This is a genomic window from Bariatricus massiliensis, assembly GCF_900086725.1.
In the GTDB taxonomy this organism is placed as follows: domain Bacteria; phylum Bacillota; class Clostridia; order Lachnospirales; family Lachnospiraceae; genus Allocoprococcus; species Allocoprococcus massiliensis.
In genome coordinates this window covers 979,810-1,037,480 of sequence record NZ_LT574837.1, presented here as the reverse complement: position 1 = coordinate 1,037,480, position 57,671 = coordinate 979,810, and the positions used below count along the sequence as shown (strand labels likewise).

Sequence of the window (57,671 nt, the reverse complement as noted above, 5' to 3'; positions counted from 1 at the left end):
GTGATTACCCACGATGCCGATATCGCGTCACAGGCGAAACGGGTAATCAAGATCAAGGACGGCAGGATAGAAGCGGATTCCTTGAATTCTTAAGCGGAGGAGGAGCAAGATGTTTGGAAAGAAGAAAGTAGTTGAAGAAGAGGAAATAGTGAAAAAGTCCAAGAAAAAGCTTCCCGGGTGGGTCATTGTCCCTATACTTGTAGTGCTGGCACTTGGGTTCTGGGGCATATCGGCGCTTAGCTCACCGAAGTCGTCTGGCACAGAACTTTCTGTGGTAACTGTGAAAAAAGGGGATGTGAAGGAGACTTACTCGGCGTCTGGAAAGGTGGAGAGCGAGAAGGAGAAGGTGTTTTATTCGCCGGTCAACGCGCCCATATTGGATTGTAATGCCAAGGTGGGAACGGCTGTGAAGGCGGGAGAGCTTCTGGTAGCCTTTGACACCAAAGATTTGGAGCGGGAGAATCAGAAGTCGGAATTGAGCGAACAGTCCACAAAGTACACGAATCAAGATGCGCTGGAGCAGAGCCGGAGAAGCGCGGACGCAGCGGCACAGGCTCAGGTTCAGGCGGCAAAGAGCACGGAGACTTTAAAGCAGCAGATCGCCGATAAGCAGGCGCAGGTAGCGAAGCTGCAGACAGCCTACGATCAGGCATCGGCGGACGCCGGGGCAAACGCCGAGAAAGCAAATGCACTTCAGTCTCAGATGGAAGACAATCTGAAACAGCAAAGTGCAAAAGGGGTAGAGAAGGAAAATTCTCAGAGAAATCTAGACAATATCGACGCGGTGTATCCGGATTTGGACGTTGATGAACGGGCAGCCAAGAAGCAGGAGCTTGTCAACACTATCAATACACTGACGCAGGAGATAGAGGATTTAAAAAATACATACCGGGAACTGGAGGGGCAGCTCAATTCCGTAGGAGGAACAGACATCACGGGAGCCGCTCAGGCGCTGTCCGCTGCCCGGCAGGAGCTGGAAGCGCTTAAGACCAGCTTGAGTCAGGCAGCATCAGGCGGTCAGGCTGCGGAGACCGGGGTGACAAAAGCTCAGCTCAATAATATGGCAGTATCCGAAAATCTGGCGGAACTTGCCACCCTGAGCACAGAGGAGCTTGTAGCAAAGGGAAAAGAGGGAATCAAGGCAGAATTTGACGGCATTATCGCGGATGTGAAGGCTGTGGAAGGCAGCGCCGCGGTACAGGGAGGCGAGCTGTTCACGCTGGTGAGCAATCAGGATGTTTCTGTAAAGCTTCAAGTATCTGCCAATGATTTTGATAAGATGAAGGTGGGGAATGAAGCGACGATTAAGCTGGGGGACTCCAACTACAAAGGAGTACTGAAGGAGATAGACAAAATTGCGCTTCCCAACGAAAAGGGGAATCCGGTCATCGGTGTGACGGTTCATATTGAGAATCCGGATGAAAATATTTATATCGGTGTGACGGCTAAAGTATCCATGATTGTGGCGGAGAAGAAAGATGTATTATATCTGCCGAGCGAAGTTGTAAATACGGGGACGGAGGGAGATTTTGTCTATATCGTTTCGGGTGGAACGGTTAAAAAACAGATGATTGAGCTGGGCGTAAATTCAGCCAGCCGTGTGGAAGTCACGGCAGGTCTGTCGGAAGGCGCTCAGGTTGTAGCGGACACGATGGGAACGATAAAGGATGGCATGAAGGTATCGGCAGTGAAGGAAGATACCAAGTAAGAGGGACTGAGGCGGCAGGAGGAGCAAAGACATGGGACAATTTGGTGAATATGTAAAAATGGCGCTGTACAGCATCCGTTCCAATAAGGGGAGATCCTTTTTGACCATGCTTGGTATTATCATTGGCATCTCATCTGTTATTACGATTATCTCTATCGGCAGTGGACTGAAAGCGGATGTGATGGCTGAGACCAATGAGAAAAGTGTGGGAATTATGGTGAATCCCGACGAGACGGCCAACACGGAGCTGATTACACCAGAGGACATTGCGGCGTTAAAGGAGCAGCTGGGGACGCGGGCACGGGGAATTATATATTCTGCCAGCGTGGCGGGCGGGGTCAGCACAAGAAAAGGGTCATTTGACGCATATGTGACACTCACTACACCGGACGCGCAGTTCGATCCAGCCCAGAAGGAGATTTTTCGGGGCAGCTACTTTACGGAGGATGATGCAGCCAACGCAGCGCTGGTCTGCGTGCTGGATAAAGGAAGCGCCATCTACCTTTTCGGGACACCGGAGGTGGAGGGAATGGAGTTTGACTTAAACATAGAAAATACGATTCAGACCGTCAAGATATGTGGTATCAGAGATATGGATGACGAGCTGATGGCGGCGAATGAACAGGCCATGAAGATGTTTGGCATGGAGATGCCGATTATGCTGGAGATGCCCTACAGTGCGGCGGAGAACTGGGGAGAGAGCATTGAAAATTTTCCGGCGGTCACCGTGTATCTTGGGGAGAACGCCAAAGCAAATCAAGTGACGGGAGCCGCCATAAATCTGCTGAATGCAAGGCATTTGAGTGATGGAGAGAATCTTTTCCAGAAGCAGCAGTCTATGGACATCAGTAATTATATGGGGACCGTGCTGGACGGAGTAACTGCGTTCATAGCCTTCGTGGCGGGAATATCACTGCTTGTCGGCGGTATCGGGGTCATGAATATCATGCTGGTATCTGTGACGGAGCGGACAAGAGAGATTGGAATCCGCAAAGCGCTGGGCGCAAAGACCGGCTCTATCGTGGCACAATTTTTATGCGAGTCGGCAATTATTTCGGGTATCGGAGGCATCATCGGGATTCTCATCGGAGCAGGCTTATCCGGGCTAGTAGGACTGCTCAATATCGGAGGGCTGTCGGCGAGGATATCACCACTGGCGGTACTTCTTACCACATGCTTCTCCTGCGGGGTGGGAATTATTTTTGGCATTTATCCCGCAAGAAAGGCTGCCAGATTAAGCCCGATAGAGGCATTGAGACAATTGTAAAAACAGGAGGGAAAAAGATGTTCAAACCAACAAAATTATTGAAAGTAGTATCTGTTATCTTAATCGTGCTGAGTATACTGGGAGTCTTAGTCATGTTCGCGGGTTATGCGATGATTGGACAATTGAAGGGCATGGAAGTGCCCGGCGTAGATATGAATGTACTCTACGATGCGTATTCTCCGCTGTCGATGGGACTCGGAGTCGCAAGCTCCGCAGTGATGCTGGCGGCAGGAGTATTGGGAGTAAGGGGAAAGGCATTTAAGGCAGCGCTTGTATTGATGGTCGTTTATATTATTTATTGCGTAGTGTCTCTGGTACAGAGCGCGTCATTGGCGGCAATTACACCCCTTTCATTTGTCAGCTTCGTACTTCCGATACTATATTTATGGGGGCTCTATCAGTCAAAGGAGTAACAGGACTTACATAAAAAGACAGAATCCAAAGGGGCCGTACTTAGACGCGGGGCAGTTTGGATTCTGTCTTTTTTCTTCATTTTCAACAACGATTAAAGTAATGTAAAATTAGCTCAATTCAACTTTTACAGCTTCTTCTGGTTTGAAGTCATTGTAAAGGTCATAAATATTATGTCCGGTTGATTCACCCAGCACTTTACCCTCCAGAGAGTAGCAGCGGATAAACTTTTTATTGTCGATGGAAGACCAATGCTCCACGTCCCAGGACAGGTAGCCGTCAGCATCCGTTTTCTTTTCACTTAAGTACAGATCGACTTGACGTCCGTCCACCATAATATCCACAAGTTTCTTTGTGTCGGCTTCCAACTCCACCTTATTGATTGTATCATACACTTTCATTGTAAATTCCTCCTTATTTGATTTGTAACGTAAGTGCTAATTATAGTATACATAAGCAGTCTTTTGGGGGCAAGCATAAAATATAATTTTACCTGAGGGGCAAGTGTGATATACTGGGAGTACAGTGAAAATGATGTCATAAAGTTTGGAAGGTGATTATATAATGATTTTTGATACACATGCTCATTATGATGACGAGCAGTTTGAACAGGACAGGGCCGAGCTTCTGGCTTCCATGAGCGGGCAGAACGTGGGGACAATCGTAAATGTAAGCGCTACATTGGACTCCTGCAGGCGGTCCATCGCGCTTGCCGGGCAGTACCCCTATGTATATGCGGCGGTAGGTATCCACCCAGACGAGGTAGGGGCGCTGAATGAAGATACGTTTGCGGAGATGAAAACCTTGTTCGGCCATGAAAAGGTAGTGGCTGTGGGGGAGATAGGCTTGGATTATTATTGGGACAATGAGCCGCATGAAGTGCAGAGAAAGTGGTTTGTCCGGCAGCTGGAGCTGGCGAGGGAGTTGGAGCTTCCGGTGTTGATTCACAGCAGAGAGGCGGCTTCCGATACCCTCTATGTGATGAAGGAATGTGCACAGGGCCTGCAAGGAGTGATCCACTGTTTTTCCTATTCAAAAGAAATCGCGCAGGAATACGTGAAGATGGGGTTCTATATAGGAATAGGCGGAGTAGTCACGTTTAAAAACGCAAAGAAGTTAAAAGAAGTGGCGGCGGCTGTGCCTATAGAGCGGATTCTGCTCGAGACGGACTGTCCGTATATGGCCCCGGAGCCATACAGAGGGAAACGCAATCAATCTGGTTATCTGTCTTACGTGGCAGAGCAGATTGCGGCAATCAAGGGAATGCCGGTGGAAGAAGTGATAGAGCAGACTGAAAATAATGCAAGAGCGATGTATAGGCTATAAAGGAGGGCAGTGTGAAGGAACCAACATTAGGAAACCCGCAGAATACGATTGAGATTCTGCAAAAATATGAGTTTAACTTTCAAAAGAAGTTCGGGCAGAACTTCCTGATCGATACGCATGTGCTGGATAAAATTATCAGCTCCGCCGAGATTACGAAGGATGATTTTGTATTGGAAATCGGGCCGGGAATCGGGACTATGACGCAGTATCTTGCCTGTGCGGCAAGAGAAGTGGCGGCGGTGGAGATTGACAAGGCTTTGATTCCTATATTGGAGGATACCTTGAGCGGCTATGAGAATGTTACGATCATCAACGACGATATTCTCAAGGTCGACATTGCCGGACTGGCACAGGAGAAGAACGGTGGAAGGCCAATTAAGGTGGTGGCAAATCTTCCCTACTATATTACAACGCCTATTATTATGGGGTTATTCGAGAACCATGTGCCCCTTGACAGTATTACGGTAATGGTGCAGAAGGAAGTGGCAGACCGGATGCAGGTGGGGCCGGGCTCTAAAGATTATGGCGCTCTGTCTCTGGCGGTACAATATTACGCCCAGCCTTATATCGTGGCAAATGTGCCCCCCAATTGTTTTATGCCTCGGCCCAAGGTAGGGTCGGCGGTCATACGGCTGACGAGACATGAGAAGCCGCCGGTGCAGGTGGAGGATGAGAGGTTCATGTTTTCATTGATTCGGGCATCCTTTAATCAGAGGCGCAAGACATTGGCCAATGGACTTAAGAATGCAGGCACACTGGGACTTAGCAAAGAGAAGATTATTCAGGCGATTGAGGAATTGGGGAAAGGCGCCAATGTGAGAGGGGAAGCCTTGACTTTGGAGGACTTTGCCGCACTCAGCAACATTATATTGAAGAAGGAGGACTAATTTTATGCAATATCAGATTAAGGGAGAAACACTACCGGTTGTAATATGCCAGCTTGAGACCGGAGAGAAAATGGTGACAGAGCGGGGTTCTATGGCATGGATGTCACCGAATATGAAGATGGAGACATCCACCAACGGAGGCGTTGGGAAGGCATTCGGCAGGATGTTCTCCGGTGAGTCCATGTTTCAGAATATTTATACTTCACAGGGCGGCAGCGGGCTTATTGCCTTTGCGTCAAGCTTTCCGGGCTCTATCAAGGCATTTGAAATTGGGCCGGGCAAGGAGTATATCTTCCAGAAGAAAGCCTTTCTCGCCTCTGAGGCAGGGGTGACGCTGGCGGTACATTTCCATAAGAAGGTAGCCTCAGGCCTGTTTGGAGGAGAAGGATTTATTCTCCAGAAGGTATCCGGGTATGGCATTGCTTTTGCCGAGTTTGATGGACATGTGGTCGATTATGACCTGCAGCCGGGGCAACAGATTGTGGTAGACTCTGGTTATTTAGCGGCCATGGAGGCAAGCTGCCAGATGGATATCCAGACGGTTCCCGGACTTAAGAATATTGTGTTCGGCGGAGAAGGGCTGTTCAATACCGTGATTACAGGGCCGGGCCGGGTATGGCTTCAGACAATGCCTATTAGCAGTGTGGCAGGAGCCCTGCGTCCATATTTCCCGGGCAGCAGCAGCTAGAAAACTCAGGATTGTTTTTTATCGAACAATTTAGTATAATGAAGCAATAGAGCGATTGTATGTTCTGAGATAATGTAGATGAAAGGAGAACAAAGTATGACAAATGGCAACAACAGTAATGTAGAAAAGATTTTATTTGATATTACTCCAAAGATTCAGGAACTGGCAGACCTTTGTGAAAAGAATAATGAGATAGACAAAGAGCTGTTTACAAAATATGAAGTAAAGCGTGGACTGCGTGACTTAAATGGAAAGGGCGTCCTTGCCGGGCTCACGAACATCTCCGATGTCTGCGCCACCAAGATGGTGGACGGCAAAGAAGTTCCCTGCGCGGGCAATCTCTACTACAGAGGCTATAATATTAAGGACATTGTCAAAGGATTTTTGGAAGCCAATCATTACGGGTTTGAAGAAACCGCTTACCTGCTTCTGTTTGGCGATCTTCCGAATCCGAAAGAGCTGAGTGAATTCCATGAGACTCTGGTGGAGAGACGGACGCTTCCGCCCAATTTTGTGCGGGATGTGATAATGAAAGCGCCAAGCTCTGATATGATGAATAGTCTTTCACGTTCTATTTTGAATCTGTATTCTTATGACAGTAAGGCGGATGACACGAGCATCCCCAATGTACTGCGCCAGTGCATGAATCTGATCAGCCAGTTTCCAATGCTGATGGTCTATGGCTACCACGCGTACAATTACCGTTTGGGAGAAGACTTGTATATTTATGCACCGTCTCCTGAGCTGTCTACGGCAGAGAATATTTTGATGATGCTGAGAGAGGACAGGAAATACACGGAGTTGGAAGCCAAGATACTGGATATGGCTCTGGTTCTCCATATGGATCACGGCGGTGGTAATAACTCCACCTTTACGACCCACGTTGTCACATCATCCGGAACGGACACCTATTCTACGATGGCGGCGGCTATGGCATCCCTGAAGGGGCCGAAGCACGGCGGCGCCAACATTAAGGTGACTCAGATGATTACCGAGATGAAAGAGGTCGTTAAGGATTGGGAAGATGATGATGAAGTGAGAAATTATCTGGAAGGCCTTCTGGATAAAAAATATTTTGACAAAAAGGGACTTATCTATGGGATGGGACACGCGATTTACTCCGTTTCCGACCCACGTGCCGATATTTTCAAGAAGTTTGTAAAGCAGCTTGCGCATGAGAAGGGGTATGACAAAGAGTATGCCCTCTATGAGAAGGTGGAGCATCTGGCGCCGGAAGTTATCTCCCAGAAGCGGAAGATGTACAAGGGCGTCAATGCCAATGTAGACTTTTACAGTGGCCTTGTGTATGGAATGCTGGGGATTCCTCAGAAACTGTATACCCCCATATTTGCTGCCGCCAGAGTAGTAGGCTGGAGCGCGCACCGTCTGGAAGAGCTGAAGAACGTGGATAAGATTATCCGCCCGGCCTATAAGCCGCTGGCTCCTTACAGAGAATACATAAAGATGGAAGACAGATAAGTTGAATAACATGAAGAAAGGTTAAGAAGGTCCGCCCTGTGGTAAGGGGCGGGCCTTTAGAGGGAAACGACAATGAAAAGGCATTTTACCTATCCATCCAGAGACGGCGTGACACAGATTCATGCCATAGAATGGAAGCCCGAGGGCGAAGTGAAGGCGGTTCTGCAGCTTTGCCATGGTATGGTGGAATTTATTGACCGGTATGATGATTTTGCCCGATACATGGTAGAAAGAGGTTTCTGTGTGGTAGGAAATGATCATCTGGGGCATGGAGAGTCCGTAGTAAGTGATGAAAAGCATGGATTTTTTCATGAGAAGCGGGGAAATGAATGTGTCATCGGGGATATCCATAAACTCCGGGAAATCACGCAGAAACAGTATCCGGATGTGCCCTACTTTATGTTGGGGCACAGCATGGGCTCCTTTCTTATCCGCCAGTACATGAAACTGTACGGGCAGGGGCTTGCCGGGGTGATTGTCATGGGTACCGGTTATCAACCCCCTGTTGTCGTGGCGGCAGGAAAGGCTCTTTGCAGGATAATCGCGGCGTTCAAAGGATGGGATTACCGGAGCAGGCTGATTGACAATATGGCTTTTGGCTCTTACAATAAACGTTTCGAACCGGCAAGGACATCGAAAGACTGGCTCACAAAGGATGAGAAAATTGTGGATGAGTATCTGGCGAACCCTTGGTGTACTTTTACCTTCACGGTCAATGCGTATTACCATATGTTCCGGGGATTGCAGGTGATTTCCAAAAAAGCAAACCTTGAGCGGATTCCCAAAGAACTGCCAGTATTTTTCGTGGCGGGAGCGGATGACCCGGTAGGGAATTTTGGAAAAAGCGTGCAGAAGGTCTTCAAAAAGTATCAGGCCTGCGGCGTCCGGGATGTCAGTATAGAGTTATATGAGAATGACCGTCATGAAATACTGAATGAGACGGATAAACAGTCTGTATATGCAGATTTGGCGGCCTGGATGGCGGCAAGGATGGAATAGAATTATTTAGGTGAAATGAATAAAAGGTCCGTGCAGCTCATAACATGCACGGATCTTTTATAATGCGGCGAAAATGTGATTACATATTGACCTTAATCAATATTAGATGTAAAATTGTTCTGTATCGAACAGTTTTATGACTAACAATAAGAAAGGAAATATAAAATGGTGGATTCACGTAAACGGATCGGATTGGAAATCCGCAAATTGGATCATATGCTTTCACGGAACCTTACGGCAAATGTCAAAGCCTCCGGGATTGATGAGATAACGCTGATGCATGGATGGATTATACGGTATCTTTATGAGAACAGGAATGAGGAGGTTTTTCAGAAGGATATAGAAAAGAATTTTTCTGTGGGCCGTTCTACCGTGACTAACATTATTAAGCTGATGGAGAAAAGGGGATATCTCTGCCGGGAAGCTGTGGAGAAAGATGCCCGTCTGAAAAGGGTGCTGCTTACCGAGAAAGGAATTCATACCCATGAAGCCATAGAGGCTTTGATCGACAGGATGAATGAACGGACCCTTGAGGGAATCTCCGACGAGGAACTTGAGGTGTTCGACCGTGTCGTAGAAAGGCTGAAGGAAAATATACGGCGGCAGCAGGAAGAACAGGCTGTGGAAGGAGAGGAAGTTGATGATTAGGACACTTCTAAAGGAGGTCAGGCAGTATAAAAGAGCGTCTATTGCAACACCGGTTTTTATGATTCTGGAAGTGCTGATGGAGACAATGATTCCGTTTCTGATGGCTTCTATCATTGACAACGGAGTCAATGCGGGAGACATGGGGCATATCTATAAAGTAGGCGGTGTTATGGTAGTGGCGGCGGCTTTCGGCCTGCTTGCCGGGGTGGCAGGTGGAAGATATGGAGCCAAGGCTTCGACGGGGTTTGCCCGGAATTTAAGGCAGGCTATGTTTTATAAAATACAAGATTTTTCCTTTGCGAATATTGATAAATACAGTACGGCAGGTCTGGTGACCCGTCTGACTACAGATGTGACGAATATCCAGAATGCGTACCAGATGACGCTTCGCATGTTCACTAGGGCGCCGGCCAGCCTTCTATGTGCGATGATAATGGCTTTCCGCATCAATATGAGGCTTGCCAGTATTTATCTGATAGCAGTCGTTTTATTGGGCTGTGTTTTATTTTTTATTATGAATCATGCCACAAAGTATTTTCAGCAGGCATTTCCTAAATATGACGATATGAATGCTTCTGTGCAGGAGAATGTTTCGGCTATCAGGGTAGTGAAGGCATATGTGAGGGAGGAGCATGAGACTTCAAAGTTCAGAAAGACCAGTGAGAACATTTACCGCATCTTTGTAAAGGCGGAGTGCAACCTTGTCTATAATGCGCCGCTGATGCAGTTTACGGTCTACACGTGTATTTTGCTTATCAGCTGGATCGGAGCCAAGATGATTGTGGCGGACAGCCTGACGACAGGGGAGATGATGAGCCTTCTGACCTACTGCATGAATATACTTATGAGCCTCATGATGCTCTCCATGGTGTTCGTCATGATTTCTATGAGTACGGCAAGCGCAAGGCGTATCTCGGAAGTCTTGAATGAGACCAGTGATTTGAAAAATCCGGAAAATCCACTGCGGGAGGTGGCGGATGGAAGTATTTGCTTCCGCCATGTAGATTTTGCCTATAAAAAGGAGAGTCAGGAGCCGGTGCTTCGGGACATCAATCTGGATATCCGTTCCGGTGAGACGATTGGTATCATCGGCGGCACAGGGAGCGCAAAGACCAGTCTCGTGAATCTAATCAGCCGCCTCTATGATGTGACGGCAGGAGCCGTACTTGTCGGAGGACGGGATGTGAGGGAATACGATATGGAAGTACTGAGAAACCAAGTCTCTGTGGTACTGCAGAATAATGTTTTGTTTTCCGGAAGCATCTTAGATAATCTGCGCTGGGGAAACCGGTATGCCAGCAGAGAAGAGTGCGAGGAGGCCTGCCGTCTGGCCTGTGCGGATGAGTTCATAAGTAAATTCCCTCAGGGGTATGACACCCATATTGAGCAGGGTGGGAGCAATGTGTCAGGAGGACAGAAGCAGAGGCTGTGCATTGCGCGGGCGCTTTTGAAGAAGCCCAAGGTGCTGATTCTGGATGACAGTACCAGCGCGGTGGACACGGCGACGGATGCGAAGATACGAAGGGCGTTCAGGGAAGAACTTCCCGAGACGACGAAATTAATCATAGCGCAGAGAATCACCAGCGTTCAGGACGCAGATCACATTATTGTCATGGATGAAGGGCGGATTCACGGATTTGGAACCCACGAGGAGCTGCTCGCCGGAAATGAGATTTACCGGGAAGTATATGAATCTCAGACGAAGGGCGGCGGAGATTTTGATGAGAAGGCAGGTGAGTAGAGATGGCAGGACCAATGGCAATGAGAGGGCCCCGCGGGAGGAAACCGAATGTGAAGAATCCGGGTATGCTTTTTAAACGGCTGCTGGCTTATGTGTTCCGAAAGTACCGTATCCATTGTTTTTTTGTGGTTATTTTTATATTTGCCGGGGTGTTGGCAAACGTACAAGGGACGATGTTCACGAAAAATCTTATCGATGATTATATTACGCCGCTCTTGACAGCGGACGCGCCGGACTTTGGCCCGCTGGCGGCCGCGATTTCGAAAGTCGCTGTGTTTTACGGGCTGGGGATTATTTCCACTTACATCTATAACCGGATTATGGTAAATGTGACACAGGGTGTGCTTAAAGATTTAAGGGACGATTTATACGCCCATATGGAGAAGCTTCCCATCCGGTATTTTGATACCCATTCGCACGGCGATATTATGTCAATTTATACGAACGACATCGATACACTGCGCCAGATGATAAGCCAGAGTATTCCGCAGGTAATCAACAGTGCATTTACGATAGTGAGCGTGTTCGTGAGCATGCTGATTCTTAATATTCCACTGACGGCAGTGACACTGATCATGGTGACCATTATGATTTTCAGTTCGAAAAAAGCGGCGGGACAGAGTGGAAAGTATTTTATGGAGCAGCAGGTGAATCTGGGAGCGGTCAACGGATATATTGAAGAAATGATGAATGGGCAGAAGGTAGTCAAGGTATTCTGCCACGAGGAGGAGAACAAAGAGAATTTCCGCGCATTGAATGATAAGCTGTTTGCCAGTGCGGACAAGGCAAATACTTTTGCCAATATGCTGGGGCCTATCAATGCCCAGCTGGGAAATATCAGCTATGTAGTCTGTGCCATTGTTGGAGGTATGCTGGCGCTGAACGGCATAGGGGGCTTTACGCTGGGAGGGCTGGCAAGTTTCCTTACCTTTAATAAGAGCTTCAGCATGCCGATCAATCAGGTCAGCCAGCAGCTCAATGCGGTGGTTATGGCTTTGGCGGGCGCCGAGCGTATCTTCCGTCTTTTGGACGAGGAGGAGGAGACAGACGAAGGGTATGTTACATTGGTGAATGTAGTAGAAAAGGACGGTGTGCTGACAGAGAGCAGCGCACGTACCGGAAGGTGGGCGTGGAAACATATTCATCAGTCCGACGGCTCTGTGGACTATGTGGAGCTGAAGGGGGATGTTATATTTAACGGTGTGGATTTTGGTTATACAGATGAAAAAATTGTTCTCCACGATGTGAAGCTGTATGCAGAGCCAGGCCAGAAAATAGCCTTTGTCGGCTCGACCGGGGCTGGGAAGACGACGATTACGAATCTCATCAACCGTTTTTATGATATTCAGGACGGAAAGATACGTTATGACGGAATTAATATCAATAAAATTAAAAAGGCGGATTTGAGGCGTTCTCTTGGAATTGTACTGCAGGATACGCACTTGTTCACCGGGACAGTGAGGGATAACATCCGTTATGGCAAACTGGACGCAACGGACGAGGAAGTAACGGCAGCAGCAAAACTTGCAAATGCGGACGGATTTATCCGCAGACTGCCGGATGGGTACGATACGATGCTCACCGGAGACGGGGCAAATCTAAGTCAGGGACAGAGGCAGCTTCTCGCCATTGCCCGGGCCGCTATCGCAGACCCGCCGGTGCTGATTCTGGATGAGGCTACCAGCTCCATCGATACGAGGACAGAGCGGATTGTTCAGGATGGTATGGATAAATTGATGCAGGGCAGGACCACCTTTGTAATCGCACATAGGCTGTCTACGGTCAGAAATTCGGACTGTATCATGGTGCTGGAGCAGGGACGGATTATCGAGAGGGGGACACATGAACAACTGATTGAGGAAAAGGGAAGATATTATCAGCTGTACACCGGGCATGCAATCAGCGCATAGCGTAGGCAGAAAGGAGCCGGAGGGTCAGGAGACCTTCCGGCCCTTTCTGTATTCGAACCGGTTCATGATTTGGGCAAGGAAATAATTATTCATTATTGACAAAGAAAAACAGATATGGAAGCGGATTTCAATAATTTTCTTAGACAAAATCCATAAATTTAATTGAATTAAATCAGATTAATTGACAAATCAGATATGGGAGAATATAATGATATTAAATTAATTTAATTAAATTAAAATAAGGAGATGGAAAGGGGACTGAATATTATGCCATTAGTAACAATGAGCGAAGTGCTAAAAGAGTCAATCGACAAAAAATATGCGGTGGGTGCATTTGACACAATGGACAGAGTTTTTACAGAGTCAATTTTAAATGCGGCCGAAAAGAAGGGGGTTCCGGTTATTCTTATGATTGTCCCTCCGGTGCTGGATGCTCCGGACGCAGACTTGTTTATGAGCTATGTGGTAGACAGATGCCGGAGAAGCCCGGTTCCGGTGGCTCTTCATCTTGACCATGGGCCGAGTTTTGAATCTGTTGTTAAGGCGATTCATTATGGATGTACCTCCGTCATGTTTGACGGGTCTTCGCTGCCTTACGAAGAAAATGTGGCAATTACTCGCAAGGTTGTAGAAATCGCTCATACGTGTGGTATTACAGTAGAAGCGGAAATTGGACATGTGGCGGGACATGAAGGGAATATGCTGGATGGTAATGTGGCGGATGAAAGCGCGTATACCACGGTGGAGGAAGCCTTGAATTTTTATAAAGACACAAATGTGGACTGCCTTGCAGTTGCGGTAGGGACAGTACATGGAGTGTATAAAGGGACGCCGAAACTAGATTTTGAAAGGCTTCAGGAAATAAGAGACGCATTGCCTATACCGATTGTACTCCACGGCGGTTCCGGCCTTACAGCGGAAGATTATAAGAATTTAGTAGCACACGGTGTCAATAAAATTAATTTCTTTACCGCTATGACACTCGCTGCTTCCGAGGCCGTCAGAAAACTGATGGAAAAAAATAAGAAGTTAATGATGACAGACATCATTATGGCAGGACAGAATGCAGCGGAAGAGATTGTTAGCGAACATATTGATATTTTTGGCACTCTGCCATTGTCCTGTTAGTCTATGTGAGAAATTTTTATGCTGAACGCTATATCATACAAGTTGAAATTTACGAAAGAGGAGGTAAGTTTATGAAGAAAAAGTTGGTCAGTATTTTGTTGTGTGCTGTGATGTCAATTGTTTTGACAACGGGATGCAGTGACACGTCTAAAAAAGCAGATGCTCCTAAAGACGATGCAAAAACTGAAAAAGAAAGTTTAGGCGGTTCGGGAGAGGCTTTTGATGATTTTACGAGGCCGGGAATCAATAAGGATGGGAAGCTGAAAATAGCTTGCATCCACCCAAAACCGGAAGTGGAATCTCAAAAAAGATCTATTCTACAATGTGAGCTTGAAGCGAAAAACCGTGGATGGGAGTTTCAGGACATCGTATATCAGTCGGATTCTGAATGGGCTGACTTATTTAAAAATGTGATGAATCAAGGGGTAGACGCAATTATTCTCGGCTCTACAGAATCTATGGAGGCAAAGGTAGACTTGATACAGGAGGCACGAAATAAAGGGATTGGCGTTTATAGTAATGACAATCAAGTAGTCGATGGCGTTATCATGAATTCTACGATGCCTAACGGTGTTGCGGCTATGAGCTTAATCTACCAGATTGGCAATGACGTGGGATGGACAGGGAAGTTTGCTTTTGCGACGGCGGGCACCATTCAGGTTCATAATGAAAGAATTCTTCCAATACAGTCAGTGTGTGACATTTATGCAAACCTTGAGACTTTAGATACCGTAGATTCCACAGCAGGCGGGGCGGATCCGGCTACTTACGTGGCAGATGCGGCTAAAGCTTGGTTCCAGAAATATGGGACAGAGCTTACCGGTGTGATCGGTTCCTGTGATTTTCTGGCTATGCCATGTGCAGAGGCGGCAGAGCAGAGTGGGGGACTTGTGAATCCGGATTTGTTTGTAGCCGGTATCGACGGCGGTTCTGACGCATGGAATTACATTCGCAGCGGCGGCTATTTCAAATATAGCTATGCACAGCCATTCGAAATGTTTACGCATAAGGTGTTCGAGGCCATTGAGCAGATTCAAGTGAAAGGTCTGAACCCCGGAGACGAGGGATGTATATTAGCAAAATCCGGCGAAGTCCTGTATTCAGAAGGGCTGGTTATTTCACAGGAGAACGTGCCTGAGGTCGGGGCGAACATTAACAGTGCATTCGACTATTATGATGATGACCCGGACGCGTGGTACAACTGGGAAGGAACTTATACAGTAAGTGAATAATAAGGAAGATAAAGTATGATAGTTTCAGCATAACTATGAAGCAATGAAAAGAAACCGTGGGGATATCAAGTTACAGGATGTCCCCTTTTCTTAAAATAAAACGAGGTGATAAACGTGTCAAATACCACGCCATTGTTAAGTATTAAAGGGATAACAAAAAGATTTACAGGGATTACCGCCGTTGACCACGTCAGCTTTGATATTCACAAGAATGAGGTCCATGCTTTAATAGGAGAAAACGGTGCGGGAAAGAGCACTCTGTGTAAAATGTTGACGGGTGCTTACAGTATCGATGAAGGCCATATTGAAATTGACGGGAAAAAAGTGAATTTTAAAGGGCCTGCTGATTCCATGAAGGAAGGAATCAATATGGTTTATCAGGAGAGAAACCTTATAGGCTATATGACAGCGGCACAGAATATAAGCCTTGGGACAGAGATAATGAAAGGGATTATTATGGACCAGAAGGCCATTATGAAGAGAGCGGAGGATGTGAGGGAGCGTCTCGGCGTTGACGTCCCTCTTGATGTTCCGGTGGAAAAACTGGGAGCAGGTGCCCAGCAGCTGGTAGAGATTATGAGGGCGGGTTCCACTATGCCTAAGCTTTTAATTTTAGATGAGCCGACGGCGTCTCTGGGGGAAGGAGAGATAGAGCCTTTCTTGAACTTTGTTAAGCGCTTGACCAAAGAGCTTCATATTTCGGTCATCTACATTACACACAAGCTGGAGGAAATCTTCACGATTGCCGATAAAGTTACTGTGATGGCCGATGGGAAAAAAACAATGACAGCGGATATACCCCAAATCACACAGGAAGAATGTGTGAGAGCCATGATCCGCAGCGACAAGATCAAGGCGGTGGAAGTTCCAGAAAAGGACTTTAGTGAACTGGAAAAAAATAAGATTTTGGAAGTTCAGGAACTCACCTATGACGGAAGAAAGCATGCGGTGCCGTTTTTCGTTTGTAAAGGTGAGGTGGTAGGATTTTATGGACTAGTCGGAGCGGGGCGGACAGAGACTATGGAAGTTATTTCAGGTATCAGAATGGCGGACAAGAAAGAGTTCACGTTTGACGGGGAAGTGATAACAGGCGGGGACAGTTATAAAATGATTCAAAAGGGTATGATCTTGACGCCGGAGCTTAGAATCAACGGTATCTTCCCGACGCTCAATCTAGTAGAAAATGTTTGTACTTTATTTGTCAGAAAATTTGCCACAAAAATCGGGATGGTCAAAGGAAGAGAAGGCAGAAGATTTACGGAAGATGTGCTGAAGAAAAACGGCACAAAGTATACCAGCAAAAATCAATTAATCTCTGAACTGTCAGGTGGAAATATGCAGAAGATTATTATAGGACGCTCGGTGGAAGTGGAGAATCTGAAACTGCTCACCGTAGATGAGCCGACAGCCGGATTGGATTTGGGTGCTAAAAGTGAGATATATCTTAAAATTCGTAATCTGGCAGATAAGATGCAGAAAAGCGTGGTTTTTATTTCGTCAGAATTGGAAGAATTAATGAAAGTCTGTGACAGAATGTATATTTTTTATAACGGGGACGTTGTAAAAGAGTTAAAGAGAAAGGCATTCGATAAAGAGGCTATCTTGGGATACGCGTTAGGAGGTGTTGGCAATGGCAGGTAGAACCAAATCAATTTCTACAAAAAAGGGTGAGGCTGTTACAAAATATTTTTTGCTCATTGCGGATGTGGTGTTGATTGCTTTTTTCGGCATAATGCGGCCGGGATTCCTGCAGGTGGGAAATCTTCTTGATATTCTGTCTACGGCGGCATTGGTAGGAACAATGGGGCTTGGAGCAAGCATTGTAATGACTGTAGGCGAGATGAACTTTGGCGTCGGGGCAGAGGCGACCCTCACGGCGGCGATGCTCGGCTGGATTCTTGGAAAGGGGAATGTATCCGTCTATATCATAGGGGTTTTGCTAGTACTTCTGATGGCCGCGCTGGTGGGCGTGATTGATTCTTGCTTTGGCGTAATCATTGGCGTTCCGGCCTTTATAGCCACACTGGCAATTTCTAAGATCAATGACGGGTTTGTCAATTTACTGACCGAAGGAAAGACCATGTTCTACAGCAACTGGCCTCCGGCATTTAAGTGGCTGGGGCAGGGATATATCGGGCCGATTCCGGTACTTGCCCTGATATTTGTGATTATCGCATTATTACTGTGGTTCTTAATGGATAAGACTAGGCTCGGCGCTCACATTCAGGCGGTGGGGAACAATAAAAACTGTTGTAAGCAGGTAGGAATCAATGTGACTAAAATTAAGATTATTGCGTTTATTATCTGCTCTCTGGTATGTGGGTTCGCCGGCATCATGGCATCCTCCAAAACGAGTAATGTCATGAATACACTGGGAAGTGGAATTATGATGGACGCGATGGCGTCGGCGATGCTTGGCGCTACATTTTTAAGACCGGGACGCTATAATGTGCAGGGAACGGTGGTCGCGGCGGTGCTGACCGCAATTATCAGCAATGGAATTACATTTTGTGCTTATCCGGACTATGTCCAGAATATTGTGAACGGCATCATACTGCTTCTGGCGGTGGGCTATATTGCAATGACGAGAAAAGAAGGTCTTCCTTCTGTGAAGATGGGATAGGGGGGAACGAAAATGGAGAATGTCAAAGCGAAAAAAAGTATCAATATAACATCTTATGCACTACTTATTTTTACAATCGTGATATCAATTGTTTTTACCATCTTACAGCCAGCCTTCATAGGAGTTGGAAATGTCATGAACATCGTAAGCTCTACAGTGGTTCTATGTATTGCAAGCTTAGGACTGTCTCTTGTCATGATTACGGGAGAAATCGACTTTGCATGCGGCTCTGAGCTGGCAGCCGGTGCATGTATCCTTGCAGTGCTGGCGAAGGCCGGGGTAAATTACTTTGTGGCCCTGATTGCCGGACTCGCGTTCTGCGCCATTGTTGGATGCATTAACGGTATTCTACATACGAGAATCGGTATTCCCGGATTTATTGCCACAATGGGAGTGTCTTTTATTTTGGACGGGCTTAACAAAATGATTACAGGAAGCAGCCGGGTATTCTCTTCTTCATGGGGGAAGATATTTGTGGCAATTGGCCAAAAAAGAATCGGCGGCGTAGTTCCAGTCTCGGTTATTATTCTCGTTGTTGTGGCAGTTGTGATTCTTATTTACACAGAAGGTATGACAAGCGGACGCAAATTATATGCCGTTGGCTCTAACAGTGAATCATGTAAATATGTTGGGATTGACGCCAGAAAAGAGAAAATGAAGGCGTTTATCATCAGCGCCGTATTGTGCGGGCTGGCGGGTATGATCAACGCGTCCCAATTAAACGCGGCCTCTCCTTATTTGGGGGAGACGACGCTTGTAAACCTGCTGACCATGCTGATGCTTGGAGCAACCTTTTACAGGGTGGGCGTGTTTAATGTGCCGGGAACGATTGTAGGCGCGCTTTTGGTAAATATTATAAATAATGGCATGGTGCTGATTGGCGCGAAGACTTGGCAGCAGTATTTGGTTCAAGGGCTTGTCATGCTGGTCGCGGTCACACTTGTTACCCTGTTAAAACTAAAGGCAAAGAAACCGGCCTAATACATTAAGGAGGAAGAAAAATGGTGGAGAAAATGGGAAAATTGGCAGTAAATACCGGATATTATGGGATGGAAATAAAAGAGTATCCTGTTCCGGAGGCCCGGGAGGATGGGCTGGTAATCAAAATTGAGACATTCTGTATCTGCGGGAGCGACCAGCATTTTGTAAAGCTAAAAGAAGAGCACCCTGTGGGCGTGGAGGGGCATGAGTTCATGGGACGTATTATTTCCATGGGCAGCCGTGCTAACGAAACGTTAAAGGTCTATGGCGGTGATTTGAAGGTGGGGGACAGAATCGTAGTTTATCCTCATATCACCTGTGGCAAATGCGATACGTGCAGGACTTATGGCGACGGTGTGTGTGGTGTCTGTGAAAATGATTTTATCTACGGCGGTGTATTTGAACAGAATAGAGAGATGCTGAATCATAATGCGGATGTCTGGCCCCATTTTAAAGGTGGTTTTTCGGAATATTGCTATATCTTTCCGGGGACTTACGTGTGGAAGGTTCCGGAGGACATGCCGGGGGAAATTGCCGCGCTGCTTGACCCATGTGCAGTGGCAATGAGGGCGGTAGAGCAGACAATGACAAATATCGGCGGTCTGGCAGAGGGGCTAAGCACCTCATCTAGATGCCTTGTGATCGGCGCGGGAGCTATCAGCATCATGACGGCGATGATATTGAGGCAGATGGGGGCACAGCAGATAATTATCACTGATTTTGTGGACAAAAAGCTTGAGAACGCAAAAGAAATCGCAAATGTGGATGTGGCGTTAAATGTGTCTAAAATGACATCCGATGAGAGAGTGGCAAAGATTTTGGAGCTGACAGAAGGAGGAGCAAATATTGTTATCAACGGAGCCAACCACCCCTCGTCATGTGTTGAAGGCCTGCGTATGGTACGTAAACTCGGGACTTATGTAGAGATTGGAAACGCGATGGATTTCGGCGCCGGAATTGTATCGGAAATCAATATTCCAGCGGTCGTTTTTGAAAAAAATGCGCATATAACAAGCGTTGTAGCAAATACGCCATCCTGCTTTGACCGGGCGTTCAAGTTTTTGAAGAGATATAAAGAACTGCCTTTTGAAAAATTGATAACACACCGGTTCACAAGTCTGGAAGAAATCATACCTGTCATGAAAAAGATGGCGGACTCTGATTTTATAAAGGCGGCGTGCACATTTGAAGAATAAATTAGACAGAGATAAAAGGAGTGGCAAAAATGAGTAAAAAGATAGTAGTGATGGAAGATTTTACAGTCCGGGGAACAAAAATGATGCACAGATATGACATTTTAGCGCAAAAGTATGGGGCTGAAGTAAGGTATATCCAAGTACAGAAGGACATAAAGGATGGGGACGCGTTTGCAAAAATGTTCTTGGAAATGGAAAAAAATGGGCCGGATGTATTGGAAGAGGAAAGTGAGCTGCTTGAAGCCGTGAAAGACGCCGATATTCTTATTTCTCATATAAGCGCTGTCAGCACCGCGGCAGTCAATGCAGCCGAAAATTTGGAGGCAGTATGTATTATGCGGAGCGGTGTAGAGAATATCAATCTGACAAGCGCGTCCCAAAAAGGAGTGCAGGTAATCAATGCCCCCGGACGTTTGGCCGTACCTGTTTCAGAGTTCACGGTAGGGCTTATGATTGCGGAGATGAAAAATATAGCAAGATCTCATCAGCGTATGCAGAGAGGAGATTTTGATAACCAATTTGTCAATGCAGATTATTCTGTGAATTTGAAGGGTAAAAATGTAGGACTTATTGGCTGTGGCGCGGTGGGTTCCAGAGTGGCAAAAATCATGAAGGCATTTGAAGCGAATGTCCTAGTGTATGACCCTTATATGGAGGACGCGAAAATCGTAGAGGCGGGATATCAGCCGGCAGAGCTGAATGAACTTTGCCAAAAAGCGGATGTCATTTCCATCCATTACCGCTTGACACCAGAGACAGAAGGCTTGGTGGGAGCGGAACAGTTTGCACTCATGAAACCAACTTGTTTCCTCATTAATACAGCGAGGGCAGGACTGGTAGATGAAGCCAGCTTGATGGATGCGCTCCAGAATCACAAAATCGGAGGAGTCGGTTTAGATGTATTTCATCAGGAGCCTCTGCCGGAGGATCATCCGCTACTCACTCTCGACAATGTAACAATTACGAATCATCTTGCGGGGCACTGTTCTAATATTTTTGATATGACAATGGATATCATGCTGGGTACGCTGGAGCATTATTTTGAAACTGGTGAGTGGAAAAATGTAGTAAATCGATAGGAGAATATGATGAAAAAAGAAGTCATTTTGGTCGTGGACTATGGGACTTCCAATGTACGTGTAAATGCAATCGATACTGACAATGGGGATATTCTTCATTCCGCCTCAAAAAAATATCTGGTCAAATCTATAAAATCCGGGTATGCAGAAATATCCGTAGACCATCTATGGGATTTTTCTCAGGAGTGTATGGGGAGGGTAATGGAACAAATGGCCGAATATGAAGAGCCGGCGGCTATTGCATTTTCATTTTTTGGAGATAATCTGATTCCCGTAGATCGCAAAGGGAATGCACTGAACGACTGTATCCTGTGTACGGATTCGCGGGGGGCAGAAGAGGCGGAATATATCTGTAGTATGATTCCCGAGGAGGAACAGAAGAAAATCATCGGGGATACTTATATGCCATACAAATTCGGCGCCAAGCTATTGTGGTATAAAAATCATGTGGAGGAGGCAGACAAAAAGGCCGTGGCCTACGATACGCAGCAACAGTATATTTTTAGAAAGCTGGGGCTCTCCCCCGTCAATGACTATACGATGGCGGCCAGAAAGCAGCTGTGTACATTAGAAAATCAAACTTGGTCCAAACGCTTTTTGGATGTACTTGGTATCTCAGAGGAAGCTTTGGGGACGGAGATTATTGCGACAGGAGAGATTGCAGGCTATGTGAATACTTATGGGGACGTAAGATTTAAAAAAGTACTGCCTGTCATTGCCGGAGGGCATGATTGTGACGTGGGCTTAATCGGTATGGGAGTCATTGACGAAAGTTACAGTATTCTGGGAGATATCACGGGCACCTTTGACCATGTGGGATATTTGTCGGCAGGAATTGTGAATCTGTCCATAGAACGGCCAGAGTCGCCGCTTCGTTCTTATAACGGGCCTCTTCCTAATACTTCTGTATGTCTGGGAGCGATTCCTACTGCAGGAGCGACTTTGGAATGGTTCATGAGAGAGATTAATGAGGACACAAGTCAGGAGGCTTACAGAAAATACTGGGACAGTGTTCAATTTGAAGGCGGCAGCACCGTATTGGTACACCCCACACTTGACGGAAACCGAGGAAAGATAGAGGGGATAGGAGTTACCACGACAAAAAGGGATATGTTCCAAGCTGTAATAGAAGCATTGACGTTTGAGAACCGGAGATTGATCGAGGACTGTGAAAGCTGCCGGAAAACCAAAGTAGAGAGTGTCAGAATCGGTGGGGGCGCGGCAAATTCAGACGAATGGATGCAGCTTAGGGCTGACGTTTCCGGGAAAAGGATTGAAAGAATGAAAAATATTCAGATATCGTCTCTGGGAGCCGCTGTTCTTGCCGCGGTCAGGATTGGGAAATACCAATCACTGGATGAGGCGGTAGAGCATATGGTACACGTAGCTGATGTATTTATCCCCGATTTAGAAGTACATGAAAAGTACGAGAAAAAGTATAAGGGATTCATGGAAAAAATGGGTTATACAAAGGAGGAAAAAAGTTATGAGATATAAACAATTTGGAGCGACGGATATGAATGTGTCTGCATTGACAGTGGGAACATGGGCGATTGGTGGGGCAAACTGGGGAGAGGTCAATAAGTCGGATTCTATCAGAGCGATTCATGCCATGCTTGACTGTGGCGTCAATAGTATCGACACGGCGCCGGGATACAATTTTGGGGAGTCTGAAAGGGTCGTGGGCGAGGCGCTGGAAGGAAGAAGAGATAAGATATATATTACAACGAAGACCGGTGTATACAATGATGAGAAAGAGGGGTTCGTAAAGGACGCCAGAAAAGAGACGGTTTTCAGACTTTGCGAGGAATCGCTCAGGAACCTGAGGACAGATTATATTGATTTGATGGTGATCCATTGGCCGGATATCCAGCACAATACACCCTTCGAGGAAACAATGGAAGCTTTAAATACCCTCAAAAGGCAGGGTAAAATCCGGTATATAGGAGTCTCCAACTTTGAACAGGAACAGATTGAAGAGATTAGAAAATATGGGCAGATCGATGCCTTCCAGCCGCCCTATTCTATGGTGAATAGAAGTCAGGAAGAGCTGATGAAATGGACTTGCTCCAACGGAATTGCAAACATGACTTATGGCTCACTGGGGGCAGGAATATTGACGGGAGCTATCCGTGAACTTCCCGATTTTGCGCCGGACGATATGAGGTTAGTATTCTATGATTTCTTTAAAGAGCCTAAGTTTTCTAAAGTCATGCAGTTACTGAAAGTACTGGATGAGATTGCCGGGAAGCATAACGCTCCGGTGGCTCAGGTGGCAGTGAACTGGAATGCCCAAAAGGAATATGTACATACCTCTCTTTGTGGAGTAAGAAACGAAGCGGAGGCAATTGAAAACTGCAGTGGTTTTGAATGGGAACTGTCTGATGAGGAAATGAAACAGATTGACAGTGCGATTGACACCTATTTGTAGAAGGAGAAAGAATGGACTTAAAGTTAGCAGGACGGACGGCGATAGTAACTGGCGGGGCAAAGGGAATCGGAGCAGGTATCTCGGAGGTACTGGCAGGCGAGGGGTGTAATGTAGCCGTCAACTACCGCTCACGGCAGAAGGAAGCGGAGGAATTTGCCCAGAACCTCAAGCGGAAGTATCAGGTAGAAGCGGTGGCTGTCCAGGCGGACGTATCAAAAGAGGAAGAGGCGCAAGCCTTGTTCGATGAGACAGTGCGGATGTTTGGCCGGGCGGAGATTCTCATAAATAATGCCGCAGGAGGCTACGCTCCTAATGCGTTTCAGAACATTTCAGCGGAAGAATGGAGAACAGCAGGCGAAGGCCTGCTGAATCCAGCCTTCTATATGAGCAGGGAGTTTGTGAAGTACTGTATTGGCCATGAACAGGGAGGACACATCGTAAATATTTTATCTAAATCTGCTATTTTATCCAGCAGCGTCAACAACTTGGCGTATGTGGCAAATAAGGGGGCGCTTACTGCATTGACGAGGGGAATGGCGAAAGAGTTTATCCAGTATGGCATCTATGTAAACGGCATTGTTCCCGGGTATGTGAGAACTGAGCGGTTGCATATAGACGGGGAGGAGCGGACTGAGAGGGTGAAGAAGCTGCTGCCGGCAGGAGAATTTGCGCAGCCTCAGGACATCGGCCGTGCAGCCGCGGTTCTTGCCTCACCATTGTTCAGCCAAATGATAGGGGCGGTTGTAGACTGTACAGGAGGTACTTTGATATAATCTGAAGGAGGTAAAGGTTTATGAAAAAATCAGGTGTTCTAAACGCAAACTTAATGTATGAGTTAACCAAATTACGTCATTTAGATAAATTGGTTATCTGTGACGCGGGTTTCCCCATTCCTAAAGGCGCGACTGTTGTCGATGTGTCTCTAGTCGCAGGAATTCCTACATTTATGCAGACATTAAAGGCGGTTTTAAATGAAATGATTTTTGAGGAATATATTATTTTTGACTTTATGAAGGTACATAATAAAGAATATTATGACGAAGTAAAGGAAATATTTGTCAATCAAAAATCATCTGAAATTTCCATGGAGGACTTTATAGAAGTTTCAAAAGAAGCGAAGTTATTTATAAGGACAGGGGAATTAAAGCCGGCTTCCAATATTCTCCTTACCTCCGCTACGGGCGTGAGGGAAATGAATGAGACATTGAACATAAGCTTTGATGTGGTATAATTTACCAATAAAGTGCAATAGTTGCATACAATTAAAAAACTTTATGTTAAAATAATAATAATTAAAGCTATGCATAATGGAAAGGAGACTAAATTGTGTCTAGAGTTCATACATATGACCCAAGGTTTTCGGCGATTAAAAAAATGCAGAAGAATGGTAAAAATGCATCGACAATGCTGCAGGATAATAGAAATCTAATACTTCAATTGATAAGAGAACATGGGGAGATTTCAAGAAAGCAGTTGGCCGAGGAATCTGGTCTACAGCAGGCTACTGTGACGATTATTATGAAAGAGCTGCTGGAACAGGGACTTGTCCGTGAAAATGGAATGATAGACGGCGGAAACGGACGGCGCGTGAAATCTTTTACCATGATGCAGCAGTTTTATACAATTGTGGTCCGGCTTACTGGAGTATATATAAAAATTGCCTTGTTTGATTTACACATACAGCCTTTATATGTGCAGAAGATATTTTTTGAGACGGAAGATTATATAGAAGAAGTGCTGGGACTTATTGAAAAGCATATAAAGGAAATAGAAAAGATAGTAGACAAAGAAAAGATACTCAGTATCATTATTGGCGTAGAACATCTATACCGGCTGATGAACAATGATTATGCTATCTGGGACGAACAAAGGCAGCAGTATTGCCCCATAGGCAAGCTTGTTTATCAGAAGATTGGATATAAGACCTTTGTCAACAGGGCAATTAACTTTTCTTCCTATGAAGCATGGGATAGATATAAAGAGTATAAACATATGGATGATGACTATGCCATGATGGTCAACGTACAGTTGAGCTATGATTTAGAGGGGGCTATTATTGTCAACAATGAACTGCTCTATGGCATGGAGGGATTGTGCGGACAGCTGCGGGATCTGCCGATAGACCGGAATAGTGGTAAGACTTATAAAGATGTTGTAACGGTGCCCGCACTTTTGCAGCGGGCGAAGGAATTGCTCTATGAGTATCCGGATTCTTGTATAGCACAGAAAGAGGAGCTTAATGTCCGTGATATTATAGCAGGATACGGTAGGGGCGATGCGCTGTGCAAAAAAGTATATGAAGAAGTAGTCTACTATCTTGGGTATTTGTTTGCACAGATATTGAATCTGCTGGATCCGGACGTTATTTTGATTGGAGATGAGATTCCCGCTCTTATGGGTTTTGTGGAAGAACTCCAAAAAGAGGCGTCTAAATATACCAGTGAGGATAAAGCCAAGCGCATCGGCACCTTTTTGGCGGAGCGCCAGACAAAAAATGATCCGGCTTTGGTGGGAGGCGCCAAGTATGTGTTTGACTTATTATTTAGTGATATTGGAATCTTTTAAATGGAATTAATAATCCTCCGCTTTTTGATTTCTAATCGTCGAAGCGGAGGATTATTTTAATAAGAATCTGCCAGATCAATCGTGTCCGTTGGAATGCCTGCCATTGTGCCGGTCTTCTTTTTTATCATGATTATCTTCAGTATGTGCGCCGTCCCTCACTTTGGAAGAAGCGTTTGGAGACAGGGAGTCTATCAAATCCCATATTTCCCTCATCGTCATCCCCTGTATATCTTCTACGGTAATATCGGGGTCAAGAGCCTTTAATTCTAAATATGCTTTATACTTGCCACAGGACAGGCCGGACTCATGAGCGCCTTCCACTTCTTTAGAATCAGCCGAAGAACAATGCGTGTTCTCATGCTCTGACGTACAGGCTTCAATGTGGGAAAGCATCTGCTCATTTCGTGTCTCGTCCGAGCTTATCACGGCGATGGACAATAATTCATCACGTGACAGATAGGCTTCAACATCATCATTTTCCAGTATTTGTTTCAAGGCTTGTGTGTAGTTTAAAAACCGTACATTCAACGAATCAGCCAATCGGTCGCCGTCTTTGTTATAGCCTTGAATGGAGACGATTCTGTCAAAACGGTTCACTCCAAGCTCAAAGGACGGATTGATGTCAATGCTTATAAATGAAGTGGGAGTGAAATAAACATGGTAGCCTCCAAATCCTATCAATACAAATAAGAGGCACACCACGGCGGGGATGAAGCGCTTATAAGCATAAGTCCTGCGTGTTTTCTGGGCAAGAAATACCCTCGTTTTGTTTTTCAAGTCCTCTTCCGCATGTATGTTGTCGAAGGCTTCTTTTAATCTCTTATTCAAATTCTTCACCTCCCAGCTTATCCTTCAGCATCTTTTTGGCACGTGTCAGGAGCGTATATACTGTATTGACGTTTTTTCCGAGAATCTTGCTGATCTGGGGAGCAGGATAATCTTCATAATAATGGAGATAAATGACATCCCTGTACTTTGCGGGGAGGGAAAGAACGGCCTCCAGAACCTCTCTGTTGTCAGGAGGGAGTTCAGCCGGCTGTTCGATTACCTCATCTATAGAAACAGTATGACTGCGGAAAAAACTTTTAATCAGGTCTTTACAGGCATTGATTGTAACACGAATGAACCATGCCTTCTCGTGCTCTGCGCTGGAGAATGAAACAGAACTAAGGACATACTTCAAAAATACTGTTTGAAATATGTCCTCCGTATCGGCATAGTTTTTTAAATGAATCATACAAATCCGCCTCACGGTATCAGCGTACCGCTCAATTGCTAGGGTAACCTCTCGTTCACTCCGCATAATCAGCCCTCATTTGCTAGTTGTGATGATTTCCCCCGTGGCCATGCCTTTGAGTATGGCCGTCTTGCCGGCAGTTACTTGCATTGTGGTCAGAATGATGGTTTTCCTCTACATGATTCCTGTCGTTATCGCAAGTTGTACCAAGGTTGTCGCAGATACCGGCACTGTTCTCATCTGTGTATCTGCATGCCGCAGACAAAGTATTGCAGTTTACAGAACATCTGTCCGCACTCGGACATACCTTATCCTTTGAATCGGCTGCCATGACGCCTGCTGTGCCGGCGGTAAGCAGTAACACCGTTGTAAAGATACCAGCTAATAATTTTTTCATTTCTTCTCCTCCAATAATTAGGATAGCCATATATGACTTCATATATAATACGAATGTGAAATGAAAATCCATTCAATTTTTTTAATAATTATATTTTACTATAATTCACAGTTCATGTAAAATGATTTGAATGGGTATAATTTAAAGTATTGGTTTCGATAGTTAATGAGTGGAGGTGCACATGAAACGACTTGTCAAATGTTCTTTAGATATTTTACTTAAAAATTGGCCAACGCTGTTACTTTTCAATCTGCTGTACAAAGTTTTCTGTTATTCTGGCATTTATGGAATAATAAGCGATTTGCTGTCACTAATATTAAAAGTGATAAGAGTGCCATATTTAACGTCTGAGAATTTATATTTAGTTTTGATAAATCCGGCCGCCGCTGTTTTATTTACCGGCATGATTTTGGTGGTCACTTTTACGGTGTTTTTTGAAACTGTGGCATTGTACGTCTACTGTGAAGCGGGATGGCAGAGACGGCGGTTGTCTATTGTAACATTACTGAAGGATACACTGCGCCAATGCAGAAAGCTATTTTATATAAAAAATATATTGCTGTTCGTAGGATTCATCCTTACGACGATACTGACGGCCCTGCCATTTACTCCCTATATTTTGCAGTGGTTACGTATTCCTGAGTTTGTGATGGACTTTATCAAGCAAAAGCCAATATTATTTTTTGCTTTTATTATTATTGCGGCCATCGCGAATATTATTTATTTTTTGTTTTTATTTTTTCTGCCACTCACTTTATTTCAAGATGAGCCTATTAAGAAGGCGTGGCAAGGGGGGATGCGTCTCTTAAAGAAGCGTAAAACAGCCACGGTTGGACGTCTGCTGGCAGCTTTTGCTATTTTTGGCGCTGCAGTGGCGGCTATTCTTGGCGTTGCTGTGATTGGACTGGTTATTTTTACAAAGTTTTTGAAATCTCCGGCAGAAGCCGTCAGCTCTTTTGTGACTTACTTTACAAGAGCTGTGCCGGTAGTTGTTTTAGTTATCAGCATTATTGGTGTGGTTTGGTTCTTTTCTATATTAACTACATTGCTTCATCAATATAGAGAGGATATCAGGCCAGAGCGGAATGTCTGCAAGAGGGGCGGCAGATTCCACATCCTAAAACGGATTGTAACGCTGGTGGCCGCCGTTGTTATTCTGACCATGTTTACCGAGACTGAGCTGGGAGGAAGCTTTATTTACCAGACATACACCAGACCGAAGATTGTGGCCCATCGTGGAGGAACTATATTTGCACCGGAAAATACTATGGCTGCGTTGGATAAGGCTATTGATGTGAAAGCCGATATGGTGGAAATCGATGTACAGCAGCTCAAGGACGGCACTTTGATTCTGCTGCATGATGATAATTTTAAGCGTATTACTGGACATAACAAAAAGGTGTGGGAAGTAGAGTATTCGGAAGTGCAGGGGTATGATGCAGGAAGCTGGTTCGGGCCCGAGTTTGCCGGTGAGCCGGTCGCGAAGCTGGAGGATGTCCTACAGCGCGCAAAGGATAGAATTCAAGTGATGATAGAGCTAAAGCTTACGGGCCATGAGGATAATCTGGTACCAGAGGTGATGAAACTGATTCAAAAATATGATATGACCGACCAATGCAATATCGGTTCCTTAAATCTTGACATTTTAAAAGAGGTAAAAGACATTCAGCCTAAAATGGAGACTGTTTACATTACGCCCCTCATCTTTTCCGGGCAGTATGATATTAATTTTGTTGATGCATTCAGTGTGGAAACCACATCTATAACGAGAGAGATGGTCAGCATAATGCATCTGCAGGGGAAAAAGGCATATGGCTGGACGGCAAACTCAGAAGAAACAATCAATAAAAACCTGCAGTGTCAGGTCAATGGTATTGTGACAGACAATCCGGAATTGGTGCAGTATTATACAATGCAGACTTGGGATAGCCTTGTGCTGAATGGAATCCTTGAGATGTTCTTTGATACTGGTTCAACGATTAAGTGAATTGAGAGAGTACGGGAATGAGCAGTATGACTTATGTAGTATCTGAAGAACAGCGAAAACCCGCTAACCTTATGGCTGGCGGGTTTTCGTAGTTTTTATAGTTATTTAAAGGAATGAGAGTAAAGTGTGGCAATCGGGAAAACCCGATTGCTTTACTTTATGAGGGGGGAGATAGTTGTGTGTTAATCAACTATCTGATTATCAGTATAATAGGAAAATGTGTTCAAATTATGTTCAAAAAATTAAAGAAAACGAAAAAATCTTAAAAACGAATTAAGATATTCGTTATCCGTAAAATGATTATTCAGTTCTATGTTGTAAAACAGAGCGGGCTATATTATAATAATTTGGGTAGGGTACCAAGAAAAGGAGGGATAAGCATGAAACAAAAAAAATGAAGAGTATTTCCGTTAATTTCATTGATTGTGGCTGTAATTCTCCTTTTGTCTATCGGGTATTGGATCTATCAGAAAAATATTCGAGATGTGATTCATGAGACAACGGTTTCTTTTATGGAGCAGATTGCCGAGCATGACCAGCAGAACATGTTAAATCAAATGGATAGCATGTGGATGTCACTTACAACAATCACGGATCGTTTCGGAGCATCCAGAGAATATACGATGCCAGAGGCGTTAAATGATTTGAAGCTTAACGTTGTTGCGGGAACGTTCCAGAGATTATATTTAGTTACTGAACAGGGAGTGGTATACTCTCATACAGCATTAAGAACCAATCTGGAAGAGATGGGTTGGAGCGATGATTACATAAATGCAGAAGGCTCTTTTGCGTCGATTTATCGAGAAACGACTCGTGAACATTGGGGAGAATATATGGTGTGCGGGACTCATCTGGCCGACGCTATCCAATGTGGACAAGAATCTATTGTGGGTATTATCGGTCTGGTTCCCGTTACTTTCATTGCTGAGCACATGCGGCTGGAAAGCTTTGATGAGATGGGGATGACTGTTATTATGCAGTCTACCGGAGAAATTATTACTTCCAGCACCGTTTATGACAACACCTCGGCGAATAACTATTTGGAGTTTTTAGAAGGCGTTACATTGCAGAGAGGATTCACACAAAAGGATATACAATCCGGCATTCAAAGGGGAGAGAAACAGCTTTTCCGATTTTCTATGGATGGAAAAGGGTTTTATACGCTGATTGAACCTTTGGACGATCCGTATCACTCGGGATGGAATCTGGTAGTCCAGTTCTCTGATAAGATTACAACAAACCAAGTAAACCGCCTGCTCATGCAGTCGCTGGTATTTTTTATCATAATCGGAGTCGCGTGTCTGGCAATCGTAATCTTTATTTATCGGAAAATGAATGAAGTAAAGACGCTTCGCATTGTCGAACAAACGAAGACCAAATTTTTGACCAGCATGAGCCATGAGATTCGGACGCCGCTCAATGGTATTTCCGGACTTTGTTATCTTATGCTGCAAAGCTTGGATAATAAGGAAAAATTAACAGAATATCTACAAAAGACAATGGTTACGACTACATTTTTGAAGGATATTATTAATGACGTTTTGGACATGTCTAAAATAGAAAGCGGACAGCTAGAACTCATTTACCGTGATTTGGACTTGAATGAACTTTTGTCTGAGGTGGAAAAGTTGTTGGAGACACAGGCCCATGATAAACGTATAGCATTTACAATGGAATATCATGATTTGACGCAAAACTGGATTATAGGTGACCAGATTCGTATTAAGCAGATTCTCATGAATATTCTTGGCAATGCTATCAAATTTACGCCGGAAGGCGGGACTGTTACTTTGACAGCTGAACAAAAGAAAGAAGGAGAGGTCGTATACACCACCTTTGTAATCAAAGATAATGGATGTGGGATGAGCTTGGACTTTCTGGACAGAATTTGGCAGCCTTTTGAGCAGGAGAACCGGAGAATTTATAAAAATGGAACAGGACTTGGAACTACAATCAGCAAGAATCTGGTAGAGAAGATGAAGGGAACTATTTCCGTGGAGAGTAAACCGGAACAGGGAAGTATTTTTACCATCACGATTCCATTTCTTATCTCGAAGGAATCTGGTGCAGTAAAAAGGGAAAGCGCTCAGGAAGAGGTCATTGACATTAAAGGTACACATATTCTGGTAGTTGAAGATAATGAGCTGAACAGAATGATTATAACAACGGTTCTAGAAGAAAAAGGATGTCTTTTGACAGAGGCTGTCAATGGCAAAGAAGCTGTGGACATTTTTGAGGCCAGTCAGGAACATTCCTTTGATCTCATTTTAATGGATGTGCAAATGCCGGTGATGAATGGGTACGATGCTGCCCGGTGTATTCGGCAGAGCTCCCACTCGGACGCCAAGACAATTACGATTTTTGCAGTAACTGCCAATGCTTTTCAAGAGGATTTGGACAAAGCACTAGAGTCAGGAATGAATGATGTGATTACGAAACCGTTGAATATAGAAAAGCTTCTGAAAAAAATCGGACATATAAAATCGGAGGGAAAATAAATATGAAAAAGAGGGTATTGTGTGCGCTCCTGACATTTGCCATAATTTTTTCTGTGGGAGGTTGTAAGAGTCAAACATCCCAGAGCGAGAAGTTAAGCCCTGTCACCCTTAATATCACAACAACGCCTATCGGGCTGGGCAACATACCGGGGATAGGGGAAGCGGAGGCGGCCGATCTGCTGGAGGCGGCTGCCGAACGTTTCAGCGCACAATACGAAAAATGTGAAGTAAAATTTAATTTCAATCGCTATAACTATATCGACGAGAAGGAGCAGCTATTGGATAAAGTCGGCACGGAGGAAGCGGCAGATATATTTTTTGCCGGTTCTTGGAATACCTCTGCCTGGGCGGAGGAAGGGCTGCTAGTGCCGTTGGACGATATGATTGACGATAAACTGCAGGCAGATATCAATGACACAATCTGGAATCAGAATACTTACGAGGGGCATGTGTATGTAATGCCTTACCAGCAGCTTCAAAATACGCTGGCTGTTAATAGAGCGATGATGCAGGCTGCCGGTCTGGATGAATTTATTCCTGAGCAGGATTCGATTGCGCATTGGTCGACGGATGAGTTCAATAGAGTACTTGAAGGGTTAAAGGCATCCTTTACGGATGATACGACCTATGCTTTTATGATGTATGCCAATAATAATCAGGGTGACAGCCATATTATGACTCTGCTTCAAGCTATGGGAGGCAGCTTGTATGATGAGGACGGAAATTTTTCGGTGAATACACCTGAGGGAATCGCGGCCCTTACATGGCTCAAATCGCTGGATGAGAAGGGATATTTACCTGACGATGCCGAGAATCTTCAATTTATTGATTCGGTCAATCTCTTCTATAACCAACAGCTGGCAATCTGTATGGTCAATCTGACAAATTTGTGGGACTGCCGCAACCGGGGCTTAGATGTGTTTCTAGTGAATTCACCGAGTCTGGATGGCAGAGGCTACGCTACCACCACTACGAATGGTTTTTGTGTATTTGACAACGGAGATACGGATAAAATCCAAGTGGCCAAAGACTTCATACGTTATATATACACGGATGAGGACTTGATGAAATATACATTGGGAACACTGCCGGTAAATCAGTCAGTCATCGACCAGTACCGGGACGATATCTGGATGCTGGACGCTTATAGTAAAAATGCTGAAAACCTGACTACCATTGTCCGGCTTGACAACCTGAACTGGCAGGGCGTGCGGGATGTGTTCTACCTTAATATACAGGATTTGCTGAAAGGGACGAAAACTCCGGCTGAAGTTGCGGCCTCTATCGACGAGACCTGTAACGCCGCATTGGAGAAAGGACGGCCACATTAAGCGGTTAGGATACATAGACCTTAAATCCGCTCCACTTTGCAAAAGAGTGAATTTATGTTAGTATATACTTACTAAGAAATATGAAAGGTGAATGTGAGTATTGAAAATACACCAAACAAAATTATTAGAGAAATTACAAGAGTCATCAGGAGCCGTGCTGCCAATTATCGGAATCGTTCTTTTCTTGTGCTTTACAATCGCACCGGTTCCAACCGGTATTCTGATGGCTTTTATTATTGGAGCCGTACTGCTTATCATTGGGATGATGTTCTTTACTCTTGGGGCAGAGATGGCAATGACTCCAATGGGAGAGCGTATTGGAACACGGATGACGCAGACTAAGAAAGTCAGCATTGTCGTGACCCTTTGTTTTGTCCTTGGCTTTATCATCACCGTGTCTGAGCCTGATTTGCAGGTGCTGGCAGAACAAGTGCCGTCCATACCGAACTATACGCTTATTGTGGCTGTGGCTGTGGGAGTGGGCTTTTTTCTTGTGGTGGCGGTGTTGAGAATGCTGTTCGGTATCCCTCTGTCATATATGCTGATTGTCCTTTATCCGGCAGTGTTTATATTGGCTTTTTTTGTGCCTGCTGATTTTCTGGCGGTGGCGTTTGACTCTGGCGGAGTTACGACAGGCCCTATGACGGTGCCCTTTATTATGGCTCTTGGTATTGGTTTCTCCGCGGTTCGGAGCGACAAACATGCAGAGAATGACAGTTTTGGTCTTGTTGCTCTTTGCTCAGTAGGACCAATATTGGCGGTCCTTATTCTTGGCATGATATATAATCCCACAGGGAATTCCTATACAAGTACTGTGATTCCTGATGCCGAGAATTCTGTGGAAATGTGGCGTTTGTTTTCTTCCGGTCTCCCCCACTATATGAAAGAAATGATGATTTCTTTACTGCCTATTTTATTGTTTTTTGTGATTTTTCAGATGATATCACTTCGTCTTAAAAGAAAGATGCTGGTAAAGATAGGCATAGGCATTATTTTTACATATATAGGACTGTTTTTATTTCTCACAGGGGTTAATGTAGGATTTATGCCGGCAGGTAATTATCTGGGACAGATTATAGCGGGATTGCCATATCGGTGGATTATCATTCCCATTGGCATGGTGATTGGCTACTTTATTGTAAAAGCGGAGCCGGCAGTCTATGTATTGATGGAGCAGGTGGAAGAATTGACTTCCGGGGCTATATCAGGCAGAGCTATGGGATATAGCTTATCGATAGGAGTGGCCGTATCGCTGGGACTTGCAATGGTCAGGGTATTGACCGGCATATCTATTCTTTGGTTCCTGATTCCGGGATATGCGGCGGCAATCATACTGTCATTCTTTGTACCAAAGATATTCACAGCCATTGCATTCGACTCCGGCGGTGTGGCGTCCGGTCCCATGACGGCCACATTTTTACTTCCATTTTCTGTAGGAGCATGTGAGGCGGTGGGCGGGAATATAGTGACAGATTCCTTTGGCGTGGTGGCGATGGTTGCCATGACTCCATTGATTACAATTCAGATACTTGGTTTTATCTATCGGATACAGGAGAAAAAAGCGGCAGGGGTGAGAAGCCCAGAGGAAGTTGTACTGGTGATGCCTTTGGAGTCATTTGATGATAATGATATTATTGAACTGTAGGGAGGAAATGATGAGTAGGCTATATATGATGGTTGCAATAACCAACCGCAGTATGAAATACAAATTCGAGGAATTTTATAAATATAATGAGCATATGGTAGTCTTTGAAACTCTTGGCCGGGGGACGGCGAATAGTGCTGTTCTGGATTATTTTGGTCTGGAAGCATCTGAAAAGATGATTTCCTTTTCTATAGTGACAGACGAGATGTGGAAAAAGTTAAAGCGTGGACTTATTATAAATATGAACATTGATGTTCCGGGCACGGGGATTGCCTTTATAATTCCACTCAGCAGTATTGGAGGGAAAAAAGTACTTCAATATTTGATTCAGAGTTATGAATACGAAAAAGAGGAGGAGGCAACTTTGAGAGAGACAGAGTATGAGCTGCTGGTTACGATTGTAAATCAGGGGTGTATTGATTCAGTTATGGATGCGGCACGAAGTGCAAATGCCGGCGGCGGTACGGTGATTCATGCGAAGGGCACCGGAATGGAAAGTGCGGAAAAGTTTCTGGGAGTATCCTTGGCTGCAGAGAAGGAAATTATATTTATCGTTACCCGCTCTAAAAATAAGAATCAAATTATGAGAGCAATTATGGAAAAGACTGGTCTTAATAATAAAGAAAAAGCAATTGTGTTTTCGCTGCCGGTGACAAGTGCAGTTGGTCTCCGCATGTGGGAAGAAGAAATTGGAGAGTAAAATAAAGTGTGAAAACAGCGAAAACCCGCTTGGCCGTAGGGCCAGCGGGTTTCGTTGTTGTTATAGTTATCTAAAGGAATGAGAGTAAAGTACGGCAATCGGGAAAACCCGATTGCTTACTTTATGAGGGGGGAGATAGTTGTGTGTTAATCAACTATCTGATTATCAGTATAATAGGGAAATGTGTTCAAATTATGTTCAAATAATTAAAGAAAACGAAAAAGTCTTAAAAACAAATTAAGACTCCAATCGACATAAATTCTCAGGGCAAGGCCGGAATATTGACCGGACGCGTAGTGACATTAAAACAGACGGATGATATAATGAACACAATGAGCCAAGCGCGAAGCATTTGGCGAATGTGCAATAATCATGAGCTATGCTCATGATATAATATAGATAGTAAGAAAAATCGGATAACAAGAGGATAAATTATGGAAGAAGCTTATATTGCTCATTTCCGTGAGGAAAATGAAGAAGTTATTATCCAAACCGTTTCAGAGCACAATTCTAACGTCGCTTTCTTGTCAGAAAAAAACAGTTCTTTAGATAGATTATCACCAATTGGACGGTTGATTGGTTTTTATCATGATGCCGGAAAATTTCGAGATGAATTCCTCAACTATATGAAAAAGAATATGGAAGGTGAAAGAACCTACCGGGGCGAGGTGAATCACTCTACGGCGGGTGGCTATCTATTAGAGCAATTAGCGCCCAATTCTATTGAGGCACAGATGATGGAGTATCCCGTATTCTGTCATCATGGAATCGCTGATGCGCTGTCGGACAGCGGGAGGCTGCTCATTGAGGACAGGCTGAAGCAGGAGGAGAATGTCCGGCAGGTGTCGGAAAGATTTTACGAGTATCACGACAGAAAAGAGCTAGAGCACTGTTTTCGTGAGTGCAGGAAAATCCTGCATGAGCTGTTGAATGCATTGCAAGAGTATGCCGGTCTTATAAATGAAAAGGAAAGAAACCTGCAGAAGAATTTTTTTGTGGGGATGTATGAGCGCATACTGTTATCTCTGCTGATAGATGCGGACTGGACAGATACCGCATGTTTTATGCAGAATCAAAAAATCGAGGAGCGGCTGCAGGATAAGGACGGAAGAAAAGCGGTGTGGGCCGGCTGTAAAGAATATTTTATGGCCTATATGAGTAGATTTCCTAAGGATTCGAAGCTTAGCGGCATAAGGAGCGAGATTCTGGAGCGGTGCATGCGGCAGGGGGAAGGGGATGGCACTTTGTATCGTCTGACTATTCCCACCGGCTCCGGCAAGACGCTTAGCTCTCTGGGGTTTGCCTTGAGCAACGCACAGGCCCACAACAAAAAGCACATCATTTATGTCGCCCCATTCACCAGTATTTTGGAGCAAAATGCGGAGGAAATAAGAAAAGCAGTTGGAAATCCGGATATAGTATTGGAGCATCACAGTAACATTTTTTATGAGCGGGAGGAGGAGCGAAAGAAGCAGGAACTGCTGGCGGAGAATTGGGCAAGCCCGATTATTGTTACAACGGCAGTCCAGTTTTTGAATACACTGTTTTCCGCCTCGTCCAAAAATATCCGGCGGATGAACAATATCTGCAACAGTGTTATTATTTTTGATGAGATACAGGCATTGCCGGTAAGGACGATTAAGCTGTTTAATCTGGCCGTCAACTTTCTTTCCACGTTCGGAGAGTCTACGATTGTTCTCTGCTCCGCGACACAGCCGCTTTTGGACAGAATCTTGGATTGCAGGCTGAATCGGCCGCTGAATATGATAGAAGCGGATAAACGGTATGACGAGGTATTTGAAAGGACGACCATCCATGATAAAACAACTTTGACTAAATCAGGTTTTACAGCGGAGGAGCTGGGGGATTTTATTTTAGAAAGGGCAGAAGAGGAAGAGCGGGTACTGGTCATTGTAAACACAAAAAAATGTGCTGAAAATACGTATAAGTATCTTAAGGAGAAATGTAAGGGCTCGGAATATTTATTGTTTCATCTGAGTACAAATATGTGCCCCCAGAACAGGCAGGATATTTTGCAAGAAATAAAAGAGAGCCTGAAGGATACGGATAAAAAGATTATCTGTATCTCCACTCAATTAATCGAGGCCGGGGTGGATATTTCTTTTCAATGTGTCGTCCGTTCTCTTGCGGGGCTAGACAGCGTTGTGCAGGCGGCGGGCCGATGTAACCGCCATAAGGAAGTAAGAAACGGAAATGTATATATTGTAAAAATGTCAAAGGAAGCGGAACATGTATCCATGCTCAAAGACATTGTGAAAGCGCAGGTGGCGATGCAGAGCGTGCTGCGTAGGTTTGGGCAAGAACCGTCCTCATTGGACGGGCGTTTGGACTCTACGAAGGCGATTGAATTGTATTATGGCTTATATATGGACAGCAGAAAAGAGGAGATGGGCTACTTAGTCTCGGTAGCCGGAAGGGATGACACGTTGCTAAATATGCTGTCGGGCAACGCAAAGGTATGGTCTGCCGTGAAGAGCCGCCACGGGGGCAGCCATAAATTTTTAAAGCAGGCGTTCAAAACCGCGGGAGAACTGTTCGAGGTGATACCGGAGGATGGAAAAGTAGATGTGGTTGTAGAGTATGATGACGCGGCAAAGGAACAGATAGGGGTGCTGAGTAACTCGTATCTTACGTTAAATGAGCAGCAGCAGGCAATTAGAAAACTGCAGAAGTATACCGTGGGTATTTCCGAGTGGCTGAAACAGGCGCTTGGCAATGCCATCACATCGGTCTGCGACGGTAAAATCTTGGTTTTGAGCGAGAACTATTACAGCCGGGAAACAGGCGTTTCTGAAGAACCGGTAATGGAATTGATGAATTTTTAAAGGTGGTGAAAGAGATGAAGTACAGAAATACGGTAGAGTTTCAGGTAGAAGGGGCGTATGCCCTATTTTCCGACCCGGTGACGAGGGTAGGCGGGGAGAAGTGCTCTTACCATATCCCTACCTATGAAGCGCTAAAAGGAATTTTGCACAGCGTGTACTGGAAACCCACGTTGATTTGGATCGTGGACGCGGTGCGGGTGCTCAATCCCATTCAAACAGAGACAAAGGGAGTCAAGCCAATCAACTATAACGGCGGCAATGATTTGTCTTATTATACTTATTTGAAAGATGTGAAATATCAGGTGAGGGCACATTTTGAGTGGAATGAGAACCGCCCGGAGCTGGAACAGGACCGGAATGAGCATAAGCACCACAATATTGCGAGGCGGATGATAGGAAGAGGGGGACGAAGGGATATTTTTCTCGGGACGAGAGAGTGTCAGGGATATGTGACCCCTTGTGTGTTCGGCGAAGGGGAAGGATATTATGATGATATGCAGGGAGAAATCGGTTACGGATTTACGTACCATGGGCTCACGTATGCGGATGAGGCTATATGTGAAGAGGACAAGGGCAAGATGACGGTACGGTTTTGGTTTCCGGTCATGCGTCAGGGCGTGATTGAATTCGTGAGGCCGGAGGAATGTGTGGACAAGCGTCATTTGAAAGCGATGGACATCAAGCCTTTCGGCGAAGAACTGCATAACTTTACCGTTTTGGATGAATTTAGCGGAGAGGAGGGTGCTTGTGAACTGGACGAATGAGCTGCTTGATTTGTATGAGCGGAATCAGGACATTGCCGGCGAGGTGAAATATAAAACCGTGAAAGGGAAAAAGGGAGAAGAACAGACTCCACTGATTCTCCTGCCGGTTTTTCATACCACAGTGACAGCGCAGATTACAGTCACACTGGATGCGGATGGGAATTTTCTGGGTGCTGAGACGGTGGATAAAAAGGACAATCTTACGTTGATTCCTGCGACCGAGAAGTCCCTGAGCCGTACAGCCGGTACGGAGCCCCACCCGCTCTGTGACAATCTGAAGTATCTGGCTGGTGACTATATGGCGTTTTACCGTCAGGGGAAAAAGCCAAAAGACTATTCAGAGAATTATCGGTTATATGTAGAGGCGCTGGAAAAGTGGCATGAATCGGAATATACACATAAAAAGGTGGACGCCGTCTATGTGTATGTCAAGAAGGGTACTTTAATAAGCGACCTTGTGGAGCAGGGGATTCTTAAGCTGGATGCGGAAGGAAAAATGACGGAGGAAGAAAAAATTCAGAATATAGCGCAGACCGACGCGTTCGTGCGGTTTAAAGTGGAAGGCAGCTTGGCTTCCGGAGCAGATGTTATGGAGGACACCAGCGGACAATATCGTGGAGAGTGCTGGCTGGATAAGACACTGCAAAAAGCATATATAGATTATTATTCTTCTATATTACCGGACAAGGCTTTGTGTTATCTGACCGGGAAAAGGGAAGCGGTTTCTTATCTGCAGCCAAAGAAAATCCGAAATGAAGGAGACGGGGCAAAGCTTATATCAGCCAACGATGAGGCGAACTATACTTTCAGAGGACGTTTCCGGGATAAGACAGAAGCATTTGCCATTGGATACGAAACCTCCCAGAAAATACACAATGCTTTAAAGTGGATTATTAGAAAACAGGGCTATAGCTGGGACGGTCTCTGCGTTGTCATATGGGAATCCGGTATGAACCCGCTCCCGACGTGGAATGCAGATACGGACGCGGTAGTCGACGAATATCAGGACCAGTGGGACTGGGATGAGGATGAGCTTCTGGAAAATGAGACCGGGGAGGTGCAGGCTTCTGGATTTCGCAGCGCCATGAGGGGCTATGGGAAAAAGCTGGGAGATACATCCAGAGTCGTACTGCTGGCTTTTGACGCGGCTACTACCGGAAGGCTGGCAATGACCGAGAATAAGACCTTTGACAGCAGCCGTTTTTTAGAAAACTTGACGTATTGGCATGAGACTTGTGAGTGGCAGCAGGTAAAATATAAAGAAGGACACAAATATGAATATATGGGCATGGCAGGGGTCAGTGATATCGCGGAAGCTATCTATGGAACGGAGCAGAACGGAAAGCTGACGTTAAATAATAAAAGAATGTATGCGCAAGTATGCAAAAGGCTTCTGCCTTGTATTTCGGAGCGCAGAAAGATACCGATGGATATGGTAAGACAGGCCGTCCAGAAGGCATCTTCCCCGGTGTGTTATGAAAAGAGATACAACTGGGAGGCTGTGCTTGGGATTGCTTGTGCCTTGGTAAAGAAGGAGCGGAAGGAGCAGAATAAGGAGGATTGGACAATGGCGTTAGATAAAGAGTGTAGAAACAGGGATTATCTCTACGGGCGGCTGCTTGCTGTGGCCGACAAGATAGAGCGGAGAACTTTCGACAAAGAGGAGGATGCCGGCAGGGAGACAAATGCAGACAGACTGATGAACGCATTTTCCCAACACCCCTATCAGACATGGGAAATGTTAGAGAAGAAAGTACGTCCGTATTTAAACAAATTAAAGCTTAAAGAAAGAAATTATTATAAAATGATGCTGGATGATATCTGCGAGTTGTTCGATATAGACAGCTTTACAAATAACGACCGGTTAGAAGGTGTCTTTCTGTTAGGATACCATAGTCAGATGAGCGCAATGCGATATACAAAAACGGAAGAGATAAAGGAGGACTAGAGATGAGTAATTTAAAAGGGAAGATTGATTTTGTGGCGGTAGTGTCGGCGACTAATGCAAATCCAAACGGAGACCCGTTGAACGGCAATCGGCCGAGGGAGAACTATGAGGGGTATGGAGAAATCTCAGATGTGTGTATCAAACGGAAGCTTCGTAATCGTTTTCAGGATTTAGGCGAGAAAGTATTTGTTCAGTCCGATGACAGGGCAGATGACGGATTTACAAGCTTAAAAGACCGTGCAGACGGCTGTGAAGAACTGGCTGCTGAAATTAAAAAGGGGAAACGTGCCAGCAAAGAAGTATGTGCAAAGATTGCATGTGAACAATGGCTGGATGTAAGGGCCTTCGGGCAAGTGTTTGCGTTTAAGGGAAGCGAGGTATCTCTCGGTATCCGAGGACCGGTCTCCATGCATCAGGCTGTCAGCTGCACGCCTGTGGATATTATCAGCACCCAGATAACGAAGAGCGTAAACAGCGAGCCGGGAAAAGACAGCAAAGCGTCTGATACGATGGGAATGAAACATCGGATTGGATTTGGCCTATATTTGGTAAAGGGCAGCGTAAATGTTCAGCTTGCTGAGAAAACCGGATTTTCACAGGAAGACGCAGAGACTTTAAAAGAGGCATTAAAAACATTGTTTGAAAATGATGCATCGTCCGCCAGACCGGAAGGAAGTATGGAGGTGTGCGATTTGTTCTGGTGGCAGCACGAGGATAAGACCCCGGCTGTGTCAAGCGCAAAAATACATCGAAGCGTTCAAGTAGAGGCATTGAACGAAAGACCAAAATCATATGAAGATTACAGAATTATATTGAAACCGATAGAGGGATGCGTGAAAGCGGAGGAGTATCATTTTGTATAATGAAGAAGATTATCTTCAGCTGTCGGGAATCCAACATTTCGCTTTCTGCAGAAGGCAGTGGGCGCTTGCTTATATTGAGCTGCAATGGTCGGAGAACGAAAGAACGGTTGACGGGAAACTTCTTCATGAGAAGGCTCATGACGTGACCAGCGAAGAAAAGCGAGGAGACCTGATTATCAGCCGCGCCATGCCGATACACTCCAGAGAGCTTGGAATCAGTGGAGAATGTGACATTGTAGAGTTTCACCGGGGCGAAACCGGAATCACATTGACAGGAAGAGAGGGCAAATATGAGGTGGTTCCCATAGAGTATAAACGAGGGCGTCCTAAACAAAATGATGTCGATATTCTTCAGTTGGCGGCGCAGGCTATGTGTCTGGAGGAGATGCTGTGCTGTGATATTCCGTATGGTTTTCTCTATTACGGAGAGACAAGGCATAGGAGCAAAGTAGTATTTGAGGAACCGGTTCGGCAAAAGGTCAAAAGTTCCTTTCAGGAGATGCACCAATATTATGAGAGACGGTACACACCGAGAGTCAAAAGGACGAAAAGCTGCAATGCCTGTTCCCTAAAAGACCTGTGCCTCCCTGCCCTTGGGGTTGGAAAATCTGCATCGGCCTATATTGAGAAAGCACTGTCACAGGAGGAATAAAGTGAAGAGATTATTGAATACGCTGTATGTCACATCGACAAACCGATATCTCTCCTTGGACGGAGAAAATGTGGTAATTCTTGAGGAACAGCAGGAAATCGGCCGTGTACCCCTGCATAATCTGGAGGGAATTGTAACATTTGGTTATACAGGCGCCAGTCCTGCACTCATGGGGGCCTGTGCAAAGAGAAATATTGATTTGTCCTTTATGAGCGGAAACGGACGCTTTCTGGCACGGGTGTCGGGGGAGGTCCGGGGTAATGTGACGCTTCGAAAAGAACAGTACCGGATAAGCGAGCAGAAAAAGGAGAGCATGAAGATAGCGCGCAACTTTATTACCGGAAAGGTTTATAACGCAAAATGGGTTTTAGAACGGGCGGCAAGAGATTATCCGCTGCGGTTGGATGCAAAAAAATTGAAAGAAAAGTCTGCGTTTATGTCTGAGAACCTTAAAAGTATAAGGGAGTGTGAAATGGCAGAAACGTTGTTGGGACTAGAGGGGGAATCTGCGTCTCTTTATTTTTCTGTGTTTGATGAGTTGATTCTGCAGCAGAAGGAGGAATTTTTCTTTAACGGCAGAAATAAACGTCCGCCGCTTGATAATGTAAATGCGATGCTTTCCTTCGCCTATACTTTATTGACCGGGATGTGCGCGTCCGCGTTGGAGGCGGTAGGGCTGGACCCGTATGTTGGATTTTTCCATACGGACCGTCCGGGAAGGGTGTCACTTGCATTGGATCTTATGGAAGAATTGAGAAGCGTAATGGCAGACCGGTTTGTACTCACATTAATCAACAAGAAGATAATTGATGCTTCTGGATTTGCGAGAAAGGAGAGTGGCGCTGTCATTATGGAGGATGAAACCCGAAAGCAATTTCTCACCCATTGGCAGAATAAAAAGAAAGAAGCCATTACACACCCATTTTTGGCTGAAAAGATTGAGTGGGGGCTTGTTCCTTTTGCACAGGCTATGTTGCTGGCGAGATATATACGGGGAGATATTGATGAGTATCCGCCGTTTCTCTGGAAGTAGGTGAGGGGATGCTTGTTTTGATTACATATGATGTGAATACAGAAACCGATGCCGGAAAACGTCGTTTGAGAAAGGTTGCAAAGCAATGTGTAAATTACGGGCAGCGGGTGCAGAATTCTGTATTTGAGTGTAACCTTGACGCTGCAAAATTTAGGCAGGTGAAGGCTATTTTAGAGGATATTATTGATAAAGACAAAGACAGTCTTAGATTTTATAATTTGGGAGACAAATATAAAAATAAGATTGAGCATATCGGAGCAAAGAAAAGTTTTGATGTGACGGAAACTCTAATTTTTTGAAGTGTTTGGTCGCCGAATAGTTCAAGGAGGAGATTGGTGCGAATCGGATGTGAACATGAAAACGCTGGGAGATTCGCACCAAGATTTATGGAGAATATTTGATATTAAGTCTAAAAAGGATTATAATTAACTGATTTGAAAAATAAAAACTATGCAATTAGCATAAATTATATATGTCTTTTTGACTATCTTTTTATATCTTCTCAAATGTCCGCAAAGCCTTATTTTATCGGCTCTACGGGCATTTTTTCTTTTGTGGTAAACCTCACATATCTAGGTCTATCTTCTTATATTTTCGCTATCAAGCGTGGTTAAAATCGTGGTAAATACTTCTTATGCGATTAGACGCTGAACCTCTGATTTTGCGGTATCTATCGACGCATGAGCGTACCAGTTCATTGTGATACTGATATTTGAATGCCCCATGATATACTGTAAATCTTTCGGGTTCATGTTCTTGCTTGCCAGTCTTGTGCAGAACGTATGGCGTAGCGTATGCGGTGTGATATGTGGCAAGGGATTGTCCTTATGGTGCTTGTTGTATTTCTTTATCATACGGACAAATAAGGCGTTATAATCAATGGCAACTTTGGGCTTGCCTTTCTGATTGACAAATAGGAAATTGCTCCGTCCGTCTATCACAAATGGTTCTGCCTTTGGGCGTTTCTTCATAACCCGTTGAAATGCCTGTATTGTTTCTCTACTTAATGGCACTTGCCTTATTCCGCTCTTTGTTTTAGGCGTTTCAATGTAATAGCCTTGTTCCTTGCTCTTTAATAACTGGTGGTCGATAATCACAACTTCATTCTTGAAATCAATATCGGCTACTGTCAGTCCGCACAGTTCCGAGATACGAAGTCCAGTCTTTAACAGTATCAGCACATCATCATAATACTTGTGATACACATTGTCCGTCTTGATGAATGACAGTAGGGATTGTTCTTGTTCCTCTGTCAATGCTACTTTCTCTTTGGTATCATTTTCTAGGACTTCACTTAACTTGAAATCAAAGGGGTTCTTCCTTACACAATCGTCTTGTATGGCAATATAGAATGACGCTTTTAACGAGCGTTTATGGTTGTTAATGGTATTGTAGGAAAAGCCTTTTTCTTTCATGCGTAACGCCCATTCTTTAGCGTCAGAGGGTTTGATTGTATCAATGCTCCTAGCACCTAACTTGTCCTCTTTCAATAACCGCATGAGCTGTTCCCGTTGTTTCTGTGTGCTTTTCTTCACGTTTGCCCTCTGTGCGTTCTGTTTGGCGTAGAGTTGGCAAAGCGTCATTTTCTTGCCTGTGCTGTCGATACCGTCCTCAATATCCCGTCTTATCTGCTGTTCCAGTTCACGAAGTGAGGGTTTTTCCCGTTTTCCCTTTGGTGTCGGGTCTGTGGGTGTCAATCTCCAAGCATACACATATTTTGTGTTTCCAAATGCGTCCACATATTTATATAAGTATTTTCCGTCTGTTCGTTGGCTCTCTCCAGTATGCAGGATACGTCCTTTGCTATCCCGTCTTTTTTCTTTCATGGTATCTGCTCCTTTCCTTGTTGGAAAGAGCCTTGATATGACTTGTGTTCATCATAACACATACAAGGCTCATTTGCATTAGATTGCGTCCAATTTATCAATGACCTTTTCAAACTGTCGGCGTTTAATCTGTATGCGGTTGCCATTCATAATGAGCCAGCCAGCGTCCTTGTTTTCCTCTGCCAAGCGTCTTAACTTGTTTTCTCCGATACGGAAATACTTTGACGCTTCTTCAATGGTAAGGGTGTATTTTTCCCATACAGGAATATCGTTGTTATTCATCAGATACCCCCTTTCCCATGTTTCGTGTCATACTGGATATAGGGGATAAGGTCGGTGCGGTCTATCCTCTGTAAGTGGGCGGTTAGTTTACTGGAAAGGGAATTGCTGTATCTTGCCTTATCAAGCATAGTTCCCACTTTTTCCAGTCCACCTAATGCGTCATGTTCTTCCAAGAAGTAAAAACTTTTGACAGCGGAAATCACGCCACCCTCTGTGAGCCATTGTTGTGTTTCTTCAAGGGAATTTTGCTGTTTTGGTACTTGCAGTTTTAAGACTTCCACAGCCCCTAAAAAGCGTTCCCAAAACCGACACGTTTTCCATCTGCTTTTATTACTTTCGTTTCTGTTTGGTACGACAAAGCGTAGGTTGTTTGCCAATAGCCCGAAAGCCAGTTCTCCCAGTTCCAGCGGTCTGTCCTTGAATGTCATGGCAAAAGCATGAGCCTTATCATCACGCAGTTGCATTTCTGTCCGTTTCCAACTGCCGACTTCCTCAAGTGTCTTATTATGTTTTGAACAGACTTCCTTATCCTTGTCATAAAAGCGGTAGGACAATCCCGATTTCCCAGCACCGATATAAACGGTCTTTGCGGTGTCGAAATCGTCAAACTTGCTTTCGTCAAAGTGGTAGCCCTCACTATTGGAGATAAATTCCTCTTTTTCGCATTTCTTCTTTATCTGCTCTATGGTAAAAAATGGCTTTTCGTTTTTATCATCAATGGCAATATCCAGTCTAGTGAAATGGAAGTTATCCAGTCCATATCTTCGTTCACAGCGTCGGAACATATCCCCAAAGGTATAATTCCTACTGTCGAGAATACGGAAAATATCATCACAGCCTCTGCCGGTCATAACAAGATAACAGCCTAACCCTTGTGGGTTATCCTCTGTTTTTCTTGCGTCCCCCGATACATAAATATCTCCAATCTGCCAGCGTGCTTGATAGGTTTTGTATTTAACGCTTGCCGGATAGATATTGAAAATATCAGTCGGTAAACCTAAAATGTGCATGATGACATCTTCAGCGGTTGCCGTATCAAATACAATACTGATGTAATCAATCTTAACGGATAAATTTTTGTGTGTAGTTATAGTGCATTACTCCTTTCGTACTTCCCGTTTTTTTGCGGGGTAAAAATCGTGTTTTGTCCTTTATTTATCACAGTTTCTAGGTACTATGACATGTATGCGCAGGGCGGTGTTACATATACGCCCTATGCGTTCGCCTAAAGGCGTTCCTTTTCTTCCTGTGTCTGATCCGTTCTTAACGCTCACGAGCCTTGTAAGGCTCGTGGCTAAACGGAACAGCCCCAGTCAGAAACCTTATTTTCGGTCTGATAGTCCATGCTTATTCATGCTATCAAAATGAAAATACATCTTTTCTATGCTTACTCAAGCGTGTGATTGACCCTAGCGTGCTTAATCACTTTATCTGATACGATAATAACGCCATTAGAATTACTTGTCAAGAAGTTTTTGTTGACTTTCAGATATATATTAAGTATGATATGCTTATAAACACCAAGAAAAGCAACGAAAGGAGCGATTATACTAAGTTATGGAGCATTATGAAAAGAAAATCAGTTTCTTAGGAGAGAACATACAAACCATAAGAAAACACAGAGGAATGAAACAACAGGAACTGGCGGACAAAATCGGTATCAATATGCAGAGCCTTTCCAAGATTGAACGAGGTGTGAATTATCCTACCTTTGATACATTAGAAAAGATAATGGACGTGCTGGACGTAACGCCTAATGAATTATTATCGGGAGAATGGAAGTATATTGACCACACAGAACCTTACATCATGGATATTATCAAACGGGAACAAGACTTTAATGTTTCCTTAGATTATCTGTCTGAAAATGAGTTTTTCAATGATGAAAAAGAATACAAATTTTACATGGAAACCATATTGATTAGATACATCAGCAATTATCTTTCTAATGAGGTTGTGGAAATTGAAGAACTTATGGAAATCAAACAGTTGATACAGCGTCAAAAAATAGAACGTATGATGAAAGTACATAAGGAAATGCGAGGGTTAGACCGATACAGAGAACAACCGAAAGAATACAAATATCACAACCCTTATGATGATTGGATATTCCGTCAACTTGCAGATATTGACAACAGAAAAAACATTCCTAATACTTCTCCACAAGTAGACTTTAATGAGGGAGATTATGAAGATTATCTAAAGGCGAAATGGAACAGAGGTCTTTAATTTCCTCTTGCATGGAAGATACAGCAAATAAAAAGCCCAGTAAAGAGTGCAAAGCACCACCAATGGTGGCAAGGCTCTTGACAGGGCTTTTTCTTTTCTGTGCTGGGTAATCAAGAGGAAGAAAGGGATAAAATCTGATTTGTGGTAAATCAGACAAAGGCAACGCAGGTGTCGCAGTATGAGCTTGTATTACATAAGGATAGTAACTGGAAGATTATAGGGTAAATGAGAATAAACCGTACATTTTTTATCGGATTTGTATGCTTGCTCATTTTAATTTTCAAAATACAAAATTCATTCTTTGTTTCATATCTCTTATAAAATAAAAATAAATATAAAATTTATATTGACTTTAATTTTATTTATGTTATATTTAATATAGTTAAAGTACAAGTGAAAGGAGGATGTAAAAATGGAGATTGATAAAATACCTCAATGGATACTGTCTTTAGAACAAGAAGATGTTACCTTTTTAAAAAATTTTGTTTTAAAGTCTGGGTCATTAAAAGAAATCGCAAAAACGTATGGTGTTACTTATCCAACGGTACGATTAAGATTAGATAAGCTAATACAAAAAATCGAAATGTCTGACCAAAAAGAAGAAGAACCATTTACGACTTTTGTGAAAGGTCTTGCGGTTGATTCACGAATAGATTTAGAAACCGCAAAAATTATTATCGAAAAATATAAAAAAGAAAAGGAGAGATGATTATGTCTATTTTATTAAATTTTTTCAGTACGCTTATCATTACTATTATTATTGTTTGTATGCAAAAATATCTTAGTACAAAAAAAGCATGGCAATTAGGTGCGATTGTCCCTTTGATTTCAATTATCGTTTTTGCATACATATACTTTGTAAGTTCTATACAAATTGCTGAATTTCTTGTTCCATGCACAATTATTCTTGTTTTGGAACTTGTTATATGGATAGACGGAAGACATCAGTATCGTAAAGAGGAACTTAATAAAATGAAGGTCAAAGATTTATAAAGTATTTTGCTTTTATAAAGGAAGAATTATATGGTTGGACTAAAAAAACGTGATATTAAAAAGGCATTAAAAGCTGGTGCTATAAATGATGAAAACAATCTTAAAATTTGAAATAAGAGCGAATAATCATATTGCGTGAATGAAACATGGGAGATACACAGATGCTTTGTGTTATCTCCCATGTTTATTTTAGTGTCATATCAAGGCTCATTCAATCGTGGTATATTCGTGGTAAAATGAGTGTTTTTCTATACTTCAAAATGCTTAGAAATATAGTATTTATACGGATAATCAAAAATTAGATATAAAATTTTGCTTAAATAACGATGAATTTAAAATGGATGTTTGTGCATGATTGCTGTCTCTACCCTTGTCGGTAGAGTGGATTGAAACGCTATCTCCTTTCTTTGGAATTGAAAACAGATACGGTCTCTACCCTTGTCGGTAGAGTGGATTGAAACCTCTTGTTACCTTGCTATTCTCATGTCCGAGGCGTCTCTACCCTTGTCGGTAGAGTGGATTGAAACAAAACCGGATATCCTAATACACGGTAGCCCGTGCGTCTCTACCCTTGTCGGTAGAGTGGATTGAAACATTATGGAAAACATTTCAAAATCCGGTATCATAGTCTCTACCCTTGTCGGTAGAGTGGATTGAAACAACCTGGTCAATCCTGAAAATTCCGACAGTTGGAACGTCTCTACCCTTGTCGGTAGAGTGGATTGAAACGTCGTATAGATTCATTACTATCTCAAAGGGACTGGTCTCTACCCTTGTCGGTAGAGTGGATTGAAACACCCATTCAATTACGGTTTGTTCGAAAATCTCCCCGGTCTCTACCCTTGTCGGTAGAGTGGATTGAAACACGTATCAAGCGTGGACAGAAGATGGTAACATCTGTCTCTACCCTTGTCGGTAGAGTGGATTGAAACATTCGTGAAAATTGTGATATGTTCAAAAGAGCAGGTCTCTACCCTTGTCGGTAGAGTGGATTGAAACATTCGTGAAAATTGTGATATGTTCAAAAGAGCAGGTCTCTACCCTTGTCGGTAGAGTGGATTGAAACGCTGACGGGGTCATGAGTGTCGATTGGCTGTCGGTGTCTCTACCCTTGTCGGTAGAGTGGATTGAAACACCGACAGGAATTTGCCAACGGGAAAACGGCACATAGTATCTATCCTCGTCGGTAGAGTGGATTGAAACGCACGTTCAAGCATTGCAAGGTATGTATTTCGGTGTCTACCCTTGCCGGTAGGAGGAGCTAGAAAATGAAAGGAATAGTGAGTTATTTGTCGCGAGAGATTTGATATTAGACGTAGTACAGCGAAAACCCCCGCAATTTTGAATACGAGGGTTTCGTTGTTTTTATAGTTATCTAAAGGAATGAGAGTAAAGTGCGGCAACCGGAATATCCGGCTGCGTTTACTTTATGAGGGGGGAGATAGTTGTGTGTTAATCAACTATCTGACTCTTAGTATAATGCGCAAATGTGACAAAAGTATGATGAGTCCATAAAAAGAATGGAAAATTTCTTAAGCGATTATTAAAAAATAATTGAATTCCTATGTAGCTATACATAATCTGTATTTTTGCTGTCATACTAATATAGAGGTGATAAACGTGGATAAAAAAGAACAAGAACAGCAGAACAGGCAGAAGAATCTGAACAAGTTTAATAATATAACTGAAAAAGTAAAACCGGAGAATCAGAATCAAAACCACAATGCCAGAAAAGAAGCAGTGGATGTGAAACTAAGGCAAGTTTAGCAAAAGGGCAAAAAACCGAAAAATCCTCAGACCGAAGTCTGAGGATTTTTTTGTTTCTATAGTTATCTAAAGGAATGAGAGTAAAGTGCGGCAATCGGGAAAACCCGATTGCGCTACTTTATGAGGGGGGAGATAGTGAGTGTTAATCAACTATCTGACTCTAAGTATAATGATAAAATGTGGCTAAAATATGATGAGTTTATAAAAGAAAAAGAAAGAATCTTAACCATTTCTTAAATTAATTATTTCACAAAGTTTTTCCTGAGTTTACAAGGATTCTTATAAAAAATCCCTCAACCATGCGGATTTGAACAAGGTTTCATAAGATAAAATGAAGCAACAAAAAATACAAAATAATCATTATTAATTGAAACGGTTTACAACACGTTTACAACAAATTAATGGGTAACTGTATCTTCTCAATTTCTTTCCGCAAGTCCTCCAGTTCTCGGTGGCCATATACCCGATTCGTGATATCCGAGAAGGAATGCCCGAGCATCCGCTTCCTATCATTTTCATTGACGCCATATTTTTCGCAGAGCGCAGAGAAAGTATGGCGGCAGTCGTGTGGGGTGTGTTTTTTGATTCCTAGCGCATTGAGCCGCTCATACATGGCAGTTCGGAACTTATATGGAGAAATACTCATTAAAGAGCCATCTCGTCTTAAACGGCGTTTTACGAGTCCGTAAATTGAGCTGTGGATTGGTACAACACGGTTCTTTCCTGCTGTTGTTTTAATTCCACCCTGAAAATATTTCTCTTTCAAATTAATATCTAACGTTTTATAGGCAGAAAAACGAAATCCGGAGTAGCACATAATTAAAATCATCTCCGTGGCTGGATGGTCTTTATCGTTCCAGAGTTTTTCCAATTCAGACTCAGTAAAGGCTTCGCCATGTACATCATCATCTTCCTTCTCTATCTTCACATAATCCGCATAATTACGCTCACACAAGTTGTTGGGAATCGCATAGTTGTATATCTGATGAAACAGGGTGACAATGAGTTCGAGGGAGGCGTGCTTCAGCGGACAGGCATCTATCACGGCCTGCAAATCATCCAGTGTCAGATTGGCAAATTCCCGGTCGTGCAGAGACTTTGTGTTTTTGAATGCGGCGCACATGCTCTGCTCCATAGAACTTTTCTTTTCCCGATGTCCGTAAGAGCGCTTGAATTTATTCTCATAATACCGCTCAAATACCTCCTTGAATGTAGGGAGCTGCTCCCGAGGTTCTATGTTCTGAGACTGGTTATAATCTGCCAGTAGCTTTTGTATCAGGTCACTGGCTTTTTCATCATTCTTTGACTCTAGTGTACGCTCATCACCCGGGGTGTAGGTCCCGGCCCGGTAGGAAGTCAGAACCGCAAAGCCGGTTATCCAGTTCTTCACATAGCAGATTGCCGGAGGAGTTTTTGGGCGGCCAATGTCATCGACTTCGGTGGAGGGGGGATACACACCGTAGGGGTTGCGACGGTTTTTACCGAGGTAACGGATCTGACCATAACCATTTGGGAGCTTTGGGTATTTTTTTCGTTTTGCCATTAGTCATCTTCCTTTCTTTGTGCGACATCGCACATTTTGGGGCATAAAAATAACAGCCACCGAAAATATGTTTCGATTGCAAAGCTGTTCCGAAGATGATACAATATATACGTGAGTTATTGTCTGCTCTTCGGAGTTGACATTGTGTTGTGAGGCCGTCCGGTATTCCAGTACCGGGCGGTTTTTATTTATTTAAAAGCATTTTTTACATGGTTCATAATGCCATGATTGAGCTTCTGAAAGAGTTACTTCACGTGCAGTGTTTGGGTTCATTCTTCCACAATTTGGTATGCGATGATATTTCTCTCCAGTTGCAGAGAGCCATACAGTAGTTTCATTTACTGTTTGCGAAGCGGCATTTTCAGCAGCTTGAGCTTCTTCCTCGGCTTTGATGCGAGCTTCTTCTTCGGCTTTTGCAGCAGCTTGCTCCGCAGCAATTCGTTCTTCCTCGGCTTTTCTGGCGGCTTCTTCTTCCGCTTTCTTTTTAGCCTCTTCCTCAGCTTTCTTTTTAGCTTCTTCTTCCGCCTTTTTCTTAGCTACAGCAGCTTTTTCTTTTTCGATGGCCGTTTTATCTTCTGTTTTTATTGAAATAGTATTACTTTTGATTCCCCCATATTCTAACCAGATTTTGTATGAGCCGGCTTTTGGAGCTGAGAATACTATAAAATCGTCAGAAATTTTTATTTTACCCCCGGAAGATTTAAAAGCACTGTCTGGAATGTCATAATCTGAAGGCAATATTTCAGCAGTTATTTTAATATTTTGATTGATGTCATATGTTTTAGACGTATCAGCCGATAATGACATACTTTCAAGTTTGGGAGAAGTCATAGCGCTTATGGTTACAAAAGCAAAAAGCGCTGTGATAATAACTTTTATTGGCTTTTTCCAGTTCGTATACTTCCACATCAAAAATAATCCAACTGGAAAGAATAAAATCAGAAGAGCTATAATCCAACTAGTTTTTTGATACCATTTGCCCTTGTCTGGGTCGTCCGGTGTTTGACTGTTTGGACTTGAAAACGATGAATTATCTTGGAAGTTATCAGTGCCATATTCTGTACGTCCCGAGGTGCTTGATGTTTTTGTGTACGAAATACCAGTGCCCGGGATGCCAACAGTAGCCGTTTTCTTACCCTTTGGATTTACAGTATAGTGGGCACCTTTTGAACCGACAGTTGCGCTCATACTGTTTTTGTTTAAATTGATTTTTACTCCTGGAGCAATTTTAATGCTTTTTCTGAATCTTAGCCCCATATTTTTCCCTCTCTTCCTTCGTTCCTTATATTGAGAAAACCACTTTATATAAACGCCGAAGCATCTATATTAAAAATCATAAAGCCAATTATTTTCCAGACGTAGTAAAACTTTTCTGTCGTCGGCAGAAAGTACATCAAACATAGGTGTCCGTTTAGGTTCATCATGAAGAGCACACGCACCCTTGCAGTAAGGCATCTTTTCATTATAAACTGTAGCACCACAAAATTCACATTTCTTTATCGAATATACGAAACCATTATATACACTGTTATAAAAATGTGCATATAGACTTCTATCATAGTCATGCATCCCAGACTGGCATACTTCGTTACACCACTCAGAGAAATCTTGGGCAGCATAGTAAGCAGCAGAAGAGGAAATTTCAAAAAGTTCACTGACATCAGCAACTGTTTTTAGCTTTGCATAATACATTGCGATTCTTGGTGCAAGGATATTACTGGCAAAATAGTTAGCTTCTTCTTCATTCTCAGGGGTATCATTTTTGTGCCCTAAAATGTGATGCCCTAATTCGTGCATGAGTGAAAAACGGATTCGTTTTGGGGGCTTCTTATCGTTATAGGCAATTATATGCATATTTCCAATTCGAAAAGCATCTTCAGAATATGAAACACACATTTTATACAATTCTAAATTTCGTGATTGAAGTTCAGAATATGTACACACCTTATAGTCGAAGCGATTTAATATATTAAAACAATCTATTGGGAAAGTACTTATATGGCATTTAATTATCGTATCTGTGACAGCCTGTCTTATATAGTTGTTATTCAAGTAAACCAATCCTTACAAATCTATTTCGGACAAAAGCTTGATTAATTTCATTTTTTGCTCTGTAGAAAAGTCTTTACCATTGCGAGCTATAAGAGATTCAACATCTTCAAAAGATGGTTCTATAGTTCGTGCTTGAGGTTCATCGTCAAAATCATCTAGCGTACACCCAAGAACTCTGGCAATAGCTTTTAAGGTTTCGAGTTTGGGGTCTTTAGTTACACCAGATAAAATTTTGTCGAGGGTGCCTTTGGGTACACCGGATTTTTCTGCCAATTCTGCCGTAGTCATTCCAAGTCGTCTTTTATATTCTTCTATCTTTTCTAATCCCATTCTCCAATCCTCCTTATAAGTAGAGAATAGCACCGTCAACGGATAGAGTCAAGAAAAATATTTCCGTCAAAAGTTACAAAATAATAATTAACGGAAAAAACATTCTAAAATTGTGTTGACAATAGTAATTAACGGCTATATAATACACACATGATAACCGTTGACGGAAAAGAAAGGAGTGATTTAATGTATAGAGTACTTAGGGGAGAAATGGTAAAAGCCGATATTACTATCCATGAATTAGCTTTAAAAATAGGTATCACAGAAAGAAGTCTAAGAAATAAAATAAATGGCGCTACGGCATTTACTTGGAACGAAGTTCTTGTCATTAGAAAAATCGTTTCTCCCAATATGCAACTTGAGGAATTATTCAAGGCAGCATAAAAACAAACTAGTGTTCGATAAAATTACTATAGCATTTCTTAATGGGGAAATCAATTGGTAATATTGGACAAAGAGAAGGGGGTGGTGTGAGAGGTGAAAAGATTAACCATTAGAGATGGAAATATATATTTAGATGATGAAAAAATGGAATGTCTTAAGAATTACAAAATTGTCAGTTCCACAAAAAATAAAGGGATTGCAGAACTGACTCTTGTAATGGATGTATCTATAGCCCAAGTTGAGATTTGATAATTGCCGAGACAACACCAGTTGCTATCTGTTTCAAAGCATCAAGAGAGTTAGAACCAGCAGATTTTGCAATTTCCTTAGTTTTATTCCAATTTGTATCTTCGCGGATGTCGGCAAGAAATTTGTGTCCTTCTGGTAGAAGATATTTAATCAAGCAACCACCATCTAAGTACCAAGATGGAGTTTCAATAAGAGAAGATAATTCCGCTTGTTTTATATGATACATTACTTCGTCAGATGAATACTTTTCTAGTTCAGTAGGCAGGTTTGACGGAGAAATAGATATAAAATGTCTTAAATCGGAATTTAATTCCACGTAAAGCAGGATATCTCTTATACAATCTGGATTGAGTTTCATACAATCATTCCTTTCATCATTTGATTAGGAAGATTATACCAAAAATATAAGTTACAAACAAGAAGAGGAGGTGTAACAAAGTGTATGACATTCTTAGAGCGAGTCAAGCTGCGCGTGTAATTGGCTGTGGCGCGCCGGAAGTCCGTCATAAGCTTCGTATTGGAGTGTGGAAATTTGGGCGGGTCATCAGTCCCAAGGAATCTGGAACGTCACAGTGCTCTTATGAAATCAATAAGCGTGACTTAGCAGATTTTCTGAAGATAAGTTTAGAAGAGTTAGAGGGGAGGTTAGAATCACAGTGACACAATTAAGAAAAAGAATCCGCAGGCGCCACATGAAGGAACTTGCCTGTGAGATTGCACAGAGGGTATGTATCGGGATTAGCCTATTCGGCTTAGCGTTATGTATATTCGCCGAAGCTGTGGCCAAAAATCCGGTCAGTACATTAGTTCTGGCAATCGTGTATGTTGTGCTGGGCGCATTGCTGGCAGTTGCAGGCTATGTATGGTATAAGTTCTTCGCAGGATTGGAAAGGATGGTGGGAAGGAATGGAAGAAGTTAATTATGAAGAACTTCGTGAAAAAGTACAGCATGAGCTCGAGAAGTGTGCAGAACATGATAGGAGAGGGACAGCGATGTATGTCCTTGTGCAGACATTGGTTCCGGAGCTGAGCCCTCATCAGGTCGTACAGCTGGTAGATATGGCTGCGGACTACATGAAAAACGCGCCCGGGAGCGGGAACTCCAAACAGGCGCATAGTTAATCAATCATCTTCATTATCGGACAAAATGGAGAAAAAGTCAAATAATTAAAATTTTAAGGAGGATTTCAAAGATGGATGTACATGTAACGATCAAGGTAGACGAAGAGGCGGTCTCTGCAATAGTGGCTGCAATCACAGGGCTGGCTGGACGTGCCACTCGGGCAGATGATAAGACGGTGGCGCAGAATGCTCAGCCGGCAATTACAGCTGTGCCGACAGTATCCCAGACGGTTCCGGTAGCTCAGCCGGCTGTACCGGTGACACCGCAACCGGCGCCGGAAGTTCCACGACCGATACAACAGGCAGCAACTCAGGCGACAGCGGTTCCCACGACCACCCGTGCCTATACCGCGGAAGAGCTACGGCAGGCGGCAATGACCTTAATGGACAAGGGGATGCAGGCCCAGCTTCAAAGCCTGCTTGCAGGATACGGCGTGGAAGCGCTTCCCATGCTGCCGCCAGAGCAGTACGGTAATTTCGCGACCGCACTTCGGGGATTGGGGGCACAGATATAATGGCGCAGGAAGAGAGGGCGCATGCACTATTGAGTGCATCGAGCGCCCACAGATGGCTCAATTGTACTCCCAGCGCGAAGCTGGAGGAACAGTTCCCGGATACCTCATCAGAGGCGGCGCAAGAAGGGACTATCGCGCATGAGCTCGCAGAACTGAAAGTAAGGCATTATTTCCACCCT

Annotated in this window: 59 protein-coding genes, 1 pseudogene and 1 CRISPR repeat array (2 of these 61 only partly in view); of the genes and pseudogenes, 48 read left to right on the top strand and 12 right to left on the bottom strand. The window is 43.9% G+C overall.

The features are described 5' to 3' along the window. The 4 genes in view from BN6465_RS11215 to BN6465_RS11200 are tightly spaced (at most 31 nt apart) and all read left to right on the top strand, a layout consistent with a single transcriptional unit that may run on beyond the window. Positions 1 to 93 carry the 3' portion of an ABC transporter ATP-binding protein gene (locus BN6465_RS11215; RefSeq protein WP_066734875.1) on the top strand. Its footprint begins 594 nt before the window's first position, so 93 of the gene's 687 nt are visible here — the last part of the coding sequence; its start codon lies off the left edge, out of view; it ends in the stop codon at positions 91 to 93. A 16-nt stretch (positions 94 to 109) separates the two neighbouring features. Continuing rightward, positions 110 to 1,708 (top strand): efflux RND transporter periplasmic adaptor subunit, encoded by a 1,599-nt coding sequence (locus BN6465_RS11210; protein ID WP_066734873.1) that lies wholly within the window; start codon positions 110 to 112, stop codon positions 1,706 to 1,708. 31 nt (positions 1,709 to 1,739) lie between these two features. Beyond that, positions 1,740 to 2,975 (top strand): ABC transporter permease, encoded by a 1,236-nt coding sequence (locus BN6465_RS11205; protein WP_066734865.1) that lies wholly within the window; start codon positions 1,740 to 1,742, stop codon positions 2,973 to 2,975. A gap of 17 nt (positions 2,976 to 2,992) precedes the next feature. Next, a complete protein-coding gene (locus BN6465_RS11200) occupies positions 2,993 to 3,388 on the top strand; it encodes a hypothetical protein (protein ID WP_066734847.1) in 396 nt (131 codons plus the stop codon). A gap of 108 nt (positions 3,389 to 3,496) precedes the next feature. Here the strand turns inward: BN6465_RS11200 and BN6465_RS11195 are convergent, their stop codons facing one another. Next, a complete protein-coding gene (locus BN6465_RS11195; protein ID WP_066734845.1) occupies positions 3,497 to 3,787 on the bottom strand; it encodes a hypothetical protein in 291 nt (96 codons plus the stop codon). A 163-nt stretch (positions 3,788 to 3,950) separates the two neighbouring features. Between BN6465_RS11195 and BN6465_RS11190 the strand changes: the two genes are divergently transcribed. The 20 genes from BN6465_RS11190 to BN6465_RS11095 all read left to right on the top strand — a co-directional run bounded on the left by BN6465_RS11190 (position 3,951) and on the right by BN6465_RS11095 (position 26,299). Then, positions 3,951 to 4,712: a TatD family hydrolase gene (locus BN6465_RS11190; RefSeq protein WP_066734843.1), complete on the top strand. Its 762-nt coding sequence runs from the start codon at positions 3,951 to 3,953 to the stop codon at positions 4,710 to 4,712. A gap of 11 nt (positions 4,713 to 4,723) precedes the next feature. Further along, a complete protein-coding gene (gene rsmA / locus BN6465_RS11185; RefSeq protein WP_066734841.1) occupies positions 4,724 to 5,599 on the top strand; it encodes a 16S rRNA (adenine(1518)-N(6)/adenine(1519)-N(6))-dimethyltransferase RsmA in 876 nt (291 codons plus the stop codon). 4 nt (positions 5,600 to 5,603) lie between these two features. Beyond that, positions 5,604 to 6,287, top strand: a complete 684-nt coding sequence (locus tag BN6465_RS11180; protein WP_066734839.1) for a TIGR00266 family protein — start codon at positions 5,604 to 5,606, stop codon at positions 6,285 to 6,287. A 96-nt stretch (positions 6,288 to 6,383) separates the two neighbouring features. Then, a complete protein-coding gene (locus BN6465_RS11175; protein ID WP_066734833.1) occupies positions 6,384 to 7,766 on the top strand; it encodes a citrate/2-methylcitrate synthase in 1,383 nt (460 codons plus the stop codon). A gap of 72 nt (positions 7,767 to 7,838) precedes the next feature. After that, positions 7,839 to 8,765, top strand: a complete 927-nt coding sequence (locus BN6465_RS11170) for an alpha/beta fold hydrolase (RefSeq protein ID WP_066734825.1) — start codon at positions 7,839 to 7,841, stop codon at positions 8,763 to 8,765. Positions 8,766 to 8,930: 165 nt separating this feature from the next. Continuing rightward, a complete protein-coding gene (locus tag BN6465_RS11165) occupies positions 8,931 to 9,413 on the top strand; it encodes a MarR family winged helix-turn-helix transcriptional regulator (RefSeq protein WP_066734822.1) in 483 nt (160 codons plus the stop codon). Continuing rightward, entirely contained in the window at positions 9,406 to 11,154 is a 1,749-nt protein-coding gene (locus BN6465_RS11160; protein WP_066734820.1) for an ABC transporter ATP-binding protein, read from the top strand. Before BN6465_RS11165 ends, BN6465_RS11160 begins: the two co-directional genes overlap by 8 nt. A gap of 2 nt (positions 11,155 to 11,156) precedes the next feature. Then, entirely contained in the window at positions 11,157 to 13,064 is a 1,908-nt protein-coding gene (locus tag BN6465_RS11155; protein ID WP_066734818.1) for an ABC transporter ATP-binding protein, read from the top strand. 267 nt (positions 13,065 to 13,331) lie between these two features. Continuing rightward, positions 13,332 to 14,192, top strand: coding sequence for a class II fructose-bisphosphate aldolase (locus BN6465_RS11150; protein WP_066734816.1), 861 nt, complete (start codon positions 13,332 to 13,334; stop codon positions 14,190 to 14,192). Positions 14,193 to 14,263: 71 nt separating this feature from the next. Beyond that, a complete protein-coding gene (locus BN6465_RS11145) occupies positions 14,264 to 15,424 on the top strand; it encodes a sugar ABC transporter substrate-binding protein (protein WP_066734814.1) in 1,161 nt (386 codons plus the stop codon). Positions 15,425 to 15,538: 114 nt separating this feature from the next. Then, positions 15,539 to 17,065: a sugar ABC transporter ATP-binding protein gene (locus tag BN6465_RS11140; protein ID WP_066734813.1), complete on the top strand. Its 1,527-nt coding sequence runs from the start codon at positions 15,539 to 15,541 to the stop codon at positions 17,063 to 17,065. Then, on the top strand, positions 17,055 to 18,047 hold the full coding sequence (locus BN6465_RS11135) for an ABC transporter permease (protein WP_066734811.1): 993 nt from the start codon (positions 17,055 to 17,057) through the stop codon (positions 18,045 to 18,047). The genes BN6465_RS11140 and BN6465_RS11135 overlap by 11 nt, the downstream gene beginning before the upstream one ends. 12 nt (positions 18,048 to 18,059) lie before the next feature. Continuing rightward, a complete protein-coding gene (locus BN6465_RS11130) occupies positions 18,060 to 19,028 on the top strand; it encodes an ABC transporter permease (RefSeq protein WP_066734809.1) in 969 nt (322 codons plus the stop codon). Between the two features lie 20 nt (positions 19,029 to 19,048). Continuing rightward, the gene (locus tag BN6465_RS11125) at positions 19,049 to 20,224 is read left to right on the top strand and encodes a zinc-dependent alcohol dehydrogenase (RefSeq protein ID WP_066734806.1); all 1,176 of its coding nucleotides are present in this window, start codon (positions 19,049 to 19,051) and stop codon (positions 20,222 to 20,224) included. 29 nt (positions 20,225 to 20,253) lie between these two features. Next, positions 20,254 to 21,303: a 2-hydroxyacid dehydrogenase gene (locus BN6465_RS11120; RefSeq protein ID WP_066734803.1), complete on the top strand. Its 1,050-nt coding sequence runs from the start codon at positions 20,254 to 20,256 to the stop codon at positions 21,301 to 21,303. A gap of 6 nt (positions 21,304 to 21,309) precedes the next feature. Beyond that, the gene (locus BN6465_RS11115) at positions 21,310 to 22,800 is read left to right on the top strand and encodes an FGGY-family carbohydrate kinase (RefSeq protein ID WP_082891660.1); all 1,491 of its coding nucleotides are present in this window, start codon (positions 21,310 to 21,312) and stop codon (positions 22,798 to 22,800) included. Beyond that, positions 22,790 to 23,734 (top strand): aldo/keto reductase, encoded by a 945-nt coding sequence (locus tag BN6465_RS11110; protein ID WP_066734798.1) that lies wholly within the window; start codon positions 22,790 to 22,792, stop codon positions 23,732 to 23,734. Before BN6465_RS11115 ends, BN6465_RS11110 begins: the two co-directional genes overlap by 11 nt. A gap of 11 nt (positions 23,735 to 23,745) precedes the next feature. After that, a complete protein-coding gene (locus tag BN6465_RS11105; RefSeq protein WP_066734796.1) occupies positions 23,746 to 24,507 on the top strand; it encodes an SDR family NAD(P)-dependent oxidoreductase in 762 nt (253 codons plus the stop codon). A gap of 20 nt (positions 24,508 to 24,527) precedes the next feature. Then, positions 24,528 to 24,965, top strand: coding sequence for a D-ribose pyranase (gene rbsD / locus BN6465_RS11100; RefSeq protein ID WP_066734794.1), 438 nt, complete (start codon positions 24,528 to 24,530; stop codon positions 24,963 to 24,965). Between the two features lie 95 nt (positions 24,966 to 25,060). Further along, positions 25,061 to 26,299, top strand: a complete 1,239-nt coding sequence (locus BN6465_RS11095; RefSeq protein WP_066734791.1) for an ROK family transcriptional regulator — start codon at positions 25,061 to 25,063, stop codon at positions 26,297 to 26,299. A gap of 75 nt (positions 26,300 to 26,374) precedes the next feature. Here the strand turns inward: BN6465_RS11095 and BN6465_RS11090 are convergent, their stop codons facing one another. From BN6465_RS11090 to BN6465_RS11080, 3 genes are read right to left on the bottom strand one after another with little or no spacing between them, the layout of a single operon-like run. Then, a complete protein-coding gene (locus BN6465_RS11090; RefSeq protein ID WP_066734788.1) occupies positions 26,375 to 27,127 on the bottom strand; it encodes an anti-sigma-I factor RsgI family protein in 753 nt (250 codons plus the stop codon). Further along, the gene (locus BN6465_RS11085; protein ID WP_066734787.1) at positions 27,120 to 27,602 is read right to left on the bottom strand and encodes an RNA polymerase sigma factor; all 483 of its coding nucleotides are present in this window, start codon (positions 27,600 to 27,602) and stop codon (positions 27,120 to 27,122) included. The genes BN6465_RS11090 and BN6465_RS11085 overlap by 8 nt, the downstream gene beginning before the upstream one ends. A gap of 16 nt (positions 27,603 to 27,618) precedes the next feature. Next, complete coding sequence (locus BN6465_RS11080; RefSeq protein ID WP_066734780.1) at positions 27,619 to 27,933, bottom strand: hypothetical protein; 315 nt, start codon at positions 27,931 to 27,933, stop codon at positions 27,619 to 27,621. Between the two features lie 181 nt (positions 27,934 to 28,114). Here BN6465_RS11080 and BN6465_RS11075 point away from each other — a divergent pair, with 181 nt between their 5' ends. The 12 genes from BN6465_RS11075 to cas2 all read left to right on the top strand — a co-directional run bounded on the left by BN6465_RS11075 (position 28,115) and on the right by cas2 (position 44,499). After that, positions 28,115 to 29,920, top strand: coding sequence for a glycerophosphodiester phosphodiesterase family protein (locus BN6465_RS11075; RefSeq protein WP_066734779.1), 1,806 nt, complete (start codon positions 28,115 to 28,117; stop codon positions 29,918 to 29,920). Positions 29,921 to 30,405: 485 nt separating this feature from the next. Beyond that, positions 30,406 to 32,418, top strand: a complete 2,013-nt coding sequence (locus tag BN6465_RS11070; RefSeq protein ID WP_154670244.1) for a hybrid sensor histidine kinase/response regulator — start codon at positions 30,406 to 30,408, stop codon at positions 32,416 to 32,418. 2 nt (positions 32,419 to 32,420) lie between these two features. Further along, complete coding sequence (locus BN6465_RS11065; RefSeq protein WP_066734773.1) at positions 32,421 to 33,749, top strand: ABC transporter substrate-binding protein; 1,329 nt, start codon at positions 32,421 to 32,423, stop codon at positions 33,747 to 33,749. A gap of 100 nt (positions 33,750 to 33,849) precedes the next feature. Beyond that, complete coding sequence (locus BN6465_RS11060) at positions 33,850 to 35,394, top strand: DUF1538 domain-containing protein (RefSeq protein WP_066734770.1); 1,545 nt, start codon at positions 33,850 to 33,852, stop codon at positions 35,392 to 35,394. Between the two features lie 10 nt (positions 35,395 to 35,404). Beyond that, positions 35,405 to 36,094 carry a P-II family nitrogen regulator gene (locus tag BN6465_RS11055; RefSeq protein ID WP_066734755.1) on the top strand — a complete coding sequence of 230 codons (690 nt, stop codon included), beginning with the start codon at positions 35,405 to 35,407 and terminating at the stop codon, positions 36,092 to 36,094. A 434-nt stretch (positions 36,095 to 36,528) separates the two neighbouring features. After that, positions 36,529 to 38,940, top strand: coding sequence for a CRISPR-associated helicase/endonuclease Cas3 (locus BN6465_RS11050; RefSeq protein WP_066734751.1), 2,412 nt, complete (start codon positions 36,529 to 36,531; stop codon positions 38,938 to 38,940). A 14-nt stretch (positions 38,941 to 38,954) separates the two neighbouring features. Next, on the top strand, positions 38,955 to 39,704 hold the full coding sequence (gene cas5c, locus BN6465_RS11045; RefSeq protein ID WP_066734748.1) for a type I-C CRISPR-associated protein Cas5c: 750 nt from the start codon (positions 38,955 to 38,957) through the stop codon (positions 39,702 to 39,704). Further along, a complete protein-coding gene (cas8c, locus tag BN6465_RS11040) occupies positions 39,688 to 41,652 on the top strand; it encodes a type I-C CRISPR-associated protein Cas8c/Csd1 (protein ID WP_066734745.1) in 1,965 nt (654 codons plus the stop codon). Before cas5c ends, cas8c begins: the two co-directional genes overlap by 17 nt. A 2-nt stretch (positions 41,653 to 41,654) precedes the next feature. Further along, positions 41,655 to 42,515: a type I-C CRISPR-associated protein Cas7/Csd2 gene (gene cas7c, locus BN6465_RS11035; protein ID WP_066734742.1), complete on the top strand. Its 861-nt coding sequence runs from the start codon at positions 41,655 to 41,657 to the stop codon at positions 42,513 to 42,515. Further along, positions 42,505 to 43,167 (top strand): CRISPR-associated protein Cas4, encoded by a 663-nt coding sequence (gene cas4, locus BN6465_RS11030; protein ID WP_066734739.1) that lies wholly within the window; start codon positions 42,505 to 42,507, stop codon positions 43,165 to 43,167. The genes cas7c and cas4 overlap by 11 nt, the downstream gene beginning before the upstream one ends. 1 nt (position 43,168) lies before the next feature. Further along, positions 43,169 to 44,200: a type I-C CRISPR-associated endonuclease Cas1c gene (gene cas1c, locus BN6465_RS11025; RefSeq protein ID WP_066734736.1), complete on the top strand. Its 1,032-nt coding sequence runs from the start codon at positions 43,169 to 43,171 to the stop codon at positions 44,198 to 44,200. Between the two features lie 8 nt (positions 44,201 to 44,208). Further along, on the top strand, positions 44,209 to 44,499 hold the full coding sequence (cas2, locus tag BN6465_RS11020; RefSeq protein ID WP_066734729.1) for a CRISPR-associated endonuclease Cas2: 291 nt from the start codon (positions 44,209 to 44,211) through the stop codon (positions 44,497 to 44,499). Positions 44,500 to 44,832: 333 nt separating this feature from the next. Here the strand turns inward: cas2 and BN6465_RS11015 are convergent, their stop codons facing one another. The 3 genes from BN6465_RS11015 to BN6465_RS11005 form a co-directional block, all read right to left on the bottom strand. Next, positions 44,833 to 46,026 (bottom strand): tyrosine-type recombinase/integrase, encoded by a 1,194-nt coding sequence (locus tag BN6465_RS11015; protein ID WP_066734727.1) that lies wholly within the window; start codon positions 46,024 to 46,026, stop codon positions 44,833 to 44,835. 78 nt (positions 46,027 to 46,104) lie between these two features. After that, positions 46,105 to 46,308, bottom strand: a complete 204-nt coding sequence (locus BN6465_RS11010; RefSeq protein WP_002610247.1) for an excisionase — start codon at positions 46,306 to 46,308, stop codon at positions 46,105 to 46,107. Then, positions 46,308 to 47,369: a replication initiation factor domain-containing protein gene (locus BN6465_RS11005; RefSeq protein WP_278276535.1), complete on the bottom strand. Its 1,062-nt coding sequence runs from the start codon at positions 47,367 to 47,369 to the stop codon at positions 46,308 to 46,310. Before BN6465_RS11005 ends, BN6465_RS11010 begins: the two co-directional genes overlap by 1 nt. A gap of 496 nt (positions 47,370 to 47,865) precedes the next feature. Here BN6465_RS11005 and BN6465_RS11000 point away from each other — a divergent pair, with 496 nt between their 5' ends. The 5 genes and pseudogenes from BN6465_RS11000 to BN6465_RS21010 all read left to right on the top strand — a co-directional run bounded on the left by BN6465_RS11000 (position 47,866) and on the right by BN6465_RS21010 (position 51,297). Continuing rightward, on the top strand, positions 47,866 to 48,537 hold the full coding sequence (locus tag BN6465_RS11000) for a helix-turn-helix domain-containing protein (RefSeq protein WP_066734723.1): 672 nt from the start codon (positions 47,866 to 47,868) through the stop codon (positions 48,535 to 48,537). Positions 48,538 to 48,675: 138 nt separating this feature from the next. Further along, a pseudogene (locus tag BN6465_RS20235) lies at positions 48,676 to 48,762 on the top strand (conjugal transfer protein); the annotation flags it as partial. 187 nt (positions 48,763 to 48,949) lie between these two features. Further along, complete coding sequence (locus tag BN6465_RS10995) at positions 48,950 to 49,246, top strand: DUF2089 family protein (RefSeq protein WP_066734721.1); 297 nt, start codon at positions 48,950 to 48,952, stop codon at positions 49,244 to 49,246. A gap of 2 nt (positions 49,247 to 49,248) precedes the next feature. Next, complete coding sequence (locus BN6465_RS10990) at positions 49,249 to 49,530, top strand: hypothetical protein (RefSeq protein WP_066734718.1); 282 nt, start codon at positions 49,249 to 49,251, stop codon at positions 49,528 to 49,530. A gap of 360 nt (positions 49,531 to 49,890) precedes the next feature. Continuing rightward, positions 49,891 to 50,733: a CRISPR direct-repeat array (repeat unit 33 nt; unit sequence GTCTCTACCCTTGTCGGTAGAGTGGATTGAAAC). A gap of 417 nt (positions 50,734 to 51,150) precedes the next feature. Further along, positions 51,151 to 51,297, top strand: coding sequence for a hypothetical protein (locus tag BN6465_RS21010; protein ID WP_199882822.1), 147 nt, complete (start codon positions 51,151 to 51,153; stop codon positions 51,295 to 51,297). A 388-nt stretch (positions 51,298 to 51,685) separates the two neighbouring features. Here the strand turns inward: BN6465_RS21010 and BN6465_RS10985 are convergent, their stop codons facing one another. From BN6465_RS10985 to BN6465_RS10970, 4 genes are all read right to left on the bottom strand, one after another. Continuing rightward, positions 51,686 to 52,840 (bottom strand): tyrosine-type recombinase/integrase, encoded by a 1,155-nt coding sequence (locus BN6465_RS10985; RefSeq protein ID WP_066734714.1) that lies wholly within the window; start codon positions 52,838 to 52,840, stop codon positions 51,686 to 51,688. A gap of 192 nt (positions 52,841 to 53,032) precedes the next feature. Further along, a complete protein-coding gene (locus tag BN6465_RS21230; protein WP_066734711.1) occupies positions 53,033 to 54,097 on the bottom strand; it encodes a DUF4236 domain-containing protein in 1,065 nt (354 codons plus the stop codon). A gap of 69 nt (positions 54,098 to 54,166) precedes the next feature. Next, on the bottom strand, positions 54,167 to 54,892 hold the full coding sequence (locus BN6465_RS10975) for an ImmA/IrrE family metallo-endopeptidase (protein ID WP_066734710.1): 726 nt from the start codon (positions 54,890 to 54,892) through the stop codon (positions 54,167 to 54,169). Between the two features lie 12 nt (positions 54,893 to 54,904). Further along, positions 54,905 to 55,222 (bottom strand): helix-turn-helix domain-containing protein, encoded by a 318-nt coding sequence (locus tag BN6465_RS10970; RefSeq protein WP_066734709.1) that lies wholly within the window; start codon positions 55,220 to 55,222, stop codon positions 54,905 to 54,907. A 186-nt stretch (positions 55,223 to 55,408) separates the two neighbouring features. On the opposite strand from BN6465_RS10970, the gene BN6465_RS10965 reads away from it, so the two are divergent. Then, the gene (locus BN6465_RS10965; RefSeq protein WP_066734708.1) at positions 55,409 to 55,606 is read left to right on the top strand and encodes a hypothetical protein; all 198 of its coding nucleotides are present in this window, start codon (positions 55,409 to 55,411) and stop codon (positions 55,604 to 55,606) included. A gap of 93 nt (positions 55,607 to 55,699) precedes the next feature. Then, positions 55,700 to 55,855: a hypothetical protein gene (locus tag BN6465_RS20780; protein WP_154670243.1), complete on the top strand. Its 156-nt coding sequence runs from the start codon at positions 55,700 to 55,702 to the stop codon at positions 55,853 to 55,855. On the opposite strand, the gene BN6465_RS10960 is transcribed toward BN6465_RS20780, so the two are convergent. Then, positions 55,833 to 56,213 carry a DUF2513 domain-containing protein gene (locus tag BN6465_RS10960; protein WP_066734705.1) on the bottom strand — a complete coding sequence of 127 codons (381 nt, stop codon included), beginning with the start codon at positions 56,211 to 56,213 and terminating at the stop codon, positions 55,833 to 55,835. The two genes, BN6465_RS20780 and BN6465_RS10960, sit on opposite strands and share 23 nt — an antisense overlap. An 80-nt stretch (positions 56,214 to 56,293) precedes the next feature. On the opposite strand from BN6465_RS10960, the gene BN6465_RS10955 reads away from it, so the two are divergent. The 5 genes from BN6465_RS10955 to BN6465_RS10935 all read left to right on the top strand — a co-directional run. After that, on the top strand, positions 56,294 to 56,515 hold the full coding sequence (locus BN6465_RS10955; protein WP_066734702.1) for a hypothetical protein: 222 nt from the start codon (positions 56,294 to 56,296) through the stop codon (positions 56,513 to 56,515). After that, entirely contained in the window at positions 56,512 to 56,775 is a 264-nt protein-coding gene (locus BN6465_RS10950) for a hypothetical protein (protein ID WP_066734700.1), read from the top strand. The genes BN6465_RS10955 and BN6465_RS10950 overlap by 4 nt, the downstream gene beginning before the upstream one ends. Beyond that, a complete protein-coding gene (locus tag BN6465_RS10945; RefSeq protein ID WP_066734695.1) occupies positions 56,762 to 56,977 on the top strand; it encodes a hypothetical protein in 216 nt (71 codons plus the stop codon). The genes BN6465_RS10950 and BN6465_RS10945 overlap by 14 nt, the downstream gene beginning before the upstream one ends. Positions 56,978 to 57,048: 71 nt before the next feature. Beyond that, positions 57,049 to 57,492 (top strand): hypothetical protein, encoded by a 444-nt coding sequence (locus BN6465_RS10940; RefSeq protein ID WP_066734693.1) that lies wholly within the window; start codon positions 57,049 to 57,051, stop codon positions 57,490 to 57,492. Further along, positions 57,492 to 57,671: the beginning of a DUF2800 domain-containing protein gene (locus tag BN6465_RS10935; RefSeq protein ID WP_066734691.1), read on the top strand. It continues 993 nt past the right edge of the window; only the first 180 of its 1,173 coding nucleotides appear in the window; its start codon is at positions 57,492 to 57,494; its stop codon lies beyond the right edge, outside the window. The genes BN6465_RS10940 and BN6465_RS10935 overlap by 1 nt, the downstream gene beginning before the upstream one ends.

Coding starts and splice junctions, on each gene's coding strand:
- cas2 (WP_066734729.1), top strand. CDS start 44,209: ATGCTTGTTTTGATTACATATGATGTGAATACAGAAACCGATGCCGGA.
- BN6465_RS11200 (WP_066734847.1), top strand. CDS start 2,993: ATGTTCAAACCAACAAAATTATTGAAAGTAGTATCTGTTATCTTAATC.
- BN6465_RS10985 (WP_066734714.1), bottom strand. CDS start 52,840: ATGGCAAAACGAAAAAAATACCCAAAGCTCCCAAATGGTTATGGTCAG.
- BN6465_RS11155 (WP_066734818.1), top strand. CDS start 11,157: ATGGCAGGACCAATGGCAATGAGAGGGCCCCGCGGGAGGAAACCGAAT.
- BN6465_RS10990 (WP_066734718.1), top strand. CDS start 49,249: ATGTCTATTTTATTAAATTTTTTCAGTACGCTTATCATTACTATTATT.
- BN6465_RS11105 (WP_066734796.1), top strand. CDS start 23,746: ATGGACTTAAAGTTAGCAGGACGGACGGCGATAGTAACTGGCGGGGCA.
- BN6465_RS11115 (WP_082891660.1), top strand. CDS start 21,310: ATGATGAAAAAAGAAGTCATTTTGGTCGTGGACTATGGGACTTCCAAT.
- BN6465_RS10940 (WP_066734693.1), top strand. CDS start 57,049: ATGGATGTACATGTAACGATCAAGGTAGACGAAGAGGCGGTCTCTGCA.
- BN6465_RS11085 (WP_066734787.1), bottom strand. CDS start 27,602: ATGCGGAGTGAACGAGAGGTTACCCTAGCAATTGAGCGGTACGCTGAT.
- BN6465_RS11120 (WP_066734803.1), top strand. CDS start 20,254: ATGAGTAAAAAGATAGTAGTGATGGAAGATTTTACAGTCCGGGGAACA.
- BN6465_RS11125 (WP_066734806.1), top strand. CDS start 19,049: ATGGTGGAGAAAATGGGAAAATTGGCAGTAAATACCGGATATTATGGG.
- BN6465_RS11010 (WP_002610247.1), bottom strand. CDS start 46,308: ATGAATAACAACGATATTCCTGTATGGGAAAAATACACCCTTACCATT.
- BN6465_RS11015 (WP_066734727.1), bottom strand. CDS start 46,026: ATGAAAGAAAAAAGACGGGATAGCAAAGGACGTATCCTGCATACTGGA.
- BN6465_RS11195 (WP_066734845.1), bottom strand. CDS start 3,787: ATGAAAGTGTATGATACAATCAATAAGGTGGAGTTGGAAGCCGACACA.
- BN6465_RS10965 (WP_066734708.1), top strand. CDS start 55,409: ATGTATAGAGTACTTAGGGGAGAAATGGTAAAAGCCGATATTACTATC.
- BN6465_RS11210 (WP_066734873.1), top strand. CDS start 110: ATGTTTGGAAAGAAGAAAGTAGTTGAAGAAGAGGAAATAGTGAAAAAG.
- BN6465_RS10970 (WP_066734709.1), bottom strand. CDS start 55,222: ATGGGATTAGAAAAGATAGAAGAATATAAAAGACGACTTGGAATGACT.
- BN6465_RS11145 (WP_066734814.1), top strand. CDS start 14,264: ATGAAGAAAAAGTTGGTCAGTATTTTGTTGTGTGCTGTGATGTCAATT.
- BN6465_RS11080 (WP_066734780.1), bottom strand. CDS start 27,933: ATGAAAAAATTATTAGCTGGTATCTTTACAACGGTGTTACTGCTTACC.
- BN6465_RS11110 (WP_066734798.1), top strand. CDS start 22,790: ATGAGATATAAACAATTTGGAGCGACGGATATGAATGTGTCTGCATTG.
- BN6465_RS11160 (WP_066734820.1), top strand. CDS start 9,406: ATGATTAGGACACTTCTAAAGGAGGTCAGGCAGTATAAAAGAGCGTCT.
- BN6465_RS11075 (WP_066734779.1), top strand. CDS start 28,115: ATGAAACGACTTGTCAAATGTTCTTTAGATATTTTACTTAAAAATTGG.
- BN6465_RS11000 (WP_066734723.1), top strand. CDS start 47,866: ATGGAGCATTATGAAAAGAAAATCAGTTTCTTAGGAGAGAACATACAA.
- BN6465_RS11050 (WP_066734751.1), top strand. CDS start 36,529: ATGGAAGAAGCTTATATTGCTCATTTCCGTGAGGAAAATGAAGAAGTT.
- BN6465_RS11135 (WP_066734811.1), top strand. CDS start 17,055: ATGGCAGGTAGAACCAAATCAATTTCTACAAAAAAGGGTGAGGCTGTT.
- BN6465_RS11065 (WP_066734773.1), top strand. CDS start 32,421: ATGAAAAAGAGGGTATTGTGTGCGCTCCTGACATTTGCCATAATTTTT.
- BN6465_RS11175 (WP_066734833.1), top strand. CDS start 6,384: ATGACAAATGGCAACAACAGTAATGTAGAAAAGATTTTATTTGATATT.
- BN6465_RS10995 (WP_066734721.1), top strand. CDS start 48,950: ATGGAGATTGATAAAATACCTCAATGGATACTGTCTTTAGAACAAGAA.
- BN6465_RS11165 (WP_066734822.1), top strand. CDS start 8,931: ATGGTGGATTCACGTAAACGGATCGGATTGGAAATCCGCAAATTGGAT.
- BN6465_RS11130 (WP_066734809.1), top strand. CDS start 18,060: ATGGAGAATGTCAAAGCGAAAAAAAGTATCAATATAACATCTTATGCA.
- cas7c (WP_066734742.1), top strand. CDS start 41,655: ATGAGTAATTTAAAAGGGAAGATTGATTTTGTGGCGGTAGTGTCGGCG.
- BN6465_RS10945 (WP_066734695.1), top strand. CDS start 56,762: ATGGAAGAAGTTAATTATGAAGAACTTCGTGAAAAAGTACAGCATGAG.
- BN6465_RS11180 (WP_066734839.1), top strand. CDS start 5,604: ATGCAATATCAGATTAAGGGAGAAACACTACCGGTTGTAATATGCCAG.
- BN6465_RS11150 (WP_066734816.1), top strand. CDS start 13,332: ATGCCATTAGTAACAATGAGCGAAGTGCTAAAAGAGTCAATCGACAAA.
- BN6465_RS11055 (WP_066734755.1), top strand. CDS start 35,405: ATGAGTAGGCTATATATGATGGTTGCAATAACCAACCGCAGTATGAAA.
- BN6465_RS21230 (WP_066734711.1), bottom strand. CDS start 54,097: ATGGGGCTAAGATTCAGAAAAAGCATTAAAATTGCTCCAGGAGTAAAA.
- BN6465_RS11205 (WP_066734865.1), top strand. CDS start 1,740: ATGGGACAATTTGGTGAATATGTAAAAATGGCGCTGTACAGCATCCGT.
- BN6465_RS11170 (WP_066734825.1), top strand. CDS start 7,839: ATGAAAAGGCATTTTACCTATCCATCCAGAGACGGCGTGACACAGATT.
- BN6465_RS11190 (WP_066734843.1), top strand. CDS start 3,951: ATGATTTTTGATACACATGCTCATTATGATGACGAGCAGTTTGAACAG.
- BN6465_RS10960 (WP_066734705.1), bottom strand. CDS start 56,213: ATGAAACTCAATCCAGATTGTATAAGAGATATCCTGCTTTACGTGGAA.
- cas5c (WP_066734748.1), top strand. CDS start 38,955: ATGAAGTACAGAAATACGGTAGAGTTTCAGGTAGAAGGGGCGTATGCC.
- rbsD (WP_066734794.1), top strand. CDS start 24,528: ATGAAAAAATCAGGTGTTCTAAACGCAAACTTAATGTATGAGTTAACC.